25 protein-coding genes (2 of these 25 cut by a window edge) are annotated in these 57,671 nt (G+C 53.1%); 21 read left to right on the plus strand and 4 right to left on the minus strand.

Annotated features, from left to right (window positions below; genetic code table 11):
• The 3 genes from B1748_RS00185 to B1748_RS00195 form a co-directional block, all read left to right on the plus strand.
• A protein-coding gene (locus B1748_RS00185; protein ID WP_087565844.1) for an extracellular solute-binding protein crosses the window boundary here: on the plus strand, positions 1 to 836 show its 3' portion. Its footprint begins 757 nt before the window's first position; only the last 836 of its 1,593 coding nucleotides appear in the window; its start codon lies beyond the left edge, outside the window; the stop codon is at positions 834 to 836.
• An 86-nt stretch (positions 837 to 922) separates the two neighbouring features.
• Positions 923 to 6,652: a CBM96 family carbohydrate-binding protein gene (locus tag B1748_RS00190; protein ID WP_087565845.1), complete on the plus strand. Its 5,730-nt coding sequence runs from the start codon at positions 923 to 925 to the stop codon at positions 6,650 to 6,652.
• 93 nt (positions 6,653 to 6,745) lie between these two features.
• Positions 6,746 to 7,282: a pyridoxamine 5'-phosphate oxidase family protein gene (locus B1748_RS00195; RefSeq protein ID WP_087565846.1), complete on the plus strand. Its 537-nt coding sequence runs from the start codon at positions 6,746 to 6,748 to the stop codon at positions 7,280 to 7,282.
• Positions 7,283 to 7,480: 198 nt separating this feature from the next.
• Here B1748_RS00195 and B1748_RS00200 read toward each other — a convergent pair whose 3' ends face one another.
• Complete coding sequence (locus tag B1748_RS00200; RefSeq protein WP_143810206.1) at positions 7,481 to 9,229, minus strand: hypothetical protein; 1,749 nt, start codon at positions 9,227 to 9,229, stop codon at positions 7,481 to 7,483.
• Between the two features lie 322 nt (positions 9,230 to 9,551).
• Here B1748_RS00200 and B1748_RS00205 point away from each other — a divergent pair, with 322 nt between their 5' ends.
• From B1748_RS00205 to B1748_RS00250, 10 genes are all read left to right on the plus strand, one after another.
• A complete protein-coding gene (locus B1748_RS00205; RefSeq protein ID WP_087565848.1) occupies positions 9,552 to 11,147 on the plus strand; it encodes an extracellular solute-binding protein in 1,596 nt (531 codons plus the stop codon).
• 18 nt (positions 11,148 to 11,165) lie between these two features.
• Positions 11,166 to 13,535 carry a helix-turn-helix domain-containing protein gene (locus B1748_RS00210; RefSeq protein ID WP_087565849.1) on the plus strand — a complete coding sequence of 790 codons (2,370 nt, stop codon included), beginning with the start codon at positions 11,166 to 11,168 and terminating at the stop codon, positions 13,533 to 13,535.
• A 35-nt stretch (positions 13,536 to 13,570) separates the two neighbouring features.
• Entirely contained in the window at positions 13,571 to 18,742 is a 5,172-nt protein-coding gene (locus B1748_RS00215; protein ID WP_179215290.1) for an S-layer homology domain-containing protein, read from the plus strand.
• A 206-nt stretch (positions 18,743 to 18,948) separates the two neighbouring features.
• Positions 18,949 to 23,949 carry an S-layer homology domain-containing protein gene (locus B1748_RS00220; protein ID WP_087565851.1) on the plus strand — a complete coding sequence of 1,667 codons (5,001 nt, stop codon included), beginning with the start codon at positions 18,949 to 18,951 and terminating at the stop codon, positions 23,947 to 23,949.
• A gap of 320 nt (positions 23,950 to 24,269) precedes the next feature.
• Positions 24,270 to 32,627: an S-layer homology domain-containing protein gene (locus B1748_RS00225; protein WP_087565852.1), complete on the plus strand. Its 8,358-nt coding sequence runs from the start codon at positions 24,270 to 24,272 to the stop codon at positions 32,625 to 32,627.
• Positions 32,628 to 32,944: 317 nt separating this feature from the next.
• Positions 32,945 to 37,651 carry an S-layer homology domain-containing protein gene (locus B1748_RS00230; RefSeq protein ID WP_087565853.1) on the plus strand — a complete coding sequence of 1,569 codons (4,707 nt, stop codon included), beginning with the start codon at positions 32,945 to 32,947 and terminating at the stop codon, positions 37,649 to 37,651.
• A gap of 152 nt (positions 37,652 to 37,803) precedes the next feature.
• Positions 37,804 to 38,481: an ABC transporter ATP-binding protein gene (locus B1748_RS00235; protein ID WP_087565854.1), complete on the plus strand. Its 678-nt coding sequence runs from the start codon at positions 37,804 to 37,806 to the stop codon at positions 38,479 to 38,481.
• Positions 38,478 to 40,952, plus strand: a complete 2,475-nt coding sequence (locus B1748_RS00240; RefSeq protein WP_087565855.1) for an ABC transporter permease — start codon at positions 38,478 to 38,480, stop codon at positions 40,950 to 40,952. Before B1748_RS00235 ends, B1748_RS00240 begins: the two co-directional genes overlap by 4 nt.
• A 22-nt stretch (positions 40,953 to 40,974) precedes the next feature.
• Positions 40,975 to 41,658 (plus strand): response regulator transcription factor, encoded by a 684-nt coding sequence (locus B1748_RS00245; protein WP_087565856.1) that lies wholly within the window; start codon positions 40,975 to 40,977, stop codon positions 41,656 to 41,658.
• Positions 41,655 to 42,686, plus strand: coding sequence for a sensor histidine kinase (locus B1748_RS00250; RefSeq protein ID WP_087565857.1), 1,032 nt, complete (start codon positions 41,655 to 41,657; stop codon positions 42,684 to 42,686). Before B1748_RS00245 ends, B1748_RS00250 begins: the two co-directional genes overlap by 4 nt.
• A 140-nt stretch (positions 42,687 to 42,826) precedes the next feature.
• Here the strand turns inward: B1748_RS00250 and B1748_RS00255 are convergent, their stop codons facing one another.
• Entirely contained in the window at positions 42,827 to 43,474 is a 648-nt protein-coding gene (locus B1748_RS00255) for a bifunctional 4-hydroxy-2-oxoglutarate aldolase/2-dehydro-3-deoxy-phosphogluconate aldolase (RefSeq protein WP_087565858.1), read from the minus strand.
• Positions 43,475 to 43,602: 128 nt separating this feature from the next.
• Between B1748_RS00255 and B1748_RS00260 the strand changes: the two genes are divergently transcribed.
• From B1748_RS00260 to B1748_RS00290, 7 genes are all read left to right on the plus strand, one after another.
• Positions 43,603 to 44,526, plus strand: a complete 924-nt coding sequence (locus tag B1748_RS00260) for an ArsR/SmtB family transcription factor (RefSeq protein WP_087565859.1) — start codon at positions 43,603 to 43,605, stop codon at positions 44,524 to 44,526.
• 119 nt (positions 44,527 to 44,645) lie between these two features.
• Positions 44,646 to 45,941 carry an extracellular solute-binding protein gene (locus tag B1748_RS00265; protein WP_087565860.1) on the plus strand — a complete coding sequence of 432 codons (1,296 nt, stop codon included), beginning with the start codon at positions 44,646 to 44,648 and terminating at the stop codon, positions 45,939 to 45,941.
• Positions 45,942 to 46,012: 71 nt separating this feature from the next.
• Positions 46,013 to 46,891: a carbohydrate ABC transporter permease gene (locus B1748_RS00270; RefSeq protein ID WP_087565861.1), complete on the plus strand. Its 879-nt coding sequence runs from the start codon at positions 46,013 to 46,015 to the stop codon at positions 46,889 to 46,891.
• A gap of 31 nt (positions 46,892 to 46,922) precedes the next feature.
• The gene (locus B1748_RS00275; protein WP_256975455.1) at positions 46,923 to 47,756 is read left to right on the plus strand and encodes a carbohydrate ABC transporter permease; all 834 of its coding nucleotides are present in this window, start codon (positions 46,923 to 46,925) and stop codon (positions 47,754 to 47,756) included.
• Positions 47,757 to 47,773: 17 nt separating this feature from the next.
• Positions 47,774 to 50,572: a glycoside hydrolase family 2 protein gene (locus tag B1748_RS00280; protein ID WP_087565863.1), complete on the plus strand. Its 2,799-nt coding sequence runs from the start codon at positions 47,774 to 47,776 to the stop codon at positions 50,570 to 50,572.
• Entirely contained in the window at positions 50,562 to 51,710 is a 1,149-nt protein-coding gene (dgoD, locus tag B1748_RS00285) for a galactonate dehydratase (RefSeq protein ID WP_087565864.1), read from the plus strand. Before B1748_RS00280 ends, dgoD begins: the two co-directional genes overlap by 11 nt.
• 229 nt (positions 51,711 to 51,939) lie before the next feature.
• Complete coding sequence (locus B1748_RS00290; protein ID WP_087565865.1) at positions 51,940 to 52,509, plus strand: SF0329 family protein; 570 nt, start codon at positions 51,940 to 51,942, stop codon at positions 52,507 to 52,509.
• 114 nt (positions 52,510 to 52,623) lie between these two features.
• On the opposite strand, the gene B1748_RS00295 is transcribed toward B1748_RS00290, so the two are convergent.
• Positions 52,624 to 53,523, minus strand: a complete 900-nt coding sequence (locus tag B1748_RS00295) for an AraC family transcriptional regulator (protein ID WP_087565866.1) — start codon at positions 53,521 to 53,523, stop codon at positions 52,624 to 52,626.
• A gap of 126 nt (positions 53,524 to 53,649) precedes the next feature.
• Between B1748_RS00295 and B1748_RS00300 the strand changes: the two genes are divergently transcribed.
• A complete protein-coding gene (locus tag B1748_RS00300) occupies positions 53,650 to 55,719 on the plus strand; it encodes a beta-galactosidase (protein ID WP_087565867.1) in 2,070 nt (689 codons plus the stop codon).
• A gap of 60 nt (positions 55,720 to 55,779) precedes the next feature.
• Here the strand turns inward: B1748_RS00300 and B1748_RS00305 are convergent, their stop codons facing one another.
• Positions 55,780 to 57,671, minus strand: the 3' portion of a protein-coding gene (locus B1748_RS00305; protein WP_087565868.1) for an alginate lyase family protein. It continues 313 nt past the right edge of the window; only the last 1,892 of its 2,205 coding nucleotides appear in the window; its start codon lies off the right edge, out of view; its stop codon occupies positions 55,780 to 55,782.

Consider the following 57,671-nt stretch of genomic DNA (forward strand, 5'->3'; position numbering starts at 1 on the left):
AGCTGGTTAACGGCAGAACGCTGGATCGCCATCGCGACTCCCTGGCGTTTCAAAAGCAGCTTTTTGACGAAGGGCTGATTGATAAGGAATACATTACGGACAACAATTTTGAACGTGCCAACCAGCTTTGGGTAACGGGCAAAGCGGCGATTATGTTCGGCGCATGGGATATGCCTAATCAATTCCGCGATTTGATGGCGAATGTACCGGATGCGAAGATGGTTCCGCTTGAGCCGTTCGCAACACAATATGGCAAAACAGGTTTGTATCAAGAAACGCCGGCCAACATCTATGTTATGTTCAACAGCGAAATGAGCGAAGAAAAAATCAAGGATGCGATTGCTTATTTGGATTGGATGATTGAAGATAACTGGTTGCCGCTGAAAAAAGGGAATGAAAATGAGCATTACAAGCTGGTAGATGGCGTGCCGCAAACGCTTGATAGCGAACAATTCCGCAAAGAGGTTTTATATGCATTCGAGTATGCCGTCGTTCATCAATGGAGTCCGGAAGCTTCGTGGTTCCCGATTTTGGCGGCGCAGGATGATGTAGCGCAAGCGTATGCCAAGCAGCAGTCTGTATCGATTGAAACTGCGCTTAAAAATAATTTCCGCAGAGATATCGCCTATAACCCGGATCTACCTGAGCTGAGCCAATTAATTGCCACGTTCAAGCCGATTGCCGAGCAAATTGAAACGAAGGTCGTAACAGGCGGCAGCGCAATGACGCCGCAGCAGGGGATAGATGAGATCCGTAAAGAGTGGAAGCGCCTTGGCGGAGAAAATATCGAGTCTATGGTTCAAGAGTGGTACGAAGCTAATAAGGGCAATTTGTAAGGAGCTGACTATCAAAGTTGCTTCACCTGCAGCAGCTGCAGGTGAAGCAACAGCTGTCCAATGATCTCACTCTAGGAGGTTGGAAGATGAGGAGAAGGAAACGCTCAACCAAAGCATTAGTCCAATTGCTTATTCTGGCCATGATCTGCACGCTATTTCAGATAAACAACATGTCTGTCTATGCTAATGATACGGGAGACGTCATTCAAAGTGGAGCAACAGAGCTTCATACGCTCAAGATATCACCATCGGATGATTCATATGTGCGAGGCTCGAATGCTTTTGCCAATAGCAACTTTGGTAAAGAGAAGTCTTTGGTAGTCAAGAAGGGGAGCCCGGAATTAACTCGCGAGAGCTACATGAAATTTGACTTCACCGATTTTTCCGGAGAAGTAGAATCCGTTACGCTGGTCGTGTACGGCGCTGTCGGGGAAGGAAACCAAGCAAGTATTCAGCTTCATAGCGTAACAAACAATGATTGGACAGAAGAGACAATCACTTGGAACAACAAGCCTTCCTATATATCCGATGCAATGGCTTCTATTACATTGGGCAAAGAAGCAAGGGGTTATGAGGCCGATATTACAGATCTGGCAATAGATCAACTGGCAGCAGATAAGAAGGTTAGTATGGCCTTTGTTCAGCCTGAAATGCCGGGAGGGCAAGGAATAGCCGTCGTTTTAAACAGTAAGGAAAGTGACAGTCAACAACCCTATGTGGAAGTGAAATATAGGGCGCCAGTGGATCATGAAGCACCTGTCTGGCCAAATGGCAGTGAACTAAAAGCGATTCAGACTGCAGATGATACAGTTGAATTGCAGTGGACACCGGCTATAGACGGTCAAATGGTTGTATCCTATCGGATTTATCAGAATGATGAGCTGATCGCCACAGTGCCAGTAACTCAAAAGCATTACCATGCAGCGGGGTTGGCACAAAAGCAAACTTATTCCTTTAGGGTGGAAGCGGGAGATTCATCTGGCAATTGGTCACAGGATGGGCCGGAAGCAGTCGTAACTATGCCAAGCATTGTCAGACTTCCGGTTGTTGAGGACACCCATGTTAACTCAGGCAGTGCAAGTCAGTCGAATTATGGCACGAGTGACAAGCTGATCGTCAAAAATATGAAGGCTGACCCTAATGTGACTCGCCAAGCTTTTATGAAATTCGAAATGGAAGCGTTGCCAGAAGAGGTCGGCACTGCAACTCTCAACTTCTATGGAGCTGTTTCAGATGGCGGCGGCAGTGCGATCGATATGGCTGTGTATGGATTGGAGGATCATTCCTGGAAAGAAGCGGAAATGACCTGGATCACGAAACCGAATGTTATACATTTCTTGAACAAGATTCCGATGAATACGACTTGGAAATGGCATCAGGTTGATGTTACCTCCTATGTAAAGGATCAGATTAGCAAAGGAGAGACAAATGCCGGCTTTGGTATAGTACAGTTAGCAGATGTCGGACTCGTAGCAATCATTAATAGTAAGGAAAATACAGAGAATCGGCCTTATCTATCCATCAACAGCTCACGTGCAAATGCGGCAGCGCCAAGCTGGCCAACGGGCAGCACCTTGCAGCTGCAGAGCATGGAAGAGGAAGGAGTTGCTTTCCAATGGGGGGCAGCGGTAGATCCGACAGGTGTTACGCAATATCGGATCTATCAAAATGGAACATTAATGGATACCATAAGCAGCCAAGAGGAGAGCTACTTTGTTGAAGGTCTTATTATTGGCGAACGTTATACCTATAAAGTAGAAGCAGGCAATGCGGCAGGAGAGTGGAGTCAGGATGGTCCGATTCTAACCGTTACTCCGCCAGACACGAAGTTCAAACAGACTGTGCTTGGCAATGTGTTTTTGAATAATGAGCCTGTACAGTTCATCGTTGAGACAGTCAGGCCGAATGTGAGCTGGAAAGCCTTTAATCTGAATGGCACGAAGGTTGCTGAGGGGACGGCAAAGGCCTTTAATGGGCAGGCAACGTTTACAGTTCCCGATCGTGGACTGGGATATTTCACGCTCGAAGCACAGGCTGAAAAAGGCGGCAGCTTGCCGATTATGTTGGAAACAACTTATTCCGTGCTTGCACCTTTCACAGCACCGGCGAATGGCGATTCACCGTTCGGGATGAATACGCATTTGCATCGCATCGGATACGGCTGGAATGCGGATCTTGTGAAGCTTGTGAAATATGCAGGCGCCAGCTTTGTTCGTGATGGTATAGAGTGGCAATATATTGAAAAAGAAAAAGGAGTATATACCTACTTTCCTGATCTCGAAAATTATATGGCTAGATTGAAGCTGGAAGGCATTCCGCTGCTGTTTGTTGCCGCTTATAATAACCAATTTTACGATAATAACGGAACCCCTTATACAGATGAAGGGCGACTAGGCATGGCGAATTACGCAAAGGCATATGTGGAGAAGTATAAAGACCAGATTTTCGCCATGAATGTGTACAACGAGTTTAACGGCGGATTTGGCAAACGCGGCAATAGCCCTGCGAATTCACAACCGGAATATTACTTTGAATTATTGAAGAAAACTTACGAGGTCGTACATGCGGAGCATCCAGACTTGCCGATAGTCGGTATTGTATCTGCCGGCATCAGTCTGGACTGGATCGAAAAAGTGCTCGAGCTGGGAGGTATGGATTATCTTGATGCTATAGCAGTACAAGAATATGTATACCCCAACGCTCCTGAAGAATTAGCAGAGAAGCTGGAAGATCTGAAAACATTGATTAGAAAGTATAATGACGGAAATTTGGTTCCGATTTGGCTGACGGAGTTTGGATGGCCAACCTTTGTTGGATCTCGCGGAGTCAATGAGAAGCTGCAAGCAAATTACCTGCTGCGAGGGCATGTCATCGCATTAAGCAGCGGTGTGGAAAAAATGATGTGGTACGATCTGATGGACGATGGCATGATAGCGGATTTGAACGAAGATAATTTTGGAATGATCCGAAATGAAAAAAGCTTGTTGGGGGCCTATACAGCCAAGCCGGCTTATTTGAGCTATGCGGTAATGACGCGAGAGCTGACCGGCGCACAATTTGAGGAAAAAGAGGCAGTCGAAGCGCCGATTCACAGCTATCGCTTTGTCCAGGATCAGCAGCCTGTTCGAGTGGTCTGGGCAACGGAGGATACCGTTATCCAGATTGCAGCGGATGCTCCAATCGAGATCACAGATATGATGGGCAATACCGAGCTGTATTCTCCGCTCAACGGAAAGATAATGCTTTCCCTTACTGGAGAGCCGTATTATGTGAAAGGCCACATCGGTCAAATTGTTGTTGAGCCTACTATTACAATAAGCGGCGTAGCTACCGTTGTAGGGGATGAAGGACAATTCGCAATCTCAATGACCAATACGGGCAAATCGAAGCTCTCCCTTACTATGGAGGTTGAAGGGGAGGAGCACCCTGTTTCGATAGAGCCTGGCCAAACGATTAACAAAGAAATTACAGTAATGGACACGCGTGACGGCTATCGATATATTCCGGTTTATTTAATGGCAGGAGGCCAAAAGGTCGGCAAGCTTGGTTATGAGCTGAAGGTTGAGAAAGCCAAGGAAGTAAAAGTACGTCCGATCATGGAGCAAGCGGAGGGCGCGGAAGGACAGTATAGGCAATCGCTTCATATTGATGTTGCCAACTTCAGCAAGCTTCGCGCACTTGATGTGCAGGAAGTGGAGTGGAGTATTGGGAACCAATCCGGTAAGCAGGCTTTGAACACCAGTATCGAACCTCAGGCGTCAAAGCAAATTAACATTCCTCTTCCTTCTTTCGGATTCGGGGATAATTACAAGGCTTCCGTACTTGTAAAATTTAGTAATAGTGATGCTTATCGATACGAAGGCAATTTCGGTTTTAACCCGGTTACAGAGCGAACGGTGAAGGTGAATGGAGAAATTGAGCCGGAGCTTGAAGCAACAGCTCCAACCATCGACTTGGAAAAAGGAACGCAAGTCCTGTTATCCGGCTTTAGCGGCAAGATCGATGTTCGCGGCAAGCTGTGGATGAACTATGACCGTGATCATCTCTATCTGACAGCACAAATTAAGGATGGGATTCACTCTGCAAAGGCAACCGGCAACCAGATTTGGAATAATGACAGCTTGCAATTTGCGATTTCATCAGGTGTACCCGGCGAGAGCAGCAGCTGGTATGAAATTGGATTGTCCGATACGCCCGAAGGACCGCAAATGTATCGATTCGCTGCTCCGCCAGGTATTGATAAAGGGGCAATCAAGTCTGGCAAGCTAGTCGTAAAGCGTGACGAGGAGAAAAAGATTACCGTGTATCAAATGTCGCTGCCATGGTCTGAACTGGCGCCGGTGCTTCCGCTCCGAAATGAAGTCATGAGCTTCTCCTTGCTTGTTAATGACAACAACGGCGAGGGCAGGCGAGGCTGGATGGAATGGGGATCGGGGATCGGTCTCACGAAGAGAGCTAGCCTGTTCCGCACCATGCAGTGGATGCATACGAAGCCTGCTCCGGTTGCAGTCGACGCTTCATATAGCGTGAAAGCAGGGGAGGAACTGAGCGGCATGCTTAAGAATGAGGATGCTTCAGCAAGTGCAGTAACCTATGAAATTGTAACTGCGAGCAAGCAAGGAACGATTGAGCTGATTGATCCTGCAACTGGCGAATTTCTCTATGTTGCCAAAATGTCAGCATCGGGAGAGGATCAATTTCGATTCCGGGTTTATGACGGTTATGGTTATTCTAATACGGCAACGGTCAAGCTGGCTATCCATAGCGAGCCGAAGCCGCCGACCGATCCTCCTGTATATCCGGGAGGCGTGACGCCTAACGAGTCCTTTAACGGGGAACTGTATGTACCTGCAGGCATGGGCGGTGAAGTAAGCAAGGGTCGGCAAATTAAGCTGAGCATCCCGAAAGGTGCGACCACAGTCGGCGCACTCTTCAAGATCGAGGAGTGGCAGGAACAACTGAAAGGCCAGAAAGGGGTTCGAATTCTAAGCCCTGTTTACTTGCTAAGTCAGGATGGGAATGCCGAGTTAAGCAAACCGGTAGTCCTTCGCATCGCCTATGAAGGTCAACTGAAAACAGGCGAGGAGGCCGTCCTTGCTCGATACGATGAGCAGCAAAAAGCATGGGTGAAGGTAGGAGGCAAATCTGGCGAGCTGAGCGTTACAGCAGACATCGATGAGCTAGGTACTTTTGCTGTGGCAGTCTTCGCGAAGGAAGAGCCAAAGCCGCAGAAAGAGCTGACAGACATCGCCGGACATTGGGGACAAGCGTGGATTGAGCGTGCAGTAGAGGCAGGACTTATTACCGGCTTCCCGGATCATACGTATCGCCCGGACCAGGCGGTTACCCGCCAGGAATTGGTTACGATTCTGACAAGAGGCATGAAGTTGCTGGAAGGTCATTCAGAAGCAGCGGATGAGGCTGCCGAAAGAGCGGTAGTCTTCACGGACGATGCGAAGATTGGCAAGTATGCGCTGGAGGCGGTACAGCGAGCCGTATCGGACGGGTTGATTACGGGCTACAAAGATGGCAGCTTCCGACCTCAGGGAGGAATGACAAGGATCGAGCTCGCAGCGGTTCTGGCGCGCATTAGCGCTTCAGTCGGTAAGGCAGCAGGTCAAGGTGCCGGCGTAGAAATGCAACTGAACGGCTTAAAGGATGCAAAGCAAATCCCATTATGGGCACAAGGATATGTCGCGCAAGTGCTGGCAAGCGGCCTGATGGAAGGAACAGGAGACGGCCAGTTCAAGCCGCTGGAAACGGTCACCCGAGCGGAAGCTGCTGCGATCGCGGTGCGAATGGTGCAGCAGATGTAAATATGGATTGCTCCATTTGTATAGTTATGGATATTTCTATTCACTCCAATAACTGATAAACTTACTCCATACTTCAATTCGAGGAGTGAACAAATGGACGGGGTACGTTACAAAATAAGAGAAGTGTTGGACAAGGATAAAATCGAGGCATTTCTTCGACAAGTCCGAATTGGACACTTAGGCATGGCCGACGGTCATTTGCCGTATGTTGTTCCGCTTAACTTTGTTTGGACAAACGGGAAGCTATATTTTCATGGGGCCGCAGGCGGGCGACGAAATCAGGTTATGGAAGCAAATCCGGAGGTTTGTTTTACGGTTAGTGAAGAATACGGGACAATTACAGATCCCGTACCAGCCAAGACGGACACCGCATATATGAGCGTGATGATTTTTGGCAAAGCACATCCCGTCGACGATCTGGATGAAGCAACACGTATGTTGCAAGAAATGATCGATAAGTATGTTCCCGGGTACTACAATCGACCGCTTCCCCAGCAGCATGTGGATAAATATCGATCAACCGTATTTGGGGGTCCGGTTCGGGTATACCGAATTGATCCCCATCAAATCACGGCGAAAGAAAATCAACTTGAAGAGGGAAAAATGTTCAAGCCAGGAAAAACGGTATAGGTCGTTTTTTGAACCAATGATCTATTCGGTAAGTTTGTAACGGGGACATTTTTGCCCAGTGTTGGGGGGCATCTTGTCCGAATTGGCCCCGGAAGGTACCACCGGATTTGTTATACTTATCCATCAGTTGAAATGGCGGTTACAGGGATATTTCCCTGCAACCGCCATTTCGATTTTTCTCAAGGGGGGAAATACAATCTATTGCTGCCCGCGAAGCGTCTCTACACGATCGGGCTTGAGTGGCAGCTTCAGCGACAGTCTGCGACCGGCAGGCGACCAGTCGGCCCTTAGGTCTGTGTCATCCGCGGAGGCTTCCATCCCGGCCAGGTTATGCGCGGTTGCCGCTTCCGCAGCCTCGGCGGACACGGCAAAGCAGATGCCCGCGCGCCGCATGCCCGCGAAGTCGATGAGCCGTCTGGAGCCGCTGTACAACAACAGATCCAGAGCAAGTTTGTCTCCCTCGCGCGTCACCGTCCACTTGGGCTCCACCTTAGGAACATCACCGTCAAACACCAGCGAGAGCAACGACAGAGATACGCGAGTGCCGCCGATCGTCAATACGACGTGTTCCTGCGCGGCATTAAGCTCCATGCCTTCCAGGGCGCCGCCGAATTCCAGGCGTAGTCGCAAATCTTCGGCTTGAATCGAGCCATTGATCCGGTCCAGCCCGATATGCGTATCGCCTCCGTTAATCGAGAATTGCATGCCGCATAACACATGGCCTTTGTCCTGAACCGCCGTCAGCACCGGCGCGGAGAAGTCGTATCCATCGTGCAGCATGCGCAGCGACGCATAAGCGGGCTTGCCGCCGTTGTCCATGTAGATCAGCAGGTTCCGGCGCTGATTCCACATGACTTCCTTGCTGGCGGAGCCGACCGAATAGGAGGGCGTCATCCAGGTCGTGCCGGTCTTCTCATATCCGTCTTCTCCGCGATAATAGATTTCCCGCAGTTCCCTGTCGGCAGGTTCTTGGAACAGGCTGCGCAGGTCGTCGGGACAGCTGGCGCCGGAGCGATGCCATTCCAGCAAATGAACTGGATAGTCTGCGGCTAGTTCCGTCCATTCCTTGCCAAGACAACGCCGGAGGAAGGCGTGAGTTGCATCAGTGAGCAGCGTGTGGTAACAACGGCTGTGCGGGCCCGACCACTGTCCTGTAGCTGCGTGATAATGCTCTCCCGCCATCGTCCATGCCAGACGGAGCATTTCGTCGGCGATAGCAATAGCGCGCGGGGATCGGCAATAGGATCGAATTTTGGACAGCTCGATAATGGCGACTACGGTATAAGTCGGACTATTGTACTCCTGGAACGTGTTTAATCTTCTCGTATAGGCATGGAAAGCTTCGAATTTCCCCAAACCATATTCCAGATAGCCTCTATGCCCGAATTGCTCTCCGGCGGCAATCGCGACGAAGGAGCCCATAATGGCAATATTGGTATAATGCGGCCCCATATTACGGCGAATAATGGATTCGCAGGCGTGAAAGACAGCCTCCTGCAGCCGCCCCGCCAACATCTCCGGCAGCCGCTCGCCATGACGAATCGCGATCATCACCAGCACCTTGCCGATAAAGTCGGCCCAGTTCCAATCCGGCGGTGCCATCTTGTCCAGCGGTTCTTCATAATAGTACGACCAGATGCCGTACGTATCGCGAGACGGGTCGCAGTCCTGCAAGGAGATGATTTGTTCAATAATCTTGAAGGCTTTCGCCTCATATTCCGGCAGCCCGGTATCGAGCAGGGCTAGCGCGTATTCGACGGAAGCGCGTGTTGAATGGACGTATTCCACGCCGGTCAGCATGGTGTGATACCCGTTGGTGTGATATTTGACGCGTAACAGATTTAGCTCCGGATTAAACTCGCTCTCCAGCATGGAGACGCTTCTCTTTAACAGCTCCAATTCCTCTTTGGCCGATGGGTAACCCTCTGTTGTTTCGCTTAAGCTCATTGGCGTTTCGCATCCCTTCTGCATGATAAACGTTTCCTCATCAAAGTAACACGGATGTTTCCGGCCCGATAGTTTCACTTTTTGCCGGGTACGCCTTTCTAGTTCGCGCGTCGTTGCAAGTCCTTCATCGAAAAAAAGGAATATCATCTCAAAAAAAGAATGTCCGCATAGGTGACGCATGGAGTAGCAAGGTAAAAAGTGGAGGTTTCAGGCAGCTCAAGCGGCGTGCTACATTCGTGGTACAAGAGCCGCTGCAGCAGTTCGACATGTCAAACAGGAAAAGGGGAGCAGTCTTGACGCCATACATTCAGGAGGTCAAAGCATGAGAAACGCAATGAAAGGTCTGTTGCTTGCGTTTGCGATCGTTGTATTGCTCGCGGCGTGCTCGAACGGAGGCAAAGCCACGTCCGGCACACCATTAGGAGGAACGAGTCCGACGGCAAGTTCCGGCGAGTCAACCGCGCCGGAAGCCGATCCGTTGGATGCTCTTCCGCGCAAGGTGAGTATTTCCGCCTTCGACAGGGGGGCGGTATCGAGCGACGAAGGCACGTACGAGAAAAACCGTTGGGTGGATTGGATTCGCGAGCAGTCGGGCATCGATGTAACGATGGTTCCGGTTCCGCGCGGCCAGGCACAGGATTCGCTTAACGTGCTGATCGCATCCAAACAGGCGCCGGATCTGATCTGGGAATATGATCACACCTATATCGGCAAGCTGGTGACCCAAGGGGTTTTGCAGCCAATCGGAGAGTATATCGAGAAATACAGCACAAGCTACAAACAATATTTGGAGGAAAACCAGGATTTGCTGCCTTATCTGACGTTCGAGGAAAAAATGTATGCGGTTGCAACGAAACGCCCGGTTACGTCCATCGCCAACCATGGGATGTGGATTCGCCAGGACTGGCTGAATGAGGTTGGCATGCAGAGCCCTACGACAATTGAGGAATTGATTGCGGTGGCGAGGGCGTTTAAGGATCGTTATCCGGACATCGCGCCGATTGTCGGGCAGAATTCCTTTGACATCTATTCCGCAAGTTATGGCGCTTTCAACAATATGTGGTATGTCGAGGACGACAAGATGCAATACGGCGCTACGCTGGATCGTTTTGGCGATGTGGTGCAGCTTGAGAAGCAGCTGTACGTGGAAGGGCTGGTCGATCGCGAATATTTGACCGACAGCAACAATCAGCGCGCGGCGCAGTTATGGTCGACCGGACGGGCAGGCATTCTGATGGGACAGTGGGGGCTCGGCAACATTGATAACTTGAATCGCGACTTGTTGACCAACGTACCTGCCGCTGAGCCGGTACCGCTGGAGATGGTATCGAGCCCTTACGGACATTATGGCTCGTATCAGGAATCGGCTCCGTTTATGTTCGTTGCCATGAGCAAGGATGCCGCCAATCCGAAAGCGGCGATCGAATACCTGGACTGGGTGTTCGAAAACTGGAGAACGTTAGTATCCGGCGAGGAAGGCGTGCATTATGAAATGGTGGACGGCGTAGCTAAAAAATTGGATGCGGATATTTTTTCCAAGGAAGTCGGCTACGCAGGGGAATACGCCGTGTTGCGCCAGGAAGTTGTCAAGCCGGAGTATTTGTCCATTATGGCGGCGGATGATGAGTTGTCGCAGCGCATCGCGAAGCTGAACTCGGAGTCGCTGACTACTGCGCTGAAGCATCCATTCCGCAGAGATATCCCCTATCAGCCAAACTTCGACGAAATCAATGATATCCGTTCGTCGCTTGACCAATTTATTAGGGAAACCCGTGCGGAGGCGGTTACGCAGCAAGGGGACAAATATAGCGGCAAATGGGCGCTAGAGGAAATTCGCAAGGAATGGGAGCGTCTTGGCGGCCCGGAAGCGGAGCAAATCGCGCAGCGGTGGTATGAGGAGAATAAAGCAAGCTTCTGAGGAAAGGGGAACAAGAAGATGAATATACGGCAAAACCGACGGTTATGGATTGCTTGGGGCGCGGTGTCCATCATCTTGTTCCTGCTTGTTTTTGCCGCGATGGCGATTTCCTATCAATTGTTTACGAAGCAGCTCAAGGAGCAGCTGATATCGACCAACATGGAACTGCTCGGACAACAGAATCATAAGCTGGAGCTGACGCTTCAGCATATTGACAAAACCGCGATTCAATTTATGAAAAATGATGCCGTTGTCCGTTTTTTCAGTGAAAGACGAAACGCCGATGTGAATATCAACAACGAATTTCATGTGGTCAATACAATCAACCGCACGTCCAGCAGCATGGAATACATCTTCTCTATGGATTTGTACTCGTATACGAAACAGCGCCTGCTGACCGGAAGCGTGTCTTCCGACCTCAACAATAATGTTCAGGATTTTGGCTGGATTCCGGAGTTCGAAGAGGAGGCCGGCTTGTTCAAATGGTTGACCACCCGCAAAATTGCGCTTAACGCGCGCCAGTCGGTATACCGCAATGTAGTCACTCTGGTACGCGCTTATCCGTTGGTGCATCAACCGGGCGGGCGCAAAGGCGCGGTGGCTGTCAATGTCAAGGAGGATTTGCTCTACAGTTTGATTCGGAATACCGAGTCGGATGAGCGCGGAGAAACCTTCGTGTTGAACGGCGAAGGCGTTATGGCGCTGCATGACGATAAAACCCGTCTGGGCAAGGATATCAGCGAATTACCGTTTGTGAGGAGGATTCTCGGAAGCGATGCCGCAAGCGGTTATTTTGCGGCGCAAATTGACGGTCAGCCGTCCTGGGTGTTTTATATGGAATCGGATTATACCGGCTGGCGGATCGTGCGCGTCATTCCGGCGTCGCAGATGTCGCAACAAATGACCGTTATCCGCAATACGCTGATCGGCTTGTCGCTTCTGTTGTTTGTCATCGCAGCCGCCTCGACGGCCTTCGCCGGAAGATGGACCTATCTGCCGATCAACCGCTTCGTGCGAGGCGTACGCACCAAACTGACGGGGCAGCTGAAGTCGGCGGAAGCGGGGATGGCGGGACGGCGCTATACGGACGACTTTCATTATTTGGAACATACGGTACAGGGGATACTTACCGATCGCGAGGTACTGTCGCGGCAGGTGTCGGAGGGCAAACCGTTTATCAAATTGCAACTCGTTGCCGAGCTGCTGTCGGGCCGCCGCAAAAGTACGGAAATGCTGCAAACGTACGAGGATATGTTCAATATCCGTTTATACGGCAGCCGCTTCGTCGTGATGAGTATCGAGCTGGACAACAAGAGTGCAATCCCCTCGCAACGCGATGTGCGTCTGTATACGTATGCTCTTTGCAATGCGGCGGAGGAGTTGGTGAATGCAGAGAGCAAAGGCATTGCCGCCGAGCTGGAGCACGGCAAAGCAGCGATTATTATGAGTTTTGACGAAGGCGATGACGATCAGCGTTATATTATGCGCGCTGTTACGGTAGCCGATTTGCTCAAGCAATTCGTGCAGGAATATTTCCGGCGGACGATTACGATCGGCATCGGCAATGTAGCGCATTCGCCGGGCGATATTTCCGCTAAGTACCAGGAATCCTGCGAAGCGCTGCGATACAAGCTGGTGTTGGGCGGCAACGCCATTATCACAATGGACGATATTGTAAATGAGCAAAGTCCGCGCTACTACAAGCTGTTCGCATCGATCGACACGATCGTTGCTTCCGTAAAAGCTGCCGACGGGGAGATGCTGAAAACGCAGCTTGCCCGCTGGTTCGCATCCTTTGCAGAGCAGCAGGTGCCGCCCGAGGTGATCGCCCAACTGATCGTCCAATGTTTGATGCGCGCCGCTACGGATGCGGTCGATATCGGCGTAGACGCCGGCAGCTTGTTCCCCGAGCAGGATATGTACGATCATTTGAACCAATATGAGATGTTGAACCGCTACGAGCAGTTGGACGAGTTGGAGCGTTTCGCGCTGAATCGGCTGACGGGATTGATCGGGCTGATCCGGGACAAGCGGAGCCAACGCGAGCGGAACGATCTGATCGATCAGTCGCTGGTGTTTATCCAGACGAATTATATGCGCAGCGATCTGTCGCTGAACTTGCTGGCGAGCGAATTCGGACTTAGCGTGCCCTATCTGAGCAAGCTGTTCAAAGAGAAGGCGGAGATCAACTTTATCGATTACGTGATGGAGATTCGTTTGTCCAAAGCAAAGGAGCTGCTGTCCGCGACAGACGGCAAGGTGCGAGATATCGCCGAGCAAGTCGGCTATACGAACGTTAACAGCTTTGTGCGCATTTTCAAAAAATTGACCGGGCGGACGCCCTCGGAATATCGCGAGCGTAATCCTGCGATACGAGATGGCGCTTAAAGCTAAATTATATTATGAGGAGGTTTGTGATGCATATGAACAATTTTTTGGACAGATGTACAGCCATTGTATTAGTCTGCGTGATGCTGGCGGGAGGCGTAATGTTTCCCCCCGGAAACGCAAGCGCAAATCCGTCGGACGATCCCACATCGATAGCGGCGATTACAATACCGACTTTCTGGTATATCGGAACCAGCGGTTCGCCGCCACCCATTGCTGCTTACCGGCTGGATGATCAGGTGAAATACGGCGGCTCGCACTCGTTGCATGTACAATATTCGTCGCCCAGAACATCCAATCAATTTCTGAATATCAATCAGGCTGCTGATGTGGAGCCCAATACCGAATATGTATTGAACATGCGGATTAAAGGAGAAAATTTACAGACCGCCAATGGCGTTAATGCCGTCACCTTTGGCTTTGATTGGGCTTCGAGGGACGGAGTAGGCAGCGGTACTTTTGATTGGAAGCCGGTCAGCAAAACGATAAAGACAGCTTCCAATCAGACTAAGCTAACCGTTCGGATATTGATCGAGAACTATGTGGATGCAGTCTGGATCGACGAGGTGACTTTACGCAAGAAGGAGGATGTCAATGCGCCAAATCTGATCAGAAACGGTGGGTTTGAGGTGCTTAAAGTCGATGACGTAAGCGCTTCATTGCCTTCAGGGACGGTGCCGGAGGGAACTGAGGTAACGTTAAGCACTGCGACGGCGGGTGCCGACATTCATTATACGCTGGATAATAGCGACCCGTTAGACCCTGCAGCCCGTCTGCTTTATACCGGCCCGATCACGATACATGATAACGTGACGATTCGCGCGATTGCTTCTATGCCAGGCATGATCGACAGCGAGGAAGCGGTGTTTCAATATGTTATAGGGGTTCATTTGGAGCAATGGTCCGATTTTGCGGCGGGATTTGGAGACCGGACGCATATGCCGATTTTTTATGCCGAGGATATGACGTTGAGCGGAGAGCCGGATCATTGGGAGAGCTGGGGATCATTTACGGGCATTTCGTTGCCGCATCCTTCCAAACCGGAACAAATCCAGATTGCCGGGTACGGCGGTGCGCAAGATGTGTCTGCAGAGGCAAAGTTTGCCTATAACGAGCAATATTTCTACATGGCGGTTAAGGTGAGGGACAATTTCCATCATCCGGTTGCCAATGCGGATATGTGGTCGGGAGACAGCGTGCAAATCGGCTTTGGCGACAACGGAGTGTACGGTCCCGAATACGGCTTTAATCTGGCGGCGGGCAACCAACCGCAAATCTGGCGCTGGAACAACGGCGGCGCAACAGTGGACAAGAGCAGCGTCAATTATTACGTTAGCCGGACAGACGACAGTACTTATTACGAAGCGGCTATTCCGTGGGCGGCCATCTACGGCGAAGCCGGCTTTAGAGAGTCGTTTCAATTCTCCATGTTGGTCAATGACAATGACGGCAGCGGCAGACGGGGCTGGATAGAATGGACAACCGGTATCGGGAGAGTGAAGGACGGCAATCAATTGGCCCAAATGGATACCGTACCTGCTGGCGACAAATGGAGCTTGTGGATGGAGACGCTTAAGGAAGCGGAGTCCGGCCAAAGCATACCTTATAAAATTTTTGTGCCCAACTACGGTACGAACTCCGTCACCGTTCGCTTGCAATCGCCAGAGATCGGACTGGACAAGGAGGCGAGCATTCCGCCAGGAAAGATCTGGATCGAAAGCGGGCAGATTCAATTTGATACGCAAGGACAATATCAACTGGATCTTGTCGCAACAAGCTCTGAAGACGGAAAAACCCGGGAGCGTGGACAACGGATCACGGTATTGCCAAGCGCGGCGGAACTGCAGCTGAGGTTTAATCAATTAGGCGCGGCATTGTCCAAAGTGGAAAACTTGCTGACTGAAGCGGAATCGCAGTCTATTTCCACAGATTACGAACGGGTAAAATATACGACCGCCAAGGATTTCATTGCGTATGGCCGGACGGACATCAGCCGTGGGCAATTGGAGCGGGCTAGTTATGTGGCCGATACGCTGCAAACGTTGCTGGAGGAAGCTGAAACAGCGCTAACGGACTATCTCTCCGGTATCAAGACGCCGCTGGCCGCGCCGCGGTATACAACGCCGGACGAAGTCGGCGACTTATCGATCGAAGGTTACGGCTATACGGGAAATACAAAGGTTAGAAGCTCGGGAGCCAGAGAGGAACGTCCGATATTTTTTAACGGTTACGGTCATTTTGGACAGGTCCGCACGGATTTGCACAAATTCCAGGACTATGGCGCCAACATCATTCAAATCGAAACCGGTCCAAACAAAGTTTTTGTCCAAAAAGAAGGATATGTCAACGATTACGGCACCGGCGGAAGCGCGCGGGGAAGCATTGCGCTGGATGCGGACATCAAACACTCCGGCAACTATTCGTTGAAAATTGTCAACCAATCGCCAAAGCAGTCCAATGTGTACAAAAGCGTTTCCCAGTCGGTTGCGGTGGAGCCGAACACAACCTATGCCATCAAGTTGTGGGTGAAAGGCGACGGCGTGCAGCAGGCCTGGTTCCCTGGCGGCCCCAACTGGAATTTTCGCAAAGCGCTGCCGATCGGCACCTACGACTGGCAGGAAGTAAGCTATACGTATACGACAGGCGCTTCGGAGACCGTCTTTACCTTGATCATTTTGTCCGAAAATGTGCAAACGATATGGATCGACGATCTGTCGATGGTGAAGACCGGCGCTGCCGAAAATCTGTTGTTGAATTCCGGATTCGAAATTTTGCCGAACTTTGACGGCGTAGATCCGGACGCGGATTATTTCTTGACCAGCAGGAATTTGGAGGCCAACGTGCTTAACGTGCTTGCGATGGCGGAAGAGCAGGATATTGCAGTCAACTTGCTGTTGTCGCCGCATTATTTCCCGGAGTTTTTATTAAACAAACATCCGGAGGTGAGGAGCAACAGCAACGGATTTATTAAATTTATTTATTCGCATCCGGTTGCCGAGGAGATAATCGAACAATATTTGCGTTATGTGATTCCGCAGGTCAAAGATTACAAGTCGTTGCACAGTGTAACTTTAAGCAACGAACCGGTATTCCAGACGGACCGCGATGCGTATTATAAGCCGATCTGGCAGGATTATCTGAGGGAGCTGTACGATAACGACATTGGGCTTCTAAACGCAGCCTATAGTTCGTCTTACGCTTCCTTTGGCGAGGTGCAGATGCCTCAAAATATCGAAGGTAAACCGATAGTTTATGACTGGATTGTGTTTAATAACAAGCTTTTTGCCGAATGGCATCAATGGATGGCGGACATTATTCATGAAATCGCCCCAGATCTTCCCGTTCAAGTCAAAGTGATGGCGTCCTTGCAGAACAGTCTGGATTGGGGAATCGATTACGAGATGTTCTCCGAATTAAGCGATATTAATGGCAATGATGCCTACAATCTGATTTCTTCCGGCGCAGAAGGTTTTATTCGCGAGCTTGGCTTCTATGATATGCAGCGTTCGTTCAATCCGGCGCCGATCTTTAATTCGGAGCATCATTTTATCAAGGATGGAGACAACGACTACTCCGCGATACAGGCGCAGCGAGTGCGAGCGGTGCTGTGGCAGGGTGCGGTGCATGGCAAGACAGCGTCCACGAACTGGGTATGGGAGCGTACGTACGATCCAACCAGCGATTTTGCCGGCAGTCTGTTGCACAGGCCGGATGTCGTAGCCGATATCGGCCGCACCAATCATGATTTAAATCGGCTGGCGAATGAAGTGACCGCTTTGCAAAATGCTCCGGCGGAGGCGGCCATTCTGTATGCATGGCCGTCCGGGCTGTACACTCAGGCGTATTATGATGCGTTGTACGGCGCTTATGAAGCTTTGGTCTATAGCGGCCAGCATGTTCGTTTTGTGTCGGAGAAGCAGATCGCCGCAGGTGGGCTGGATCCATATCGCCTACTGATCGTGCCCAATGCAACGCACGTGCAAGCGGGCACGCTCGATGAAATTTCCGAATTCAGCAGCAGCGGCGGCCGCGTAATCGTGATCGGCGAAAACGCGCTATCTCGCAACGAGCATGATCAGTTGCTGTCGATCGGCGTTCGTAACGGCGTATTAGACAGAGCGGATGCAGTGCTGGCGGCGAGTTCTTCCGCGCAGGAGATTCGTTCGGCGCTGCTGCCGGTGCTGGAGAATCTGGAGTTAACCGGTGTTATGCTAAACGACGCATCCGCTGCATCAGATGAACCCGTCTACGGTGTACATTGGCAATCGGCCGAATATAATGACCGCACTCTGGTCAATATCGTCAATTATTCGGAAGAGACCGTTTCGGTCACGCTCGATCTCCCTTATGAGATCGACTCGATTAAGGAGTTGATAAGCGGAGAATCGCTGAGCGGTACGGTTGGTACAGCTATCGTATTGAAGCCGCTTAACCCATATTTGCTCGAAGTGACAGCTGAGGAGGAGCAGTCAAGCGGCGGCACCGGAAATGGTAATGGAAACGGAAATGGTAATGGAAACGGAAATGGCAACGGAAACGGAAACGGCAGCGGTGAGCAGGGGAATCAAGGCAATGGGAATGATGATGACGATGCATCCGAGGAAGCCGAAGCAACCGGACAATCCGGCAATGGTGCAGAGGGAGCGGAGGAGCTTCCAGAGTGGCATGACATCGCGGGGCACTGGGCAGCCGGCGCCATCAGGCTGGCGGCCAATCGCAACATTGTAAACGGATACGAAGACGGAACTTTCCGTCCAGAGCATCAGGTGACGCGCCAGCAATTTGCCGTGATGCTGGCTCGCGCGCTCGGGCTTCCGCAGAACGGAGCTGCCGTTCCGTTCGCGGATGACGGGTCATTGCCGGAATGGGCGCGTTCCGGCGTATACAGCGCGGTTGAAGCCGGGTTGCTAATGGGCTACGAAGACGGCACGTTTAGGGGAGCGCGGGCAATCAGCCGCGCGGAAATGGCGGTTATGCTTGTCAGGGCTGCGAAATATAGCGGCCAATTGGCCGATCCTGCAAACGATGCGGCTCGGCATACCTTCGACGATGCGGAGCAAATACCCGATTGGGCAATCGATTCCGTGCAGCTTGCTGCTTCGAATGGATTGCTGCAAGGACGCGGCGTCAATCGCTTTGCTCCTCTCGAACCGCTGACGCGAGCCGAAGGCTGCGTGCTGCTGCTTCGACTTTTGGATCTGATTTAAAACGCAACAGCAAACGAATCGACCTGGCCGGATACCGGCCAGGTCTTTGCCATTTTATCGTGCTAAGCAATTCTAGAATATAGTATAATTGGATTTAGTTTTAAATAGGGATTACTAGACACACATCCTGACGTAGCGGCGGAATATGGTAGACTCTAGCAGTCCCAAGTCATGTTTGTTTGGAACAACATACTTGGAGGGGAACAATGAAAAGTAATTTGTATCGCAAATGGCTAGTTGGGTTTGTAGTTGTCTTTTTATTCACGACCATTGCGTTGCCTTTTGGTCCGGAAAGGCGCGTGTTGGCGTCTGCTTGCGACGGAGTAACGCCCGGAACGTCTGCCCAATGTCCGATTATCATTACGGACGCCGCCGGGCTTCATGCAATGCGTAATAATCTGGCAGGGCATTATGCGCTTGGCGCAGATATCGATTTGTCAGACTATTTAAGTCCGACAGGCGCAGGATACAATGACGGGGATGGCTGGGTGCCTATTGGGGGAGGCGGATACGAAATTAATGCATTCAGGGGTTCGTTTAACGGCAATGGCTATACGATCTCCAACCTTAAAGTCATTCACGGCTCAAGCGCGGTCGGATTTTTCGGAGCCATATCAAAAGCTTCGATTCGAAATGTAGGTTTGATCGATGTAGATGTTTTGGGAACCGGGGAGACAAGTTATGTCGGAGGTTTGACAGGACAATTGTATGGTTCTTTCATCGAAAATGTCTATGTCACCGGAACCGTGAAAGGTGCAGATGATGTCGGCGGATTGGCCGGTTACGGCCTTGGAGTTCCCATAGCGCCCAGCCAAATTCGCTCTTCTTACGTTTCCGCTTCCGTAACCGGACCCGGGTCGGCTCAAGCCGGAGGGTTTGTCGGCCGAACGGAAGGATCCAACATGAGCATTACGGAATCATACTACAATAGCAGCTTGGCCGGCTTTTCCGGGAATGGAATAGGCTTGACTACATCGCAAATGAAACATGCGGCCAGCTTCCTCTCGTGGGACTTCTCCGCGCAAGGACAATGGGGCATTTTGGAGGGCATGACCTTCCCGATGCATCGCACCACGCTGGATCAGATCGTGCTGGACGAGCTGGCGATCAACGATGGCGAAATGGCATACGAGCCGGAGTTCGCCCCCCATATAGCGACGTATTCGATCCGGGTAACAGGCGAAGTGGATAGCTTGAAGGTGGCGGCATCCTCTGGCAGCAGCCGCGCAAACGTATTGATCAACGGCGAGGATTTGGACTCGAAAGTCATTTCTTTGGTTCCCGGCGCAAACAACGTCGACATCACGGTTTCGACCGACGTTGTCGTACCGGGAGCCGATACCAATCCGTTCGAAGCAGCCTATACGCTTCAAGTGATTCGCGAAGACGGAATAGATTACGCCCATCGCATCACGACCGCTTCTCAGCTTGCGGCGATCGGAACCGCTCCTTATGCGTTAAGCGGCAGCTATGAGTTAATGAACGATCTCGATTTGGCAGGCGTGGACTTGAACCCGATCGGAGACGGCGGTCAACCGTTTACGGGAATCTTTGAAGGAAACAGATCCGTCATCCGCAATTTGACCGTCGACAGCACGGTTGACCATGCTGGATTATTTGGAGCCTCTTCGGGAATCATCCGCAATATTGGCCTCGAGAACGCGGCTATATCGGGAGGAAACCGGGTTGGCGGCCTGGTCGGCAGCAATGCGGGAATCATCTCGAACGCTTATGTAAAGGGCAACGTTGCCGGGGATGAGCATGTTGGCGGCTTAGTCGGGTTAAACAGCGGAGCGGCTAACGTGACCTTTACCTATGCCGCAGGACTCGTGAGCGGCAACGCGCATACGGGCGGGTTGATTGGCGAAACCACTTCCGGGGTCGTCGAAGATTCATACTGGGATGCCGAAATCGGTTCGCTCTTGATTTCCGGCGGCGGCGAAGGAAAAACAACGGCGGACATGCAGCTTCCCGCGACATATGAAGGCTGGGATTGGGACGATAGTTGGGCCATGATTAACGGCACCACTTATCCGATGTTTGTCGACAGCTTTGAGGCCGTGAAACTTCAGTCATTGGCGGCAACAGCTGACGATGCCGAATTGATCTGGACTTCCGGCGCTTTCTCGCCGAATCAAGGCGTATACGAATTGTTGGCCGATCGCTATATGGATTCCGTTACGATTACGGCGGCTCCTGCCGTTTCCAATGCAACGGTGACAATCGGCACAACGGAGTCTGTCTCGGAGCAGTTGGCCGTTACAGTCGGGAGCAATGAGATTGTGGTGACAACGACAGGCGTCTTCGGCAGGCCTGACGGAGAATATCGGCTTATTATCGAGGTTCCCGCCCCGGAATTAATCGACTTTGAAGTGCCCGAAGCCGGTTTGTACGGTATCGGGGAGACGCTTGCTTTCACCATCGGCTATGGAGTGGATGTGGATGTCACAGGTGCGCCAACTATTCCTGTTACGATTGGAGAAGGAGCGGACGCCACCACCGTGTACGCCGTTTATGCCGGGCAGCCTGCCGGTGAAGAAAACAAGCTGCTCTTTACGTATGTCGTGCAGGAGGGCCTGGCCTATGACAGCGACATTGAAATCGGAACGGAGATCGGACTGCCGGACGGAGCCGAAATCCATGTTGCGGGTACGGATATTGCCGTTCAGCGCAATTTGCCGACAAAGGCGACAACGGGCATTATTATCGATGCCGTCCGGCCGGAAATTACGTTAACGCAGCAGCCTTCAGCGCCAACGATCGATCTTGTTGAAGTACAGGTAGACGCGGACGGCACGGGCAGCGCATTAACAGCGATAAAGTGGGCGAAAGGGCTGAGAGCGCCGGAGTATTTTGCCACAGAAGGCACTCTGCTGGTCGGAGACAGCTTTCAGACGGATGAGAACGGAACTTATTCGGTATTTGCAAAAGATGAAGCTGGCAATAACGCCGTTGCGACAATCGATATTGACAATATCGTTGCCGGAATGACGCAGTTGACCGGGTTTGATGTGCCGGTAGCAGGTTATTACGGTATCGGCGATACATTGACGTTTATTGTCAGCTACGCAGGAAATGTGGATGTTGCAGGCACGCCGAGCATTCCGGTTCTGATCGGAGAAGGAGTGGACGTTGCCACCGTTAACGCCGTTTATGCCGGACAGCCTGTCGGCGAACGAAACAAGCTGATCTTTACGTATGACGTGCAGGAAGGCCTGGCCTATGACAACGCAATTGAAATCGGAGCGGGGATCGGACTGCCGGACGGAGCCGAAATCCATGTTGCGGATACGGATATTGCCGTTCAGCGGAATTTGCCGACAAGGGCGACAACGGGCATTATTATCGATGCTGTCCGGCCGGAAATCTTGTTATCGCAGGAGCCTGCGAATACTGTGCCGACCAACGAATCCATCGCAATAACGGTGAATGCAGACGGCACGGGCAGCGCAATTGCAGCTTTAAAGTGGGCGGAAGGGCTGAGAACCAAGGCGTATTTTGCAACCGATGGCATTGAGCTGAGCGGGGAAAGCTTCCAGGCGAACGCCAACGGCACATATTCGGTTTTCGCACAGGACGAAGCGGGTAACAGCTTCGTTGCGACAATCGAGATTGGCAATATCATTAAAACGATGCCGGAAATATCCTTGACCCCCACTCTCGCAGAAGGGAGTCGCTCCGTCTCAGTCAGCGCCTTGGCTGAGGCTCATGGCGCTATCAATAGGATTACGAAACTGAACTGGATGCCGGGGAGCCGCTCCGTCGCCGATTTCGCCGACGGGACGAGCGGAACCGATATCATGACCGATGGGTTGTTTATCGTTACGGACAATGACGTTTATACCGTGTATGCAAAGGACGCTGCAGGAAATGAAGCGGTAGCGGAAATTCGTATATCGAATATCTGGAACCCTGTTTTCTATCCTTTGCCAATCAAAAACCAGGAACTGCAGTTGAATTATACGGATTTCGGTATTCAACTGATTGTTGATTCTTCGATCATTAGCAAGAAAACGCTTGAAGACGGCACTGTTGTCGAGCATGTCATATTGACTGACAAAATCCTTGAACGGGTGCTTGATGCGCTTGGCAAGGCGGCAGGAACTTTCGTCTCCATTGTAATCAACGATTCTGAACAGGCCGTGCAAGTGCAGTTTCCCGCTTCTTCGTTGGTCAAGTTGAAGACGGCCTATCCCGCCGCCACATTTGAAGTCAGATTAAACGCTTCAAGCTATGAGCTGCAGGTTAATGCTTTGCCTTTGGAGTCAAAGTCGTCTGTCACACATGTGAATATAGCGATCGCACAAATTGTCGGACAACAAAAAGAGTTGTTGGAGCGTGCCGCGAACAACGCAGGTCTTAAACGGATCAGTCATGCCGTTAGTTATGAGGTGACCGTTTCGTCTGATGGGCGAATCGAGGAAATCAGGGATTTTGGCGGGGTATATATCGTTCGCTCCATCGTGCTGGACGAGGGCCGCTCGGACGGACCTATCGTTGCCGTCTTGTACGATTCCGCAACGGGAGAGTTGAACTTTGCACCGGCCGTGACCAGAGCAAGGGATGACGGTACGCCGGAAATGGCGATCAAAGTACCGCACAACAGCATCTACGCGATTATGGAAGCCGATGATAAAACCTATTCCGACCTTGACGGTCACTGGGCGAAAACATCCGTAGAACTGCTGGCGTCCAAACTTATTGTAAACGGAGTATCCGCTACCGAATTTGCGCCGAACAGCTCAATTACAAGAGCCGAATTTACTTCCTTGCTGGTGCGCGGTTTGGGCTTAAAGGTCGGACAATCCGCGCAGAGCGCCATCTTCCATGATGTAGCCCAAGGGGATTGGCATGCGGCGGCCATTGAAGCAGGCGTCAGGGCTGGATTGGTCAAAGGGGTGTCGGAGAATAACTTTGCTCCTGACCGCTTTATGACAAGAGAACAGATGGCCGTTATGCTGAGCAATGCGTTGGCGGTTTTGGGCTATGCCCCGATCCATCCCGATCAAGCGCCGACTGTTCTGGACAAATTTGAAGATCATACGACTATATCTCCATGGGCCAAAGCAGCGGTTGCTCAAGCCGCAAACGCAGGCATCATCTCCGGCATGACAGATGATTTATTTGCGCCTTCCAACTTTGCGACTAGAGCGCAAGCCGTTGTGATGTTAAGGCGGTTTTTGCAATATGTCGAATTTATCGATTAAATTGTCCCATCATTTGCGAATCGGACTCGTCCGATAGCAGCGCTCACGTTCTGTGCCGGTGTTTTCATCACCGTCATTGACGTGAGCGTTTTTGCGTCAGGTACATGCTGCCGTTCGCAGCTAGGCAGGAGCTTCCTGGCGGGCCTTTCCTCCCGTTCAATAAATCCCGCGCGCGCCGGTCTGGGACTATAGTGACATCGGTGACAAAAGTGATGACGGCCTGTAACTATTGCAGCCGATGGCCTTCTCTTACAATTGGATTATTCTGTATGCAATTGTGAGACGAATGGATAACGGAGGGCGAGAGGAGTGAGGCAAAGGTGATATTCAGGAAAATGATGGCATGCGTGCTTGCGGCGGCTCTGCTGTTTGAAGTGGTTCTGCCTGCAGGAGGCGGCGTGAAGGCGGCAGACGACGGTCAATCGGGCACGGGGATTGCTCCGCCGATCATCGACCCGCTGCCGGAGTTTACGAACGAGCGGGCATTCGAGGTTGGCGGAACGGCGGCGCCCGGCTCGACCGTCACCGTCTATTACAACCGGCCAGGCGAAACCCCGGTCGCGACGGATGCGGTGGAGGCGTCTGGTGACGGCAGATTCGGCATGACGCTGGAGCTTTCGGAAGGGCGTTACGAGCTTGCCGCGGCGGCGGAGCTGGGCGGAGAGAGGAGCGCGTTGTCCGACAAGGCGACGGTGGAGGTCGACCTGACGGAGCCGGATGCGTACAGTATGGATATCCGCTGGTTCAACATCGCTTACAATGAAGTGATGCTGCAGTGGGAGCCGCCATACCGGGTCGACGAGCATGGAAATTACGTTCCGGATGCGTCGATTGACCGATACCGGCTGGAGCGGCGAGACGGCACGCTGGTGACGGAAACGGCGGATCGGCAATTTTTTGAGGCGGGCCTGCCCGAGGCGGCATATGTGGATTATGTTTTCTATGCCATCGACAAAGCCGGGAACCGCTCGGATCCGCTCCCGGTCCATGCCGCGACTTCTCACCGGTACTTGACGGCAATCGAAAGCGGCGAAGAAGAAGTCTACACCTTGCCGGCAATAAGCCGGGACGGCGGCACGGCCGTTTATTACTCCGGGCATCCGGATCGGGACGGCATTGTTGTATACGACGCTGCGGCCGGCACGAAGCAAGTGATCGGGAATTTGAACAAGGCGTATATCGATCAAGGGCTTGCGGTCAGCGGCGACGGCAGATTCGTTGCCTATGAAGATTCCAATGAAGATCGGACGGAAATCTCTCTGTATGTGTACGATCGGACGAATGAGGTTGCGGTGCGTGTAGCGGCGGTGGCTTCCGGGCGGTTGTACGGTTTGTCGCTGAGCGACGATGGCGGCAAGCTGCTGTTCGAATCGGCCTCCGGCGCTTTGACTGCGGGGGACGCCAACGGGCTTCAGGACGTCTTCGTGGCGGATTTGTCCGATTGGAGCGATATTCGCATTACACGGATCAGCGAGCAGGCGGACGGCGGGGATTTGTCGCAACTGAGCGGCGCGGCGGCCATAAGCGGGGCGGGGCGATACGCGGCGTTCGTCACCGCGGCCCCCGAGCTTGCGCCTGGCGGGGCGAGCGCCGGCATCAGCCGCTTGTATCTGTACGATACGGATACGGGTGAGACGGCTTCTGTTCCGATACGCAATAACGACACGGAAAACGGCGAGATTTCCATCGGCGCGGCGGCCGTGTCCGCGGACGGACGTTATGTGGCGTATACCGACAAAGTGGCGAAGCAGGTAGGCCTGTATGACCGGGAGACGGGCAAACATACGGTGGCGTGGGCGGAGAACCGCAATATCGGCGCTTATATGGGCACTCCTTCGTTATCGGATGACGGGCGATATGTGGCGTTTGATTACCGAATCCTTAACCCGACGGAAGCCCCGCTGCCCATCCGATCCCCATTCGGAGCGGTTAGGTTCGACGTGCAGGAGGGAAGCTTCCGGCAGATAGGGGCTCTTCGCGAGTCGACCACGCAAGTGGGCTTGAGCGGCGACGGGAGCAAGGCCGTGTACTTGCGCGGCGAAAGCAATTATTCCGGTTACGGCATTTATAGCGTATGTTTCGAGGCTTGCGACGAGGCCCCTGCAGAAGGGATCGAAAGCGTTCGCTGGTCGGTTGCGGAAGACCGAAAAGTCGACGGGCTGTTGAAGTGGGACACGGAAGTAGCGATCCAGGCGATCGGTCAACGGGATCTGAACGTGGAGGCGATCGTCTATTACCGGACGGTGACGGAAGGCGCCAACGGAGAAGCCGTGCCCAGGGAAGCCGCAGTCGAGCTAATCGAGACGGCGCCGGGTTATTATGGAGCCGTTTTCGAGGTCAAAGAAGGCATGACGCAGATCGACCGCATCATCGCGTATCCGAAGGATCGCGCGGACGAGGCGAGGACGGCAGCCAATCTTCCGGTTCATGTGGCGGGCAAGCTGGTAGTGGAAATCGCGACGGATCGAGCCGATTTGCTTGGCGCGGCCAACCTGATGTTTACGGTCGGGGGAAGCAGCACCCTCATCCCGCTGGAGTCGGCGGTCACGCGCTACGAGCGGTACTTGCAGCCAGGAGAAGTACGGCTTGCGATGGCCAGCAAGACAGGAGGATTGCTGCTCGCAAGCAGGGATGGCGTGACTGTAAGCAGCGGCAGCGGGACCGAGGTTCAGCTGACGCCGGTGTTCCCCGCGTCGCTGAAAGTACAGGTCGATGATCAACGGACCGGGATGCCGCTGGCTTCGATACCGGTTGTCTTTAAGGAGAAGGACGGCGGCCGGATTATCCACGAAGGAGTGACGGATGCAAGCGGAGCGGCGGTTCTGCCGGGCGAGCATTACGCTGGCGATGAAATTGTCGTAAGCGTGCTTCCGGAGAGAGATTATATTCCCGCGGGGGATCAGACCGTCACGCTGACGCTCGGCCCATCCGTGCTGAGAGTCCCTTTGCGAAGTCTGGCGAACACGGTCCTGTCGTTCCGGATCGACTATTCGCAACAGGCGGGCAGCAAGAAACTCATGCTCCCGGTGCTTGATTCCGATGCTGTCGTCAAGGTGCGCAGCCAGCCCGGGCTCGCGCTCAAGGCGCGGATCGACTATACGGAGTGGATATCGGAGGAGAAGACGGGGCCAGCTTCGCGGATTATCGATCTCGCAGAGCGAAATGCGGGGGAGTACGAGGGTGTTTTTCTGATTACGGAGGGTATCGCAAGTATCGATTCCGTACTGCTTCAGATAGATGGAAATTGGCTTCGAGCGCCTTATCCGGTCAACAAAGAGATTGCCGGCCGCTTCGAAGTTCGGTTGAATGTGCCCGCACGGTCGGTCTGGCACCAGGAATTGGCGGGAGGGGCATTGGAAGCTTCGGCCATCGATTACGATTGGGGAAATCATTGGACCAGCGCAGCCATCGATGCGGAGTCGCTGACATACAGGCTCAATGCGCCGTTGCCTGGCGTATATACCATTTCGAGCAGGCCGATTAAGCGGGAGAATCCGCCTTTGTCCATCAAGCGTGAGGCGCCTCCGCCGGGCCGCACGGCCATCGTGACGTTGTCGCCGGAATTTGCCGTCCGTCTCCTTGGCTCTGCCACGGGAGCGGGACAATACAGCTACGAAGTGCGCGACGGCAGCGGCAATGCCGTGCTGTCCGGCTCCAGCTACGGAGCGTTAAACGCGACATTGACAGCCGTGCCCGACCAGGAGCTCCGCGTGAAGCTGATGCCGAAGGATCCGGCTTTTATCGCCGAATGGATCGATCTGATCGTTGCGGGCAAGGAGCTCGCATTCGATACGGCGTTCCGCAGGAGACCGGAGGCCGTTGTATCCGGCCGGGTATACGCGCTTGACGGCAAGCCGGCGGCAGGCTCCGTCGTGACGGCGACCGTTGCCCTGGACGGAGCGTCCAAGACCTATACGGCAAACGCCAACGCGCAAGGCGCATACACGTTGTCCTTGCCGGAAGGCGAGGCGGTCTTGCGCGCAACGGGCAACCATATCAGCGGATATGCGTCGCCGCGAGTAACCGTGCTGGCGAGTGGATCTGAGCCTGCACAGGCCGATCTGCATTTGAAGGAGCAAGCGAAGCTGAACATCCGGCTGTATGCGAAAATAGACGGAGGATGGCAAGGACCGCTGGAGGTGGATTGGTCAAGCGGCGTTCATTATCGCATTAAGTCGACGCCTGCTATAACGAATCACGGGCCGCCCGCAATCGTGGAGGCGGTCGCGGGCGACACGGTAAGGGTATGTGCGGACGGTGTGGAAGCAAAGCTGCCGAAAGCATGCAATGAAACCGTAATCGGCGAGGACGGAGTGGGGGAAGTAGAGCTTCGGCTGGAAAACGCCGGAGGCCAGGCGCAGTTCAGGTTAGTCGACTCGAACGGACGGGAGGTCACTTCCGCGAATGCGTCTTTGTACCGCAACGAGGACAATAGCATGACCGGGCATACGCTGAACATGGAACGGGGGTACTCCCGCTTCACGCTGCCCGTGGCGTCTACCGGCAGCCAACGGTTGATTATCCGCGCATCCAGCGAGTTTGCGATCGTCGAGTTTCATGCGCGTCCTGGCGATACCGCCGAGCTTGGCGTCATACAGCTGCGGAAGCCGGGAGTGTTCGGCGATTTCACCCTCAACGGCCTGCATGCATCGTCGGAATGGACGACGCCGGAAGGGCGTCTCTCGCTTCGGGCGTTCTACGAGCATTCGCAATACAATGCGAAAGCGGCCACGGATGCCGTGCTGGTGCTCAAGCTGCCGGAGGGGGTCGAGATCTTGCCGGGATCAGCGATGCTGAACGGCAATCCCGTCGCTCCCGTGCTTAACGGAACGACGGTATCGGTACCGCTCGGCGATATTGCGTATCGCCAGAAAGGCGCATTCCAGCTAAAGCTGAAAGCCGGATCATCCCTTGCGCAGCCGGATCTCCCCATACAGGCGAGCATTCGCTACAAGCTTGGAGAGGAAGCGCAAGAGGCCATTATCGGCATGGCTCTGCTGCAAGTGACGCCTGCAACGATTCGCGCGCCGCAGCTGACGACGAAACCGGACATTGAAGTGAGCGGCACCGCTCCGGCGGGAGCGGAGGTGATCGTATACGATGGGGCTGCCGAGTTGGGACGTACGACCGCATCTTCCTTCGGTACATGGAGCCTGCCTGTCGTACTGGTCGAGAATGCCAGGAAGAAGCATCGGCTGAGGGTTGGCATTGTCTGGCAAGGGGAGATGCTGGCGGGCGAGGGGACCACTGTCGCTTACGATCCTTCCGATCCGGGACTTGCGGAGGTGGCGATGCGGCAAACGGACGGCCGGCTGGTGACGTTCCGGCCGGATGATGGCGTAGCGGTATTCCCGTACGTCGTCATTCCGTCGTATCCGTTTATTTTTCAAATGAAATTTCGCAGCCCGGAACGTGTATACGATGTTGAAGTGCATCTCGGCGACCGGTCGGTATCGGCGACGCGGAAGGGCGATGGATACGAAGCGGTTGTTCCCGCATCCTACAATCTGGGACCGGTATGGGTCACTTACCGCAAGAAGCCCGATGCCGTCATATCGGAAACGGAGGAACCTACGGAAGACGAACTGCGTTTTATTGTGCCTGTTGCCTATGAGGATTTCGAGCTGCAACGGGCCGCAGCGGGCGGCGAACAAGAGCCGGATGGCACGGTTGTGCCTGCGGGAGGCGTGTATGCCGATGTGAGCTTGTCGGACGATCTTGACGCGACGGTAAGAGCTTCAAGCTCCATGATCGACAGCTTCACGCCTTCGGAGGCGGAGCAGCGCCGGGTGGAGCGGACGGGAGTGCCCGTGTATGATGTGTCCGTTCGCAGGCAATGGCATAACAACAGCGCCAGCATGTCTGTTACGGTCACCATTCCAAGGTCGGAGCTGCCTTCGGCGAAGGCGGATGGAGCTAACGAAGACGCGGCCGGACAACGCCGGTTGGCTCTGTTGAACGCGCCGGCCGTCAAAACGACCTTCGAAGTTGGCGTTACAACGGTGAATCAACTGCTCGGCGCAAGAGATGTGGTCGTAAACGCCAAAGGGCTCGACGATGACAGCAATTTGTTCAAACGGGCGAAGCGAGCCGCGCAAGACGCGAGAAGGCTGTGCGATGCGCAGGCAAGAGAGTATTACACGAGCTTCGCGGAAGAGGTCCGCGCCATGATTGCGATGCAGGAAGCGTTTAAAACCGCTATAGGCGTAGCGGGCACGGTAAAGGGAGCCGGGTTGCCCGGTATCGGCTTCTGGTACATTACGTACGAAATCGGTTTGCATCTGGATGAGCTGGCTGCCGAAGAGCTGGATACGCTGGAGCGTTACCTGAAGGAGAACAAATGCAAGGTGAAACCTTACGATCCGCCGGTAGCGGAGCCGAGCTATATTTGGGACCCGAGCGGCTTCGTCTACGAGGGCATGATGTCCAATGTTCTGGAGGGTGTCAAAGCGACAGCCTTGCAGCAAAACGCCGACACCGGCGTTTGGGAAATATGGGACGCGGAATGGTATGAGCAGCTGAATCCGCATTGGACGAACGGGCAGGGAAGGTATGGCTGGGATGTTCCGCCGGGCCGCTGGAAGGTCAAATACGAGAAGGAAGGGTATGCAACGACGTATAGCGACGAGCTGGAAGTTCCGCCGCCTCACTTTGACGTCAACATCGGGATGGAGTCGAACTTGCCGCCTGAAGTGGCCTATTTGGAGGCTGTGCCGGGCGGCGGCGTGTTGGCAGGCTTTACGAAGCCGATCGATATTCAGTCGCTCGCGGACGATGCGATCACGCTGACGGCTGCCGGCGGAGCAAGCGTGCAGGGAACGGTAAGCCCTGTTGACGCTGAGACCGCAGACGGACGAACGCTTGCAATGGCCGCCGAGTTTACGCCGGATGCGGCGTTGACCGACGGGGCTCTCTATACGGTCGTCATCAGCGGCGACATATTCAGCTATGCCGGCGTTCCTCTTGGAGATAATGTGCAGCATGCCGTAACGGCGATCGTCGAAGATTCGACGCCTCCGGCGCCGGTAAGCGGGCTTAACGGCAGCCTGACCGGCGATAACGGCGCCGTCCTCGTCTGGGAGCGGCCCGGGGATCGCGATTTCGCGGCGGTGAAGCTCTGGTGGAAAAAGGCCGAGGAAACGTCGTACAGCGGCGAACCGCTGGAGATCGGCCGGGAGCGGCAATGGGCAGAGGCAACGGGGTTGTCGCCTTCGGCGGATTACGATTTCCAAGTAATCGCGGTCGATGCGGCGGGCAATGAATCGGAGCCGGCATTGCTCAGACTTGCGGGGGCGCGCGACGAAGTTGATGTATCGCCACCGCTTCCCGTAGCGGGATTGAAGGCGACGGCAACGGAAGCAAGAAAAGTGCAGCTCGCTTGGGAGGAGCCGAGCCAGCCGGGAGAGATGTCGTCGGCTTCGATCGTATGGACGCCGGACAACAATCCTGCCCTCATTCGGGAGACGCAAGCGGTTGCCGGTACACGAACGGCGGCGATTGAAGGACTGGAGCCGTCGACGGATTATACGTTTGCTGTATCGGCGGTTGACGGAAGCGGGAATGTATCAAGTCCCATGTACTTGAAGGTGCGCACCGCCGCAGCAACGGACGGGGGCGGGGGAGGCGGCCAAAGCGGCGGAGGTTCGGCTCCGGGCGGCGAGCCGGAACCGACTCCTTCGGAAGACGCGGAGGAATGGCAGATGGATGCCGAAGGTGGCGAATATGCCGCTTTTGACGGGTCGTTCGTGCTGAAGGCGGGGGCGGGCGTGTTCGCGGAAGGTACGCGGCTGGTCGTAACCCGAAATCCTCTTGGAGAACCGTCGGCATCGCAGCGCTACAAGCCCGTCTCCGATGCCTATGTGATCGATACCGAAGATGCCGTGCCTGCGAAGCCGTTCCGGCTGGCGCTGCAATATAGGAGCAAGCCGCTTGGCAAAGCGGATGCGCGCAAGCTTGGCTTGTACCGCAAGGATGCCGCGGCGCCGGGAGGATGGCGTTATGTCGGCGGCATTGTCGATACGCGGCAGCGTATGGTAGCGTCGACCGTTGCGCAACCGGGCGAATACGCCGTCATGCTGTACGATCGTACCTTTGCGGATCTCGACAACCACTGGAGCAGGCTCGATGTCGAGGTGCTGGTCAGCCGGCATCTTGTCGACGGCACATCGGCGGATCGTTTCGCTCCGGATCGGGCGATTACGCGAGCCGAGGTTGTGAAGCTGCTGGTCCAGCATTTGCTGGGGAACGGCGGTGCGGAAGCGTTGGTTTCGGATAAAGGCGGAAGCGCGCTGTTCGCCGATGTGCCCGCTGGAGCATGGTTTGCCTCGTATATAGCAGCGGGTTATGAGCTGGGATTGGTAAAGGGAGCGGGCGGGAGCTTCCGTCCGAACGATCCGGTAACGCGCGAGGAGCTGGCGGTGCTGATTGTACGCTTCGTGCAGTTGTTGCTGGAGAGCGATGCAAAATCGCCGGATTTCGCCGTGCTGCGGCGTTACGCGGACGGAGATCAGGTATCCGGCTGGGCGGCGGAGGCGGTCGCAATCTCGGTCGGCAACGGTTGGGTGCAAGGCGTTAGCGGCACTGAACTGGCTCCCAAGCGGCAGGCGACCCGAGCCCAGACGGCGGTTATGCTGCTGCGGGTACTGACGGATATCGGAGCGATCGAGGAGAAGCGGTAATGTTCCGAAGGCTGCCGTTTCGTAGAACTTAACGGTTGTTCATGAGTTAAAGAACGGGGCAAAAAGAGACGCCTCCCGTATCACGTTAATCGTGGTGCGGGAGGCGTCTTTCCACGTTGAAGGCTGTTTATGGCGACCGCGCCGATTAGTATTCTAAAAAAATGACAAACGAATACAAACGCAGTCCATTGTGACCCCGCAAGGTTCAAAATATACTGGAAAAGAGATTGAAAGCGCTTTACAAAAGATTTTGAACATTGCCTTGATACAAAGTTGGTTTGGATGAAAAAGCCTATTATGGAGGAGGAAACGATAACATGCGAAAAAGGAAAATCTTTATGACGCCGATTAGTTTTCTGATTACATTAACGCTTGTTTTTCAGGTTTTCGGCGGCATGGTGTTGCCCGGTGCAACCGTCCAGGCAGCGGGTACGGATATCTACTCGACTGCGGCAAACCAAACGCTCGATCCGGACGATCCTTTGGACGTGGTGCTCACGAAGCCGTACAGAGGCCAGGCGGTAACCAAATCGGGAACCACGGGCACCATTACGATTGATTTGCCGTACGGCACGTTTTATCAGATGCTGCACCCGGTCGTCAACGCGGGCTCGACCGTCAAGGTTTATGAGAGCGGCGGCGCCGAAATCGTCCGTCTTGCCGGCATTAACGATGGCGATTACGAGCTGGGGCTAAAGGATTCGCAAGGGAATCGAGTAGTGCCGGGCTGGACAGGCGGAACCTATTACCTGGACGTTGCAAACGGTCAAAACGCAAGGAGATACACGATCACTGTAACCATACAGTCCTTATCGGATTTTACATTAACCCGAAGCGTCCAAGGCGGGGAAACCGAGGCCATAAATAAGCCGGGCGAGCTGGTCGCGCCGATGAACATCCGCGCGAACGAGCACGGTATGGACACTTGGGGCTCCACTTATATCGGCTATGGAGACACCGGCTTAAACTCCATTGAGGCGCCGATGAAGCCGTCCTCCTATAGCGGCAAGGATTGGTACGACTCGTTCTGGGGACCGGATGTCTACGTCCATACGGCAAACGACATCAATAAATTCAAGCCCGCCGGCGTTTCGAACGATCTGCCAAAGGATGACAGAGAGATCCCGCTCGCTTGGTACGGCGATAACATGTACGTGCAGACGATCGCCAAGGACAATTCCGACGGCAGAATCGACGCCTACGGGGTGGACGTCAAATACGACGGCACGATGACCAAAGCCGGTAAAATCTCCGGGTTCGATAAACTCCAGTCGGATATTATCCGTATCCACAAGTTCGACGCGCCTGCCGCCGCTCCCGGGCATGAGGACGGAGACCGCGGCGCGGCCAGCAGCACGACCCAGCGGCTGGAGATGAAAACCAATTACACGCCGGACAACGTCGTCGCCAATGACGGTCCGGGAACGGTGACGACCCATTTCTGGCGGCTGCTGGTTCCCTCGGAAACGGTGAAGCGGCAAAAGCAGGTCGGTGCCAACGCCATAGGAACCTGGTCTCCCAACAACTACAATTATATTTATCAGATCAAGGAGGCCAAAGGCAACGCCAACGGATCTCCGACTGTAGGCATTGGGCTTAGAGCAGGCGGCACCCTGTCATTCGAACACAGTCGCAACAATTCGACGCCGAGCGGCATGCAATCCGCCGGGGGAACTAACACGGGGACCTTCCTTACGCTGTCCAAAGAAGAATTCGTCGACCGCTGGATCGATATCGAGTTGACAACCGAAACGGCGGATTTCGGGCATCTCTACGTAAGGGTAACCGATACGGATACAGGCGAGCTGCTCGGCGAGGGAACGCTTAATGAAGCCGATATGTTAAGGCGCAACACGGAGCTGCAGCTTCCCGCACCCAACCCGTCCGGCCCCGGACCTGTATACAGGGAAGGAAACTACAATACCCTGAAGGACGATCAGGGGAACAACGTCAATTTCGGGCGTTCCAAGTGGGGCATTTACGGCAGCTTCCCCGCCACGGGCACTGGCCGCCAAGAGTGGCAGTCCTCGACGATTTACATGGCGGACATCGCGATTATCAAGCGCGACCGGGATACATACGTGTTCCCGAACGGGTACAAGCCAACCGATAGGGACCTTAACCTGCGTATCATGGGCTGGGAGCATCAAAACCAGATGAAAGTGTCTTTGGGCACCAAGGTTACAGACTTAACGCTGAAGGACGAACTGGACGTCACCTTATCCAACGGCCATACCGTTAAAGTCCCGGTCAAGTGGGATACGTCCGGCTACAGGCCGACCGTCCCGGGCACCTACAGAATTTTAGGCGAGTTGCAGCCGTCGGAAGCATCAGGCATCGCGATACCCGCCGCCCCCGACAATTATTATCCCGATTATTACAAGCCGTACTTCGAAATCAACAACTCCACGGTGCATGATTGGGGTAAAGCCGTGATGGGCGCGGATATCAAAATCGTTTCGCATAACGAGGAGGCTCCGAAGGGGAACGTCCTTGAGGAAGACCGCACCTCCATGACGACTTCGGAAGGGTACGCGTTTTTCCAAAGCGGCTCGTCGTTTGAGATGAACGCGGGCAGAACCCCTTGGCGCTATTGGGTTGCCCTGGATTTGGGCAGGCAGATCGATATTTCGCGCATCGAAATAGAATTTGGCACGATGGGCTCTCCCGGGCGCTCAAGGAACAGCTCCGCCTGGTGGACAAACGACGCGGAAGCCTATGAGTCGCTTATAGAATCCTACAATAACTTCTATAACCCGCTAGATCCGGCGCTCGCGGCCGGACAACCGGAGCCGGATCGCCAGTATTATGAGGCTAACAACTGGCCGACAAAAAATCCTTTTGGCGTCGAAAATTTGGTGGGATACAGCGGTCCATGGAATTACTTTGCGGGCAGCGGGCGCCAGCCTGCCAACGCCAATAGCCAAAGCACGTCCGCCGCATCAAACTGGAATCCATTGACCCAAGAGGCTTTAAAAGGCGGCACTCTCGGAACCAACTACACGCTGGGGCGCCGGGCAACCGATGTTTTAGCCAACAATGACGGCAAGCCGATTACGGCGCGGTATGTAATGGTCGTAAACGAGCTTAACTTCTTCCCGTCGGTCACCGGTCCGCCTGGAACTGTAAGCGGATCTTCGCCGGGCCCGATGCAGTTTTTGGACTTCGCCGTCATTGGCGAATTGCATGACGATCTCGCTGATTTGATGGTGCTGGAGACGCTGACGGTCGACGGCGTGCCGGTTGCAGAGTTCGACCCTGGCACCAAAAACTACACGTTGGATGTGGCGGCGTATCATCCGCTTCCGACAGTTGCGGCGACGCTCGGCTCGGATTCGATAGCCGCAGGCGCAAAGATTGACATTATTCAAGCGACCGCCGACGAAAAAACCGCAGTTGTGCGAATAAGCCGCATGGACGGAAAAGACGTGTATTATCTTGTTAATCTTAATGAGGTCGATATACCGGTCGATCAGGCCATCGATGCCGCCAAGACTGCGGTGGAAAGCGCAGCCTATACGGCAGAACAGGCGGAAGTAGGCGACATTGCTCAGGCGAAGTCGGCAGTGGAAACGATCATCGGAAGCCTGAATTTATACGGCGTGACCGCAACGGTTGCGGACGATACGTTTACGGCGGCGGTCGCGGGCACGGAGAGCGACGAGAGAGGAACGGACGGCAGCTACACCTTTACAGTAACCCTGAGCAAGGAAGGGGGTACGCCGCAAACAACGGTTACACTGACATTGGCGATTACTGCGACGCCATACGCCACGTCCGTAACATCAGTGACCGTTTCACCTTCGACCGCGACGGTGCAGAAGGGCGGTACAAAGGCATTTACAGCGTCGGTTATAGGAACAAACAATCCGGCGCAAACGGTTGCATGGACGATTGAGGGCAATGTCGCGCTTAACGCCGGCACCACAATCAGCTCTGACGGAATCGTTACGGTCAGCGCAGCAGAAACAGCGTCGTCCATTACCATAACAGCAACGTCGACTGTTGATATCACAAAGAGCGGTACGGCAACGGTTGCAGTTATCGATGCGCCAACGCCGGATCCCGGCACAAATAATGGCGGTCCGCCAAGCGGAACAGGCCCGACGCCTACCCTGACCCCTAGCCCGGTGCCTACTGTAACGCCTGCGCCAAGCACGACGCCGACCGTTAGTCGAACGTCGACTCAGAGGCAGAAACAAATTGCGCAGGACGCTCCAAAAGCGGACGCGGCTATTACGGTTGCCGGGCCTGCCAGCACGATTACGCTAAGGAGCACGGAAGCCATGCAGCCGGTATCGTTAACGATTTCTCCCGCAGTTGCAGCTAAAGTTGCGACTTATGCGTATATGGAAAGCGACGGAACGGTCGTACCCATCCCTACGGTAATTGACCGCGCAACGGGCGCCGTTACGTTGCTTGTAAGCAGTAACGGAGATTATTTCCCTGTCGCGGTAAACAAAACATTCAACGACGTTGAATCATCGGCATGGTATGCAGGATCCGTCGAGCAGGCAGCAAACCGGCTTATTGTTTCCGGCTATAACAGCTTGTTCAGGCCGAACGACAGCGTTACCGTTGCCGAGTCGATGGCCATGTTTATGCGCACTTTAGGTTTGGCTGTCAATCCCGACGCAATAACAACGACCAATGAATGGTTTGGCCAAACAATGGCAACGGCTGAAAGCAAGGGCTTAACGGAGGGGATAACAGCATCGCCGCCAAGCAGCAATATTGCGCGAAAATCCGCCGTTCAAATTGCGGCTGCCGCGCTAAAGCTTGCCGGAGTAAATACAACCTTATCCACGGCGGAGGTTAATGAATGGCTGGCGCCGTTTACAGATGTTGCAGCGTTGTCCGTATCGGAAAGGAATGCGCTTGCATTAGGTGTGAAGTATAAAATATTCGCAGGCTACGGCGATGGAACCATACGTCCGGACGCGGAGTTGACTCGCGCCCAAATGGCGAATGTCGCCATTAATATTCAGAAACGATTGCTGGACTTAAAAATTCAAAAAACTTGATTCGATTGAACTGTGACCCATAAGAAGGACATCTTGAAAAAGGTGACCCTCTTGTGGGTCATTTGTGTTTGGCCATCCCTGTCACGAGAATGTAAGAAGTGGCGAGTATCATTCAGACTATAGTTTAAAAATGCAGGATGGGGTGGATCAGGATGAGTATTTTGCGAACGGTTGATTTAAGGAAGATCTATGGCAAGGAGCCCAATCAGGTGAAGGCGCTGGATGGCGTAAATATAGAGATCAAAGAGGGAGAGTTTGCGGCTATCGTCGGTACTTCGGGGAGCGGGAAATCCACGTTGCTGCACATGCTGGGCGGTCTGGATCGAGCGACTGGCGGGCAGGTCATCGTGAACGGGAAGTCTATATTCGATATGAACGACGACGAGCTAACGGTATTTAGGCGCAGAAAGATCGGGTTTGTTTTTCAACATTACAACCTTGTTCCGATCCTTAATGTATATGAAAATATTGTGCTGCCGATTGAGCTGGACGGCAATACGATCGATAAATCGTATGTGGATCATATTGTAAAAACGTTAGGTTTGGCGGGGAAGCTGGATAACTTGCCCGGTCATTTGTCCGGGGGACAGCAACAGAGGGTTGCTATTGCTCGCGCATTGGCCACGAAGCCCTCTATTATTCTCGCGGACGAGCCTACCGGCAACTTGGATAGCCGTACAAGCCAGGAGGTCATCGGACTGCTCAAGGTAACGAGTAAACAATTTAATCAGACGATGGTGATGATTACGCATAGCGAAGAAATCGCCCAGCTTGCCGACACGATCATCCGCCTTGGCGACGGTAAGGTTGTTGGGGGGAAACAAGGATGATGTTTCCAAATTCCAATAAAAGAATGATTAAAAAACTGATTCGCAAAAGCTTAAAAGCAAACCGCACAAGGAACCGTTACGTCATCTTGGCCGTCATTTTAACCACCTGGTTGCTGACGACCGTATTTACTCTTGGCATGAGTTTTATAAAAACCTTCGACATGCAGCAGATAAGAATGATTGGCACGACGGCGGATGTGGCATTATCGAATCCTTCACAAGAGCAGATTGAACGGTTGAAGCAGCTTCCGTATGTGAGCCATGTAGGACTCGATACGAAAGTGGGGCAAGTGATCCCAACGCAAGAGATGGGTGATCTGGATGTCAGTATGCACAGGTACGACGAGTCCGAATGGGACAAGATGAGAGCTCCTCTTCTGGGGAGCAAAGTCAATTCTTATCCGGAGAAGCGCAACGAAGTGATCGTCCCGACCTGGATATTGGACAAGCTAAATATCCCAGAGCCGACAATCGGGATGACCTTGCCTCTAACGTATCGAAGCGAAGCGGGGGAGAGCACCGAATCCTTCATTTTAAGCGGCTGGTATACGGATTATTCTCAACTGCGCTCAGGCAATGCCGGGGTCATTATTGTATCACGTGAATTTGCCGAATCCGCGGGCGCGGGCTTTGGCGACAAAGGTACAGTAGCATCCATTGCATTTAAAGGCGGAAGCAGCATCGATCAAAACATGAGCAGGCTGGAACAGGACCTGAAGCTGAACGAAGATCAGAATTTGGCGAGCTACTCCAATACAGAAAGCCAGAACAATTCGAAAATGGCAACCGCGCTGGGGATCGCCGGAATTATTGTGTTTATCATGTTTAGCGGATATTTGCTCATTTATAATGTGCTCTATATTTCTGTAGCTACGGATACAAAATTTTACGGGCTGTTAAAGACGATTGGGATGACGAGGAAACAGATTATAAAAATGGTGAACGGCCAAGCTGTCCGATTGGCATGGATCGGGATACCGATAGGCGTTGCAGCAGGGATGATCACAGCATTAGTTGCGGTGCCGTTGGCGATTGAAGCCTTTACTTTGGATACGGAAGTCGAGATATCTTTTCATCCCGTTATCTATGCGGGAGCGGCGTTGTTCGCCTGGTTGACGACAATGGCCGGATGCAGGAAGCCGGCCCGAATTGCAGCAAAGATTTCCCCGGTTGAAGCTGCAAAGTATGTGAGGACGACAACAAAGAAGGGGAGACATGGCTCCAAACTATATCGAATGGCATTACGTAATATGTTCCGGGATAAGAAGCGGGCATTAACCGTGTTCCTGTCGCTGTTTACAGGTCTCACTACTTTCCTGACGGTCAATACGCTTGTGCTCAGCATGAACACAGATAATTTTATTGCCAGCTATGTCGATAATGATTTTGAATTAGTGAACAAGACGGTCGATTTCGGATTTCAAGGAGAGCAAAAACAGAAATTGACGGAGGAGTTGGCGGAGTCCGTTCGGCAAATGAGCGGGATTACGGACGTCAGAAAAACGTATATCGATAGGGGCGGCAGTCTCGGTTATACGCCCGAAGTGTTTGGAAAGTTCGTCGATGATATCGTTATGAGATACGGGATGGAACGACCCACGGACGAACAATTAAAGGATTCGGGCATGTTTTGGTCCGTGCTGATTGGGATCGATACCGAATATGTAACCGAACTAAACAAAAGTCTCGAAACACCCATTGATGTCGAACGATTCGAAAAAGGCGAGATTGCCCTGCTGAGCGCAAGTGAAGAGCTTTTTAACAGGGGGGATCGCTTTCCGTTAAACTTCAAGGAGACGGGTGTCGAGCGGGAGCTTGAGATAGGCGGCTTTGTAAGCCCGCAATTTCAGGTTTCGTTCGGCGGGATGGCGCCTAATGTGTACGTCAGTCATAACGCTATAAAGCAAATCATTAAAGAACCGCTTTTGTATAAAATGAACATCCAAGCCGAGAAGAGCGGGCAGGAGCGAATTCAGGAGCAATTGGAGGCGTTGGTTGCAGGCGACCGTGAAATTGAGCTGACATCAAAGCTGCAATGGGCGGAGAAAATGGAGTCTGCCAAGATCATCTTTTACATTTTAGGCGGAGCTATCACGCTGATTCTTGCCGCTATCGGCATTCTCAACTTCATCAGTACCATGTTAACGAGCGTTGTAGTACGCAAGCATGAATTTGCAATGATGGAAAGCATCGGGATGACGAAACGCCAATTGCGGAAAATGCTGCTGCTCGAAGGAATAGGTTATGGAGTTATATCAACGTTGTTGATTATTTCGTTAGGGTCATTGATCAGCTATGGTGCTTATTATGTGTTTAGTCAAGAAGCCGATTATGCCATCTATACGTACCCAACGCTTCCTTTGCTGATCGCGCTGGCGTTTGTGTTCGCAGCTTGCCTAAGCGTGCCGATTATCGCTTATAATAGATCAAAGAAGATGAGTATCGTGGAACGTTTGAGAGAAGAGAGTTAAAGAATAAGAGGAGGTGAACGCCATGGCGAGGATTCTCATTGTCGAAGACGATCGGCTGTTAAATGAAGGACTGGCTTATGCGCTAGGGAATGAAAATTACGATATTTTATCTGCTTTCTCGAGTGAAGAGGGGTTGATCGCCTATCGCGGCCATGAGGTTCATCTCATTATTCTTGATATTAACTTGCCCGATAAAAGCGGCATGGAGTTGTGTAAGGAAATTCGCCAAATCTCGACGGTTCCCATTCTATTTTTAACAGCCAAAGATACAGAGCAGGATATGATCGCGGGTTTCGAATCCGGCGCGGATGATTATATCGCGAAGCCATTTAGCATGGCGGTGTTAAGCCAGCGAATTAAGGCGATTCTTCGCAGAGGCGGGGGAGAAGAAAATCCGCAGCTGTTTTCGTATAAGGATTTAATCATCCACTATGATAAGATGAAGGTGTATAAACATAATCGGGAGATTAAGCTGACCACAACGGAATTCAAACTTTTAACGATCCTTTCCCGACATAACAAGATGGTGCTAACCCGGCAGATGATACTCGAAAAGTTATGGGATCTGGATGGGATCTTCGTGGATGAAAATACGCTAAGCGTAAATATCAAAAGATTGCGTAATAAAATTGAAGATGATCCGAAACAAAACGTCTATATCAAGACTGTTTTTGGCATCGGATATACTTGGGGGAGTGAAGGTTGAGAAGCTCCTTTACCCGAATTATCATCGCTAGCTCGGCGCTGTATGCAATCGCATGCGGCCTATTTATTTTTTTATTAATGCAATATGAGGCCAGTCGGGCCATTATTGCGCTGTCGGTTCTTTTCGTTTTGGCGGCGGCTGGCATATTTACGGGTTTTATGCTGAGTATTCGAAATCAAATGTCCTCGATCCTGTCAAAGCTTTCGTTAACGATTCAATCTATTATCGATAGACAGGACAACGAATTGTTCCCCGTTTCAGAGGATAATCTGTTGTCCAAGCTGCAGGAGCAAGTGCTTAAGCTATCGGGAATTTTAAGGATGCAGAAGCAGCGGTATAAAGAGGAAAGCGAGGAAGTGAAGTCGCTTATCTCGGATATAGCCCACCAGCTGAAAACGCCGCTAGCCAACTTGACCATCTACAATGGTTTGTTAATGGATAGCGGGTTGACTACGGATAAGCGTCAGGAATTTACTCGTATTCTGCAAAGCCAGACGGAAAAGCTGACGTGGCTCATGGATAATCTGATCAAGATGTCCCGGCTTGAGAGCGGCATTATTACGATTCAAACACAGAAGCACGATATTGGCCAAACGGTTTTTGCCGCAATCAAACAGATGTATCCTCACGCAGAGAGGAAAAACATAGAAATTCAATTTAGCGGCGAGCAAAGGATCGAGTTGATGCATGATGTAAAGTGGACCGGGGAAGCAATCGTAAATGTGCTGGACAACGCCGTAAAATATACGGATGAAGCGGGCGTCATCAAAGTTTCGATTCACAAATACGAGCTGTTCGCGAGAATCGACATTGAAGATAACGGCAAGGGCATACCGGAGCACGAAGTAAGCCAAATCTTTAAACGATTTTATCGCGGAGCCGATGTCACTGATACACACGGAGTTGGAATTGGCCTATATTTGGCCAGGAAAATCATTACGGAGCAAGGAGGCTATATAAAGGTGAGCTCGGAATGGGGCAAAGGGAGTCTATTTTCGATCTTTGTTCCGGTTTGCGACAGCTTATAGGTTGTTCCCGCTGCTTCAGCTATAACGCCACTCGACTGATACAAACGGGGCTGCCTTGGAAAATCTGTGAAGACGGACTTTCCAGGGCAGCCCCTGCTTGTTAGCTTGATAAGGACAAACGTACAGCCTCACACGTTTCTCTAGGCGTTTCTTGATTCATCGACAGCTTGGATAAATTGCTTGGCGTTGTCCCGTATTTGATCCCATTGGCCGGATGCGATTGCTTGGAGGTTCACCAATGAACCGCCAACGCCAACGCCGGAACAGCCGACGCGCAGAAACTCGCCGAGGTTGCCCGCGTGAACGCCGCCAACCGCTACCATTGGAATATGGTTGAGAGGCCCCATCAATTCCTTAAAGTATCCGAGGCCCAAGCTTGCTCCCGGGAAAATTTTAACCGCCGTGGCGCCGGCCTTCCACGCCCGGACAACCTCTGTTGGCGTCATGGCTCCCGGAAAAATCGCTTTTCCGTGCTCCGTTGCATATCGGATCACACTTTCATCGGTATTCGGCGTCACGAAAAAGTCCGCCCCGGCGTCAAGCGCCCGCTTGGCATCGTCCGAGTCCAGCACCGTGCCCGCCCCGATATACATGCGCTCCCCGAACTTCATTTGAAGCGACTGAATCATCCCCTCCGCCCCGGGCGTGTTCAAAGTAATCTCCATGACGCGGATGCCGCCGTCCAGCAGCGCCTGGGCGAGATTCTCTGCATCCTTGCTCTGTATTCCCCGAACAATAGCAATAATCTTCGTCTGCTCGAGCAGCTCCAGGCCAGTCTTTTTTTCCATCGCGTTAACCTCCATCGGGTTCATCATTTTGTTGGGGTGATTTACGATTCCCCTCCGCTTGCTATTTTGAACTTTTATCAGTACAGTTACTATTATAATAATAAAACTTGTTATAAAGGAAGGTCCTTATGAGAACATTAGAGCTTACCTTGCAAGAAGCATTGGAAATATGCAAAGCATTATCCCATGAGCACCGGATGGAAATTGTGAGGATTTTGAGTGAAGGACCGCTAAATGTCAATGAAATAGCCGATCGGATGGAGCTTCCTTTTTCAACGGCCGCGGTTAACATTAAGAAACTGGAGGATGCGGGCATCATCTCGACGGAGATTGTGCCGGGACGTGGCAGCCAGAAAGTCAATTCCAAAAAGTATGACCGGATTATTATCAATTTGACGGACAGGGGAAAGCAGGAGGAGAATTCCTTTATCGTCGAGCTTCCGATCGGCGATTTTGTCCATTGCGATATACAGCCTACCTGCGGCTTGTTGAGCGAAGAGGGCATCCTGCTGGTCCAGGACGATCCGCGCTCTTTCTATGAGCCGGAGCGCAAGCGCGCACAGCTGCTATGGTTCCGTTCGGGTTATGTCGAATACCATTTTCCCAACCGCATCCCGTATGGAACGCAAGTAGAGGAGCTCGAGCTTTCGCTTGAGCTGTGCTCGGAAGCGCCCTATCATAAGCTGGATTGGCCGTCCGATATTACTTGCTGGGTAAACGGCATTGAGGTCGGAACGTGGACATCGCCGGGCGATTTCGGCGGCGAACGCGGGTTTCTGACACCTTCGTGGTGGAGGACGATGAATACGCAATACGGCTTGCTAAAGAGCTGGAGAATCAACGGCGAGGGCAGCTTTATTGACGGGGTGCCGATCTCTCCAGTAACCGTCGATGAGCTTGCTATGCTGGACAAACCTTATATTTCCGTGCGATTAGGCGTAAAAAAGAACGCGGCGAACGTTGGAGGAATCAATATTTTTGGACGCAAGTTCGGCAATTATGAGCAGGATTTTTTGATGAAAATCAAATACAGCCCGAGACCAAGGAGCTAATGCTCCTTGCTCGGATGGGTTTCCCATTTTTATTATAATAATAATACTTGAAATAAAACGATAAATGATGTAATAATAAAGATACAGATTTTATATTGCACATTTGAGAGGGGATCGGTATGAAAAAGTTAAGCGCTTTGGTTTTGAGTTCCGTATTGATAGCGGGAACATTGGCGGGTTGCGGCAAAGAGGCTGAAAAAGCCCCAAATGAAGGCGGTTCCACACAAGCGCCGGCAGCAGCTCCAGTGGAGCTTAAATATTGGGCTCCATTTAGCGGCGGAGACGGCGACTTTATGAAGGAGCTTGTTAACAAATTCAATAGCAGCCACGAGGACATTCAAGTGGAAATTTTGAACTTGAAGGCTGAAGAATATTACACCAAGCTTCAAACGAGCATCGTCTCGAATCAGGCTCCCGACATCGCGATCGCGCATGCTTCCAAATTGTCGGAGTTGACGGAGGGCGGCTTGATCCATGAGATTGGCGATGTTGCCAAAGAAGCCGGCATTGACTGGAGCACCTACAGCGAGAACATCTTGAACGCGACTGTGCTCGACGGCAAAAATTATGCCGTGCCGCTGGATACGCATGCATTGATTCTGTATGCCAACGAGACATTGGTACAAGACGCAGGTCTTCTCAATGCGGAAGGCAAGCTGGAGCTTGAAGGCGGACAAGAAGGATTTATGAAGACGCTGCAGGATCTTAAAGGCAAACTGCCGGAAGGCGTATTCCCGGTAGCTGCAACTTCGAACGGCGACTCTCCGCTGCGTATCTGGTGGACATTGTATTCCCAGATGAACGGCAAGCTCTTGAGCGATGATGCCAAGACGGCTGCATTTAACAATGAACAAGGGAAACAAGCGCTTGTCTACATGAACCAAATGGTAAATGAAGACCTGTGGCCAAAAAACACGAAAAACGGCGGCGAAATCTTTACGGCCAACAAGGGCGCGCTTATGTTTAACGGCGGCTGGATGACAGGTTCGATGGAGCAGAACGAGAACCTCAAGTTTATCGCGCTGCCAATTCCACAGCTATTCGACCGGAAAGCGACATGGGGCGATTCGCATACCTTCGTCCTTCCTATCCAAAAGAGCCAAGATGCCGCGAAACAGGCAGCGGCGCTGAAATTTGCGGATTGGGTCGCTTCCAACGCAGGCGTGTGGGCGCAAGCCGGCCATGTGCCAAGTAAACCTGCCGTTGTGAACTCGGATGAATTCAAGGCGCTGAAATACAGAAGCGATTATGTTGAAATTGCCGATTATGTCAGCTATATGCCGAACTCTCCTAAGATTACGGCTGTACAAGATATCTTTAAAAAACATCTGAATGTCATGATGAACGGACAGGCGACGCCGGAAGAGACTCTCGAACGCGCCGAGAAGGAAATCAACGAACTGCTTGCCAAATAATGCAAGGTTGACTAGTAGGGTGTCTGGGTGATGATCCAGGCACTCTGCTTTTGAGAGGAGGTCTCGCCGAAATGAAATTACGACTGGGATCGAAGGGCGAAAACATTGCGGGTTACTTGTTTCTACTCCCCTTTTTGATTATCTATTCGATGTTTATGCTGTATCCGATTGTGAGAGGATTTGTGACCAGCTTTCATAAGGTCTCGATCTCGATGGAATCCACTTTTATAGGCTTATCCAACTACACGCAGATGATACGCGACAAGTATTTTTGGGAAGCGCTCTGGAATACGTTCTACTTTGTTTTGATTTCGACCCCGACGCTCATTATTGTCGGACTGACCCTTGCCTTGATCGTGAATGCGAACCTGAAGGGCACGACGTTTCTCCGGTCGGTCTATTTTTTGCCTTTTGTATTGTCGATTTCGGTTATTTCGAGTATTTGGGTGTTTATTCTACAGCCGTATACGGGGTTGCTTAATACCTTTCTTCACAAAATGGGCGTGGTGTCGGAGATCTTTTGGCTGGATGAGCCGACGCTTGCATGGATATCCATTCTTATCGCTACGGTATGGTGGACGGTAGGCTTTAATATGGTTCTGTTCCTCGCCGGCCTTCAGGAAATTCCGGAGGATCTGTACGAGGCGGCAAGAATCGACGGTGCGGGAACCTGGAGACAATTGGTGTCCATTACATTGCCGTCGCTGAAAAATGTGATGCTGCTTACCGTGGTTTTGCAGACGATATCTTCATTTAAGCTCTTTGGACAGACGTATCTGATGACCAAGGGCGGGCCTGGAACATCGACGAGAACGCTCGTGCAATATATATACGAAAAAGGTTTTATCGAACGCGATATGGGCACGGCCTCCGCCATGTCCTATGTTCTCTTTGTGGTCACCATCCTGTTTGCTGTTATTCAGTTCAAGTTTTTTACCAATAAAGATTAGCCGTAGATGAATGAAGAAGGAGGGATACCTGATGACTAACAGCTTGCGCAGAATGAGCATCGGCCGTCTGATCCTCTATGTGCTCGGCTTCGGACTAGCCGTCATATGGCTGGCCCCCCTGGTGTGGATGATCGTTACGGCGGTTAAGCCTGCCGGCAGCGCGGTTACGGTGATGAGCGAGTTGTTTAAGGCGCCGTTTACACTGGACAACTACAAATACGTGTTAGGCAATGCATCTGTCTGGAGCTGGACCTTAAACAGCTCGCTGGTCGCTCTTGTCGTAACCGTGCTCACGCTGCTGATCAATTCCCTGGCGGCTTTTGCGTTGTCGCGGATACGTTTTGTAGGCAAACAATTGATTTTCTGGCTGGTTCTAATGGGACTTATGGTTCCGATTGAAGCGAAAATCATACCGCTATTCCAAATTATGGTCGACCTTAATCTTATCAATTCCTACCCTGCGTTAATTCTGCCCAGCTTGGCGGCACCTTTGGGCGTATTTATTCTAAAACAGTTTTATGACGGAATTCCGAAGGACCTGGTGGAAGCGGCGAAAATCGATGGAGCAGGACTGCTGCGGATCTACTGGAGCTTATTCCTCCCGCTGTCCCGATCCTCCATGGCGGCCTTGGCGATATTTACTTTTGTCACCTCCTGGAACAATTATCTGTGGCCGTTCCTGGCTGTAACGGAAGAGAAGATGATGACGCTGCCTGTTGGAATTCCTACATTCCAAAGCGCTTATACGGCGGAATTAATTATACCGATGGCAGCCAATGTGCTTGCCAGCCTGCCGGCTATCCTTGCGTTTATTCTATTCCAGAAGCACATCATTAAGGGCATCACGATGACCGGAATTAAGTAAGGCGAGGAGAGAGAGAAATGAGACAAAGTTGGAGTTTGGATGGAGAATGGCAATTCCTGATCGATCCGCTTCAAGCGGGAGAGAGGGAAAGCTGGTACGACAATGAACAGCCATGGAACGAGGCGAGGAAGGTAGCCGTTCCTCATATCTGGCAGCGGGAAGGCGGAGAGCTGGTCGGCTACCACGGCGTGGCCTGGTATCGCAAGACGATCAGCTTGCCCGGCCGCGACAGCGGCAAGCAGCATTGCATCTGCTTTGACGCGGTAGACTACCGCTGCGCGGTATGGTGGAACGGAGCCTATATCGGCGAACACGAAGGCGGCTTTACGCCGTTCGAGCTCTCCATTCCTGCCGAGTTGATGCAAGAGGAAAATCAGGTCGTTTTGAGCGTATTCGATCCGAAGGATAATGCGGAGATTCCGATTGGCAAGCAAGGCAGCTGGTATACCCGGGTGAGCGGAATATGGCAGTCGGTTAAGGTGGAAGAGCGCGCATCCTCCTACGTAGGAAGCGTGTTGGTCACGCCTGATCTGGACGGCATGAAGCTGGGACTGCGGGCAGAGCTGCTTGTCGGCGGCGGGCATGACTTGAAGCTTGACTATACGATTCGCCCTCATGCGCTGGGCGAAGAGAACACCTTCGAGGCGGCCAGCTATAGTGGCGAATTGGGCGAGCTTGGCGAGCTCCGCTCCGAGGGGCGTAACCGGCCGATTCAAGTGAAGTGGGACAAGCCGGTTCCCGGGATGCTCCTTTGGTCGACGGAAGCGCCGCATTTATACGAGATCGAAGTTTGCTTATCGGATGCGAGCGGCGTCATTGACCGGTTCGTTGCGATTTTCGGCATGCGCAAGGTAGAGCAAAGAGACGGCCGTATTTATGTCAATAACCAACCTGTCTATATTCGGGGGGCGCTGGATCAAGCTTTTTATCCCGATTCCATCTACACGGCGGGTTCCGTTGATGAGATACGCAAGGAGATTGAGCTGGCCAAGCAGATGGGCTTCAATTTGTTGCGCAAACATATCAAAGTAGAAATCCCGGAGTACTTGTATTGGGCGGATCGACTAGGCATGCTCATTTGGGCGGAGCCGCCGAACTTTGTAAAGTGGACCGAAGCGGCGAGAACCCGATTTGTGTCGGAGATCGAAGCGATGCTGAAACGGGATTACAATCATCCTTCCATTATTATTTGGTCCATTTATAACGAAGAATGGGGCCTGGAGTGGGATCTGGAATTTGATCCCGAGAAGCAGAAGCATGTCGCGGAGCTATACGATTGGCTGAAGGAATGGGATCCTACCCGCCTGATCTGCGATAACAGCGGATGGACGCATATCAAGACGGACATCAATGATCATCACCGCTACTTTGCCTGCCCCGAGCAGTTGGATGAGTGGAGAGAGGATCTGGATGAGCTGTTGATCGGCAACCCGGATAAAAACTTTGTAGCGCCGTATCGATCCCAGGGGGAGCCGATCATTGTATCCGAATTCGGCGTCTGGGGACTTCCGAGCGTAGAGCGGTTGAAAGACTTTTATGACGGCAACGAGCCTTGGTGGTTTATCAATCAGGGCGAAGAGACCCATCAGGACGACTATAAGAAACCTACGACGGCTCTGGACAATATGGACAAGTTCGGCTTAGCCAGCGCCTTCGGCGATTTCGAAACTTTAGCCGTTCATTCGCAGCGCCGCATGTTCCGCGCGGTCAAGTCGTTAATCGAGGAGATGCGGAAGCGTCCTGCCATCGGCGGCTACGTTGTCACCGAATTTACCGACATCGAGTGGGAAACGAACGGATGGCTGGATTTCCTGCGTCAGCCTAAGGAAGGTTTCGATCGCCTGATCGACTTTAATGGCGCCTGCTGCGTATTTGCCGAGGTGGAGCGTGCGAATCTATGGTCCGGCGAACAAGTCTCTTGGGAACTGGTGCTGACTAACGACGACGGAAAACGGATGTCCGGCGAGGTCAAGTGGTCCTTGGCGAACAGCGCTATGCAAGGCACGGTGCAAGTAGAGGTCGACGACGTATGGAAGCAGCTTCCCGGCGCGATTACGTTTACCGTGCCTGAGAGCAAGGCGGTACTCCCGGAGCGTCTGGTGCTGGAATGGATCGTCGAAGGAACCTGCGTGGCCCGCAACGAATACGAACTGACCTTCACTCCGAAGCAGCTTGTAAACGCGGATCGGGAGTCCGCCGTGGCGATTCACGGGTTAAATGCGGGTTTCCAGGCAGCGTTGGAAGCCAACCGATGGGGGACGGCCGCTACCGATACCCTAACGAACGAGGCTGTTATGGTAACGGACTGCCTGGACAAGGAAGCGGAGAGCTTTGCGCGCCAGGGCGGCAGCGTGCTGTTCCTTGCCGAGAAGGGAGACGGCCTTAAGGCGTCTGGCCCGTTTACCTTCAGGCAGCTCGCTCCCGGCGAGAGCTGGCCGAGAGCATCCTCCATGAATTACGTGGATTCCCGTTGCTTCGATGGACTGCCGCTGCTGCCCGAGATGGGCTGGGAGCTGGAGGGTTTGTATCCGGACTACGTACTGCCGTTCGGCGATTATAAGAAGGTAGGCGTAAAACGGACGGTTAATATGTTTGGCAATCCGGGCACCGCGGAAGCCGGGGAAGTGATATCCGGCTACTTCCAGGGATGGCTCGGACAAAACGGAGGTTCGATCGTACGCCATCCGCTTGGCAAAGGTTATGTGACGGTCGTGACCTGGAAGTTGATCGAACGTTATGGACATGAGCCGATGGCTACAATGATTGTCAATCGTCTACTTCATATTGCAAAGGATGGGACTCCTTATGAAAATTAAATCGATCGAATTATTTAAAGTTCCTCCCCGTTGGCTCTTTCTCAAGATGACAACGGATGACGGACTAGTCGGTTGGGGCGAGCCGGTCGTCGAAGGTCGTGCGGATACGGTTCGCGCTGCCGTCGAAGAACTCAGCTCCTATCTGATCGGACAGGATCCCATGCGGATTGAAGATCTGTGGCAAGTCATGTACAGGGGCGGCTTCTATCGCGGAGGTCCTATCCTTACGAGCGCCATCTCGGGCATCGAGCAAGCCTTGTGGGATATCAAGGGCAAATTTTACAATGCTCCGGTGTACGATCTGCTCGGCGGTTCCTGCCGGGACAGCATTCGCGTCTACAACTGGATTGGGGGAGACCGCCCAAGCGACGTTAGAGAAGCGGCAAGGAAGCAGATTGATGCAGGTTTCACCGCTGTAAAGATGAACGGCACGGAAGAATTGCATTACATCGATTCCTTCGACAAAGTGCAGGCGGTTCTGGATCGCTTATATACGGTCCGCGAAGTAGGCGGCCCGCAATTCGGCATAGGCATCGACTTCCATGGACGCGTGCACAAAGCGATGGCGAAAATTCTCGCCAAGGAACTGGAACCTCTGCGTCCGATGTTTATCGAGGAGCCGGTGTTGCCCGAGAACAACGAAGCGCTGAAAGAAATTGCCCGATACACCTCCGCTCCCATTGCGACAGGCGAGCGCATGTATACGCGTTGGGGCTTTAAGGAGCTGCTGCAGCAAGGGATCGTCGATATTATCCAGCCGGATGTTTCCCATGCCGGAGGAATTCTGGAGACTCGCAAAATTGCAGCGATGGCAGAAGCATACGACGTTGCTCTCGCGCCGCATTGTCCGCTCGGACCGATTGCGTTGGCTGCTTGCCTGCATGTCGACGCATGTTCCCCGAATGCTTTTATCCAGGAACAGAGCCTGGGTATTCATTATAACCAGGGAAGCGATCTGCTCGACTATTTGAAAGACCCGAAAGTGTTCGGATACGAAAAAGGTTTTGTTAAGATACCGCAAGGCCCGGGACTCGGAATCGAAGTGAATGAAGAGAAGGTAAGAGAGAGGGCCCAGATTGGCCATGACTGGAAAAATCCGTTATGGCGCAATGCGGACGGCACTGTGGCGGAGTGGTAAGCTGTACGCCGGCAGAGTTGTGCCGGCATGTACATCTTGATAGGTGTGTCCAATAACGCTGCGGTTTGCAGCAATCGCACGAACGGAAGCGTTCGCTACTGATTCTATCAGTAAGCGGACGCTTTTTCTGTTGGCGACTACATTGCAAAATAGTAAAAAACCGCTTTGTTTGGTAAAGTGAAAGTGCGACCTATTTGTAGAGTATTGCATGTAGAACAAGGAGGAGCATATGTCCTGGAGCAAATTGAAACAAAATCTGGAGAGTTTTCTTAGTCCTGCGTTAAGCGGAAGGGTAGAATACCGTTCGACCAGCTACCGTTATTTACCTGACAAAGCAGGGCTTTGTTATATTGCAGTCGATAAAAAGAATGTATTTAATATGACGGATGCAACGAGCTTGATCAGATGGTATAAGACGGAGCTTGAAATTAAAAATGATCCGGATATCCAAATCCCTGTCAACCATGAGGAAATCGAAGCAATCAGAAAAGAGACCAAAGGGGCCGTTCCGGAGGATCGCCTGATCGTAATTGCGAGAAATAGAAAAATGACGGAATACGCCAAGGAGCTTCTGTCGGCGCAGTCGGCATTAAGCAAATCCAACTTCGTTGTTGCGGCCAATACATTTTTATCCAGTCCTATAGAAGAAAGCTTGGAGAGCAAGGATATCTTGTTAAATGTTCTAGCTTTGGTGGACAGACGCGTAGGAAAAAAACGATTACTAAACATAGCCGAGAATATGAAGTCAAAGCATCCCATTGTACAGTTTTTTTATGAGCTGCGGCTTGGTGCGTTTTAAAAATAATTACGCGAATATAAATACAACAGGTTCAATAGAAACCGTTCCTTCGTACAAATGGAAGCGCAACTCGCCATTTACGATGGAACGGTTTCTTCGTAGGGGAGGCGAGCTTTACATCGGCTTCGGGAGTTTGCCCGTAAGGGCATACTGCTTCGGCGTAGCGCCGTACGTGCGCTTGAACATCCGGATGAAGTAGCTGGTGTCCATTCCGAGCTTCTCCGCGACCCGGTCCACCGTAATGCCGGGATGGTCCTTAAAGATTTGCAAGGATCGATTCATGCGCAGCTGCAGCATGTATTGCTGAGGCGTCATGCCGTAGCCCGCGACGAACAGGCGGTGAAAATGCTGAACCGAATAGCCGGCCGCCTTGGCTACGTTGGACAGAAGCAGCCGCTCGGTCGAGTGGTCGTGTATCCATTGCACGGCCGCCTGCAAGGCGGAATTGGGCAGATCCGACGGCATGTTCTTTTTGGAAGGCTTTGCGGCCGGGTATTGCCCCTCCATCCAGGCGACCAGCAGATCATACAACCGCCTTGAAGCTTCGTAGGCATGCTCGCCGCCCTGCTTTATCGTATGCCAGATCCCCTCCAGCTTTAGCCACAGCTCTTCGAAATTCGGCGTGTGGACGGCGACCGGTTCCGGTTCACCCGGCAGCGAAGTCTTCTCGACGGCAGACGGATTGCTCACGCCCATTTGTGAAAGCAATCCGTCTGCCGCGCTTCCGCCAAAGGCGATATAACCGAGATTCCAGGTATCCTCTGACGAATCCGGTTGATAGAGATGTCTCGTATGCGCAGGCATCAGCAGCGCCATGCCCGCCGACAGCCCGTACTTTTGCCCATCGGCTATGCGGAAGCTCCCCTTGCCTCTCCGGGTAAGGAACAACTGATGCGCGGGATAACCGCTGCCGAGCCTATTGATCTCCCTCTGCTCATGGCTGCCCACGCACCTGACGTACAGGGGGAGGCGCTGCTCCAGATTGGCGTTGTCGGCGAACAAGAATGGCATCATCGTTAACGACACTCCTTATATGATAAGATTGGACGATTTATTGACGGTTCTGGTCAATGATCAGCGTTCCATTATGGACTATGATCAAGGCATAAGCGAAATATAAGATGATGAGGTGGAACGTAGATGACAATTTTAAAAGCTCCGGTAAGCTCGAAACTTCCCGTGCTCATGCACGGAGCCGACTATAATCCCGACCAATGGCTGCATGATCCCGCCGTGCTGGAGGAAGACATACGGCTAATGAAGCTTGCCGGCTGCAACGTGATGGCGATCGGCATTTTTTCGTGGGCGGCGCTGGAGCCCTCCGAAGGCGAATTCCGGTTCGAGTGGCTGGACCAAGTGCTGGAGCGCTTTCGTCGCAACGGCATATATGCCTGGCTGGCAACGCCGAGCGGCGCGCGTCCCGCATGGCTGGCCGAGAGCTACCCGGAGGTGCTTCGGGTAGGACCTAACCGGGTTCGCAATTTGTACGCGGGGAGACATAACCACTGTTTTACCTCTTCTGTCTACCGGGAGAAGATCGCCCTGATCAATCGCAAGCTGGCGGAGCGTTACGCGGCGCATCCCGCGGTCGTCGGCTGGCATATTTCCAACGAATACGGGGGCGAGTGCCATTGCGACCTGTGCCAGGAGGCGTTCCGGAGCTGGCTGAAACGCCAATACGGCACGCTCGATTCGTTGAATCTGGCATGGTGGACCTCCTTCTGGGCGCATACGTATACGGATTGGAAGCAGATCGAATCCCCTGCCCCGCACGGGGAGCGAATGGTTCACGGCCTGAATCTGGACTGGCGCCGCTTCGTGACGGATGGGACGGTCGCCTTCTGCAAGCATGAGATCGATGCCGTCAAATGGGCCAATCCCGACCTGCCGGTTACGACCAACATGTATACGCTCGAGACGCTGGACTATCGCAAATTCGCCGCCATATTGGACGTCATCTCATGGGATGCCTATCCGGACTGGCATAGCGAACCGGATAACGTCAAGGTAGCTTCGACGTTCGCCTTCATGCACGACATGTTCCGCTCCATGCTGCGCAAGCCGTTTCTATTGATGGAGAGCACGCCCAGCATGACCAACTGGCAGGCGGTGAGCAAGCTGAAGAAGCCGGGCATGCACCGGTTGTCCTCCCTGCAGGCGATTGCGCACGGCTCGGATTCCGTGCAATATTTCCAATGGAGGAAAAGCAGGGGCTCCAGCGAGAAATTGCACGGAGCGGTCGTCGACCACGCCGGTCACGAGCATACCCGCGTATTCAAGGACGTCGCGGAATTAGGCGGAACGCTGGCCGACCTTTCGGAAGTTGCGGGCTCGCTTACCCCTTCGGAGACCGCGATCCTGTTCGATTGGGGGAACCGTTGGGCCGTCAAGGACGCGAAGGGCCCTCGCAATGCCGGACTGCATTACGAGGAGACGGTACACGACCATCATCGCGCGTTCTGGAATCAGGGCATTCCCGTTGACGTGATCGGCAGCGAGGACGATTTTGCGCCTTACAAGCTGATCGTTGCGCCGATGCTCTACCTGTGCAGAGAAGAAACCGGACGCAAGCTGGAGTCGTTCGTGGAGCGCGGCGGAACTCTTGTCGTTACCTATTGGTCGGGCATCGTCGACGAGCATGACCTATGCCATCTGGGAGGTTTCCCCGGGCCGCTCCGCAAGACGCTCGGCATCTGGGCGGAGGAGATCGACGCGCTGCAAGATCACGAGCGCAACGGCTTGTCCCTGATAGAAGGCAACCCGCTAGGGCTGTCCGGCCGTTATGAATCCCGCGAGCTGTGCGAGCTGATTCATCTGGAGGGAGCGGAAGCGCTAGGCTGCTACACCGACGATTTCTACGCGGAGCGGCCAGCTCTTACGGTCAATAGCCTGGGACAAGGGAAGGCGTATTACATGGCGACTCGTTTTGAAGGCGACTTCCTTCTTGAATTCTATCGAGCGGTGACGGCGCAAGCCGGCGTAACGCCCGTGCTGGATACGGTGCTGCCGGCAGGCGTTACCGCGCAGCAGCGGACGGACGGCAGCTCGGATTTTGTTTTCCTGATGAATTTCGGCGACAAGGCGGCGGAGGTAACGCTGGACGGACGGACCTACGTCGATCTTGAAAACGGCGAAGCCGTGGAAGCTGTCGTCCAACTGCCTGTTAACGGCATTCGGGTGTTGAAGCGCGACGCGTCTCCCCATTCATGATAGTTGCAAAAGCCCCAGGCTAGCGATCAAGTCGCGAGTCCGGGGCTTTTGTATGTTCAATTATAGGAAAGTCTGCGTCAGCGAATGGAGCAGAACATCGTCGACGCCGCGCCGTCCGCCGTATTCGATCTCGCGAACCGTAAGTTTCGGCAGCAGTCCTTCCGTTACGGGATTGCCCGTATGGTCGAGATAATCGGCAACCCGCAGCCCGCGATGGTCGAGGCAGATGTCGTCCGTCCAACCGTCGCCCGCGATGCGAAGTGCGGTCGCGTCGAGGCGGTCGAGCTCCGCGCCTTCCGAGACGGCGCTCAAACGCGATAGCTCAAGCGATGGCGTCTTTGTGCCGTACGGCAGCACGACCGTTTCCATAACCGCCCTTCCCGTGGCTTTCAGCGTACGTTTGACGACCGGCTTCGCATGGTATTGCCCTTGGAGAAAGTACAACCCTGACTCCAACGCAAGCTGGGCGGAATCCAGCTCCGGATAGGCAAGCAGCACGTTGCCGCCGTCCTCGCGGTCCGTCCGGACGCGCTCGCGCCCGAAGTCGGCGGTTGCCGCGCCGGGAGGCAAGTGAAAGTATTGCTCGTAGACATGCTGCTCTCGCGCTTCGAACAGATCCACGATCAGCCAATACCTGTTTTTGACGAACAGCACCTTGCGGGAATGGATCACGGGATCGTCGTACCGCGTATAGCCGTAATGGCTGGCAAACCAGTAATCGTAGCGCTCCGTGCTTCGGAAATCCCAGATGCGGCAAGGGGCCGTCTGCGGCGTGTTCCAATGGGCGCTGCGGACATGCTGGTCGCCGCCGTCGACGACGACCGTATTGTGGGCCCGCGTCGAAAGGACGTATTTGCGCTCCTTGTTCCACTCGAATAAGCCGATCCCGGAGTCGACGAGCAGCTCCCGGCCGCCGGCTAACGCGATGACGCCCAGCGTGTCGGCATGCGCGTGCCCGGCGACGCCGACTCCGGCGCGAGCCGCCATGTACAGCGCGTCGCCGCTCCAATCCTGGCGGGATATGAGATAACCGCCGATGGGGAAACACGCCGCCGTCGCTTGCGGCGACCGAGCCTCGAGCTTCCCGTAGCTCTCGGGCGCATCCGGACCGACTCTCCACAGCAGCGAGAAAGGCAGTTCCTCGTAGCCGAGATATTTGAAATCCGGTCGGTTGTACATGTACGCGCCTAAACTCATGACCGCGCGGAGATCGTGCGATGACAAAACGTCCGTATCGCCGAATCTCGGGAGTTGTCCGTCAGGCGTCATGAGATGCATCAGCACGTCGAACATTTTCTCGAGCGTCCGGTCGTATTCGATTGCCGGGATCCCGAGCTTCTGCAAGAGCGCGACAAGCTCGTACAAGTCCCGCATGACGATTTGATGATAGTTGGGACTGGCTTCGAATTGCACGCCGTCCTCGTATACGTTCTGCCGGATGTAGCCGGGCAGCTCCTTCATGCCGTACGCCAGCCAGTCCCGGGAGTCCTTCAGTTCGGGCAGCAGCAGGGACAGCGTGATCAAGCCGCGAAGCTGCATGCAGACGTGGTTGCCGTGGGACGCATGGTAATTCCGGGTATATACGCCGTGCTGATGGAATGACTTGATCATCAACATCTTGACCTCGGGCTCGAAGGAAGGCGAGCCGAACAGCGCCATAAACGGCTCGGGCAGCACAAATAGCCTGACCCCGACCGACAGCGGATCCCATGTGCAGTGCTCGACGCGGAAGGTACCGTCCTTCGGCATCGGATTGTCGAGAATAAAATGTTTCATCATGTCGTTGAAACAGCGCGCGTACGCTTCGTTGCCGGTCAGCGCGTAGGCGCGGGACAGATGCTTCAGGTAGCCGAAGCGGGTAAGATGAAGCTGGTACTGGGAGCTGTCGAACAGCCAGCCGTTCCAGTCGTACGTTCCCTCGGGAAATGTAATCCGTCTTCCCTTAAAGAGAG

The sequence above is a fragment of the Paenibacillus sp. MY03 genome, from assembly GCF_002165585.1.
Lineage (GTDB): Bacteria > Bacillota > Bacilli > Paenibacillales > Paenibacillaceae > Pristimantibacillus > Pristimantibacillus agaridevorans.

Coding starts and splice junctions, on each gene's coding strand:
- B1748_RS00210 (WP_087565849.1), top strand. CDS start 11,166: ATGAATATACGGCAAAACCGACGGTTATGGATTGCTTGGGGCGCGGTG.
- B1748_RS00205 (WP_087565848.1), top strand. CDS start 9,552: ATGAGAAACGCAATGAAAGGTCTGTTGCTTGCGTTTGCGATCGTTGTA.
- B1748_RS00220 (WP_087565851.1), top strand. CDS start 18,949: ATGAAAAGTAATTTGTATCGCAAATGGCTAGTTGGGTTTGTAGTTGTC.
- B1748_RS00275 (WP_256975455.1), top strand. CDS start 46,923: ATGACTAACAGCTTGCGCAGAATGAGCATCGGCCGTCTGATCCTCTAT.
- B1748_RS00255 (WP_087565858.1), bottom strand. CDS start 43,474: ATGGAAAAAAAGACTGGCCTGGAGCTGCTCGAGCAGACGAAGATTATT.
- B1748_RS00265 (WP_087565860.1), top strand. CDS start 44,646: ATGAAAAAGTTAAGCGCTTTGGTTTTGAGTTCCGTATTGATAGCGGGA.
- B1748_RS00230 (WP_087565853.1), top strand. CDS start 32,945: ATGCGAAAAAGGAAAATCTTTATGACGCCGATTAGTTTTCTGATTACA.
- B1748_RS00270 (WP_087565861.1), top strand. CDS start 46,013: ATGAAATTACGACTGGGATCGAAGGGCGAAAACATTGCGGGTTACTTG.
- B1748_RS00200 (WP_143810206.1), bottom strand. CDS start 9,229: ATGAGCTTAAGCGAAACAACAGAGGGTTACCCATCGGCCAAAGAGGAA.
- B1748_RS00240 (WP_087565855.1), top strand. CDS start 38,478: ATGATGTTTCCAAATTCCAATAAAAGAATGATTAAAAAACTGATTCGC.
- B1748_RS00290 (WP_087565865.1), top strand. CDS start 51,940: ATGTCCTGGAGCAAATTGAAACAAAATCTGGAGAGTTTTCTTAGTCCT.
- B1748_RS00280 (WP_087565863.1), top strand. CDS start 47,774: ATGAGACAAAGTTGGAGTTTGGATGGAGAATGGCAATTCCTGATCGAT.
- B1748_RS00295 (WP_087565866.1), bottom strand. CDS start 53,523: ATGATGCCATTCTTGTTCGCCGACAACGCCAATCTGGAGCAGCGCCTC.
- B1748_RS00245 (WP_087565856.1), top strand. CDS start 40,975: ATGGCGAGGATTCTCATTGTCGAAGACGATCGGCTGTTAAATGAAGGA.
- B1748_RS00195 (WP_087565846.1), top strand. CDS start 6,746: ATGGACGGGGTACGTTACAAAATAAGAGAAGTGTTGGACAAGGATAAA.
- B1748_RS00215 (WP_179215290.1), top strand. CDS start 13,571: ATGAACAATTTTTTGGACAGATGTACAGCCATTGTATTAGTCTGCGTG.
- dgoD (WP_087565864.1), top strand. CDS start 50,562: ATGAAAATTAAATCGATCGAATTATTTAAAGTTCCTCCCCGTTGGCTC.
- B1748_RS00190 (WP_087565845.1), top strand. CDS start 923: ATGAGGAGAAGGAAACGCTCAACCAAAGCATTAGTCCAATTGCTTATT.
- B1748_RS00300 (WP_087565867.1), top strand. CDS start 53,650: ATGACAATTTTAAAAGCTCCGGTAAGCTCGAAACTTCCCGTGCTCATG.
- B1748_RS00260 (WP_087565859.1), top strand. CDS start 43,603: ATGAGAACATTAGAGCTTACCTTGCAAGAAGCATTGGAAATATGCAAA.
- B1748_RS00235 (WP_087565854.1), top strand. CDS start 37,804: ATGAGTATTTTGCGAACGGTTGATTTAAGGAAGATCTATGGCAAGGAG.